Origin of the sequence: Asanoa iriomotensis (assembly GCF_016862515.1) — a bacterium.
Taxonomy (GTDB): Bacteria; Actinomycetota; Actinomycetes; order Mycobacteriales; family Micromonosporaceae; genus Asanoa; species Asanoa iriomotensis.
The window spans coordinates 112,020-168,192 of sequence record NZ_BONC01000005.1 but is presented as its reverse complement, the minus strand read 5'-3'; the positions used below and the strand labels follow the sequence as shown (position 1 = coordinate 168,192).

At 72.0% G+C, this 56,173-nt stretch carries 52 protein-coding genes (2 of these 52 only partly in view); 22 read left to right on the top strand and 30 right to left on the bottom strand.

The features are described 5' to 3' along the window. Window positions 1-150 carry the 3' portion of a DUF4389 domain-containing protein gene (locus Air01nite_RS06175; RefSeq protein WP_203700862.1) on the top strand. The gene continues 501 nt to the left of window position 1, outside the view, so 150 of the gene's 651 nt are visible here — the last part of the coding sequence; its start codon lies beyond the left edge, outside the window; its stop codon occupies window positions 148-150. Between the two features lie 51 nt (window positions 151-201). Here Air01nite_RS06175 and tuf read toward each other — a convergent pair whose 3' ends face one another. Then, on the bottom strand, window positions 202-1,389 hold the full coding sequence (gene tuf / locus Air01nite_RS06170; RefSeq protein ID WP_203700860.1) for an elongation factor Tu: 1,188 nt from the start codon (window positions 1,387-1,389) through the stop codon (window positions 202-204). Window positions 1,390-1,761: 372 nt separating this feature from the next. Between tuf and Air01nite_RS06165 the strand changes: the two genes are divergently transcribed. Further along, entirely contained in the window at window positions 1,762-3,972 is a 2,211-nt protein-coding gene (locus Air01nite_RS06165; RefSeq protein ID WP_203700858.1) for a beta-L-arabinofuranosidase domain-containing protein, read from the top strand. On the opposite strand, the gene Air01nite_RS06160 is transcribed toward Air01nite_RS06165, so the two are convergent. The 9 genes from Air01nite_RS06160 to Air01nite_RS06120 all read right to left on the bottom strand — a co-directional run bounded on the left by Air01nite_RS06160 (window position 3,962) and on the right by Air01nite_RS06120 (window position 14,365). Further along, a complete protein-coding gene (locus Air01nite_RS06160) occupies window positions 3,962-4,816 on the bottom strand; it encodes a carbohydrate ABC transporter permease (RefSeq protein WP_203700857.1) in 855 nt (284 codons plus the stop codon). The genes Air01nite_RS06165 and Air01nite_RS06160 overlap by 11 nt on opposite strands. Then, window positions 4,813-5,784 (bottom strand): carbohydrate ABC transporter permease, encoded by a 972-nt coding sequence (locus Air01nite_RS06155; protein ID WP_203700855.1) that lies wholly within the window; start codon window positions 5,782-5,784, stop codon window positions 4,813-4,815. Before Air01nite_RS06155 ends, Air01nite_RS06160 begins: the two co-directional genes overlap by 4 nt. Beyond that, window positions 5,781-7,043 carry an ABC transporter substrate-binding protein gene (locus Air01nite_RS06150; RefSeq protein ID WP_203700853.1) on the bottom strand — a complete coding sequence of 421 codons (1,263 nt, stop codon included), beginning with the start codon at window positions 7,041-7,043 and terminating at the stop codon, window positions 5,781-5,783. Before Air01nite_RS06150 ends, Air01nite_RS06155 begins: the two co-directional genes overlap by 4 nt. Window positions 7,044-7,084: 41 nt before the next feature. Beyond that, entirely contained in the window at window positions 7,085-8,476 is a 1,392-nt protein-coding gene (locus Air01nite_RS06145) for a glycoside hydrolase family 32 protein (protein WP_203700851.1), read from the bottom strand. Continuing rightward, complete coding sequence (locus Air01nite_RS06140) at window positions 8,473-9,789, bottom strand: ADP-ribosylglycohydrolase family protein (protein WP_203700850.1); 1,317 nt, start codon at window positions 9,787-9,789, stop codon at window positions 8,473-8,475. The genes Air01nite_RS06145 and Air01nite_RS06140 overlap by 4 nt, the downstream gene beginning before the upstream one ends. A gap of 150 nt (window positions 9,790-9,939) precedes the next feature. After that, on the bottom strand, window positions 9,940-10,941 hold the full coding sequence (locus Air01nite_RS06135; protein WP_203700848.1) for a LacI family DNA-binding transcriptional regulator: 1,002 nt from the start codon (window positions 10,939-10,941) through the stop codon (window positions 9,940-9,942). Window positions 10,942-10,963: 22 nt separating this feature from the next. Next, entirely contained in the window at window positions 10,964-12,175 is a 1,212-nt protein-coding gene (locus tag Air01nite_RS06130) for an RNA polymerase sigma factor (RefSeq protein WP_203700846.1), read from the bottom strand. Then, window positions 12,175-12,591 carry a YciI family protein gene (locus Air01nite_RS06125; protein ID WP_203700844.1) on the bottom strand — a complete coding sequence of 139 codons (417 nt, stop codon included), beginning with the start codon at window positions 12,589-12,591 and terminating at the stop codon, window positions 12,175-12,177. Before Air01nite_RS06125 ends, Air01nite_RS06130 begins: the two co-directional genes overlap by 1 nt. Window positions 12,592-12,751: 160 nt before the next feature. Then, window positions 12,752-14,365, bottom strand: a complete 1,614-nt coding sequence (locus Air01nite_RS06120; RefSeq protein WP_203700843.1) for a glycosyl hydrolase family 18 protein — start codon at window positions 14,363-14,365, stop codon at window positions 12,752-12,754. A 124-nt stretch (window positions 14,366-14,489) separates the two neighbouring features. Here Air01nite_RS06120 and Air01nite_RS06115 point away from each other — a divergent pair, with 124 nt between their 5' ends. The 4 genes from Air01nite_RS06115 to Air01nite_RS06100 all read left to right on the top strand — a co-directional run bounded on the left by Air01nite_RS06115 (window position 14,490) and on the right by Air01nite_RS06100 (window position 17,066). Beyond that, window positions 14,490-14,975, top strand: a complete 486-nt coding sequence (locus Air01nite_RS06115) for a glutathione peroxidase (RefSeq protein ID WP_203700841.1) — start codon at window positions 14,490-14,492, stop codon at window positions 14,973-14,975. 161 nt (window positions 14,976-15,136) lie between these two features. After that, the gene (locus tag Air01nite_RS06110) at window positions 15,137-16,009 is read left to right on the top strand and encodes a DUF4397 domain-containing protein (RefSeq protein WP_203700839.1); all 873 of its coding nucleotides are present in this window, start codon (window positions 15,137-15,139) and stop codon (window positions 16,007-16,009) included. Between the two features lie 4 nt (window positions 16,010-16,013). Then, complete coding sequence (locus tag Air01nite_RS06105; RefSeq protein WP_239090524.1) at window positions 16,014-16,739, top strand: class F sortase; 726 nt, start codon at window positions 16,014-16,016, stop codon at window positions 16,737-16,739. A 15-nt stretch (window positions 16,740-16,754) separates the two neighbouring features. After that, a complete protein-coding gene (locus Air01nite_RS06100) occupies window positions 16,755-17,066 on the top strand; it encodes a hypothetical protein (protein WP_203700838.1) in 312 nt (103 codons plus the stop codon). An 84-nt stretch (window positions 17,067-17,150) separates the two neighbouring features. Here Air01nite_RS06100 and Air01nite_RS06095 read toward each other — a convergent pair whose 3' ends face one another. From Air01nite_RS06095 to Air01nite_RS06080, 4 genes are all read right to left on the bottom strand, one after another. Beyond that, the gene (locus Air01nite_RS06095) at window positions 17,151-17,534 is read right to left on the bottom strand and encodes a hypothetical protein (RefSeq protein ID WP_203700836.1); all 384 of its coding nucleotides are present in this window, start codon (window positions 17,532-17,534) and stop codon (window positions 17,151-17,153) included. Window positions 17,535-17,643: 109 nt separating this feature from the next. After that, the gene (gene proC / locus Air01nite_RS06090) at window positions 17,644-18,456 is read right to left on the bottom strand and encodes a pyrroline-5-carboxylate reductase (RefSeq protein ID WP_203700834.1); all 813 of its coding nucleotides are present in this window, start codon (window positions 18,454-18,456) and stop codon (window positions 17,644-17,646) included. A 28-nt stretch (window positions 18,457-18,484) separates the two neighbouring features. Next, window positions 18,485-19,513 (bottom strand): 6-phosphofructokinase, encoded by a 1,029-nt coding sequence (locus Air01nite_RS06085; RefSeq protein ID WP_203700833.1) that lies wholly within the window; start codon window positions 19,511-19,513, stop codon window positions 18,485-18,487. Window positions 19,514-19,686: 173 nt separating this feature from the next. Next, complete coding sequence (locus Air01nite_RS06080; RefSeq protein ID WP_203700831.1) at window positions 19,687-20,196, bottom strand: polyadenylate-specific 3'-exoribonuclease AS; 510 nt, start codon at window positions 20,194-20,196, stop codon at window positions 19,687-19,689. A gap of 50 nt (window positions 20,197-20,246) precedes the next feature. Between Air01nite_RS06080 and Air01nite_RS06075 the strand changes: the two genes are divergently transcribed. Beyond that, entirely contained in the window at window positions 20,247-21,080 is an 834-nt protein-coding gene (locus tag Air01nite_RS06075; protein WP_203700829.1) for a DUF1028 domain-containing protein, read from the top strand. On the opposite strand, the gene Air01nite_RS06070 is transcribed toward Air01nite_RS06075, so the two are convergent. After that, window positions 21,077-21,943, bottom strand: coding sequence for a phosphotransferase enzyme family protein (locus tag Air01nite_RS06070; RefSeq protein ID WP_239090523.1), 867 nt, complete (start codon window positions 21,941-21,943; stop codon window positions 21,077-21,079). The two genes, Air01nite_RS06075 and Air01nite_RS06070, sit on opposite strands and share 4 nt — an antisense overlap. Window positions 21,944-22,256: 313 nt before the next feature. Here Air01nite_RS06070 and Air01nite_RS06065 point away from each other — a divergent pair, with 313 nt between their 5' ends. Then, on the top strand, window positions 22,257-22,949 hold the full coding sequence (locus Air01nite_RS06065; RefSeq protein WP_203700828.1) for a Crp/Fnr family transcriptional regulator: 693 nt from the start codon (window positions 22,257-22,259) through the stop codon (window positions 22,947-22,949). Between the two features lie 53 nt (window positions 22,950-23,002). Here the strand turns inward: Air01nite_RS06065 and Air01nite_RS06060 are convergent, their stop codons facing one another. After that, on the bottom strand, window positions 23,003-23,293 hold the full coding sequence (locus Air01nite_RS06060; protein WP_203700928.1) for a hypothetical protein: 291 nt from the start codon (window positions 23,291-23,293) through the stop codon (window positions 23,003-23,005). A gap of 161 nt (window positions 23,294-23,454) precedes the next feature. On the opposite strand from Air01nite_RS06060, the gene Air01nite_RS06055 reads away from it, so the two are divergent. After that, window positions 23,455-26,988 (top strand): adenylate/guanylate cyclase domain-containing protein, encoded by a 3,534-nt coding sequence (locus Air01nite_RS06055; protein ID WP_203700919.1) that lies wholly within the window; start codon window positions 23,455-23,457, stop codon window positions 26,986-26,988. On the opposite strand, the gene Air01nite_RS06050 is transcribed toward Air01nite_RS06055, so the two are convergent. Further along, window positions 26,985-27,719 (bottom strand): lysophospholipid acyltransferase family protein, encoded by a 735-nt coding sequence (locus Air01nite_RS06050; RefSeq protein ID WP_203700826.1) that lies wholly within the window; start codon window positions 27,717-27,719, stop codon window positions 26,985-26,987. The two genes, Air01nite_RS06055 and Air01nite_RS06050, sit on opposite strands and share 4 nt — an antisense overlap. 165 nt (window positions 27,720-27,884) lie before the next feature. On the opposite strand from Air01nite_RS06050, the gene Air01nite_RS06045 reads away from it, so the two are divergent. From Air01nite_RS06045 to Air01nite_RS06035, 3 genes are all read left to right on the top strand, one after another. Then, entirely contained in the window at window positions 27,885-28,718 is an 834-nt protein-coding gene (locus Air01nite_RS06045) for a DUF308 domain-containing protein (protein ID WP_203700825.1), read from the top strand. 164 nt (window positions 28,719-28,882) lie between these two features. Continuing rightward, window positions 28,883-29,413 carry a GIY-YIG nuclease family protein gene (locus Air01nite_RS06040; RefSeq protein WP_203700824.1) on the top strand — a complete coding sequence of 177 codons (531 nt, stop codon included), beginning with the start codon at window positions 28,883-28,885 and terminating at the stop codon, window positions 29,411-29,413. A 122-nt stretch (window positions 29,414-29,535) separates the two neighbouring features. Beyond that, window positions 29,536-30,951, top strand: coding sequence for an alpha,alpha-trehalose-phosphate synthase (UDP-forming) (locus Air01nite_RS06035; RefSeq protein WP_203700823.1), 1,416 nt, complete (start codon window positions 29,536-29,538; stop codon window positions 30,949-30,951). Here the strand turns inward: Air01nite_RS06035 and Air01nite_RS06030 are convergent. Continuing rightward, window positions 30,948-32,267 (bottom strand): GH1 family beta-glucosidase, encoded by a 1,320-nt coding sequence (locus Air01nite_RS06030; RefSeq protein ID WP_203700822.1) that lies wholly within the window; start codon window positions 32,265-32,267, stop codon window positions 30,948-30,950. The genes Air01nite_RS06035 and Air01nite_RS06030 overlap by 4 nt on opposite strands. Before the next feature lie 170 nt (window positions 32,268-32,437). Here Air01nite_RS06030 and Air01nite_RS06025 point away from each other — a divergent pair, with 170 nt between their 5' ends. Both Air01nite_RS06025 and Air01nite_RS06020 read left to right on the top strand, forming a co-directional pair. Beyond that, window positions 32,438-35,818: a discoidin domain-containing protein gene (locus Air01nite_RS06025; protein WP_239090522.1), complete on the top strand. Its 3,381-nt coding sequence runs from the start codon at window positions 32,438-32,440 to the stop codon at window positions 35,816-35,818. Between the two features lie 66 nt (window positions 35,819-35,884). Then, window positions 35,885-36,925 carry a LacI family DNA-binding transcriptional regulator gene (locus Air01nite_RS06020; protein WP_239090521.1) on the top strand — a complete coding sequence of 347 codons (1,041 nt, stop codon included), beginning with the start codon at window positions 35,885-35,887 and terminating at the stop codon, window positions 36,923-36,925. Here Air01nite_RS06020 and Air01nite_RS06015 read toward each other — a convergent pair. From Air01nite_RS06015 to Air01nite_RS05990, 6 genes are read right to left on the bottom strand one after another with little or no spacing between them, the layout of a single operon-like run. Further along, window positions 36,922-37,731, bottom strand: a complete 810-nt coding sequence (locus Air01nite_RS06015) for an alpha/beta hydrolase (protein ID WP_203700819.1) — start codon at window positions 37,729-37,731, stop codon at window positions 36,922-36,924. The genes Air01nite_RS06020 and Air01nite_RS06015 overlap by 4 nt on opposite strands. Next, complete coding sequence (locus Air01nite_RS06010) at window positions 37,728-39,152, bottom strand: flavin-containing monooxygenase (protein ID WP_203700818.1); 1,425 nt, start codon at window positions 39,150-39,152, stop codon at window positions 37,728-37,730. The genes Air01nite_RS06015 and Air01nite_RS06010 overlap by 4 nt, the downstream gene beginning before the upstream one ends. Before the next feature lie 33 nt (window positions 39,153-39,185). Beyond that, on the bottom strand, window positions 39,186-39,854 hold the full coding sequence (locus tag Air01nite_RS06005; RefSeq protein ID WP_203700817.1) for an endonuclease/exonuclease/phosphatase family protein: 669 nt from the start codon (window positions 39,852-39,854) through the stop codon (window positions 39,186-39,188). Continuing rightward, window positions 39,851-40,798, bottom strand: a complete 948-nt coding sequence (locus Air01nite_RS06000; protein ID WP_203700816.1) for an ROK family glucokinase — start codon at window positions 40,796-40,798, stop codon at window positions 39,851-39,853. The genes Air01nite_RS06005 and Air01nite_RS06000 overlap by 4 nt, the downstream gene beginning before the upstream one ends. Window positions 40,799-40,844: 46 nt before the next feature. After that, the gene (locus Air01nite_RS05995; protein ID WP_203700815.1) at window positions 40,845-41,462 is read right to left on the bottom strand and encodes a hypothetical protein; all 618 of its coding nucleotides are present in this window, start codon (window positions 41,460-41,462) and stop codon (window positions 40,845-40,847) included. A gap of 33 nt (window positions 41,463-41,495) precedes the next feature. Continuing rightward, window positions 41,496-41,951 carry an SRPBCC family protein gene (locus Air01nite_RS05990; RefSeq protein ID WP_203700814.1) on the bottom strand — a complete coding sequence of 152 codons (456 nt, stop codon included), beginning with the start codon at window positions 41,949-41,951 and terminating at the stop codon, window positions 41,496-41,498. 121 nt (window positions 41,952-42,072) lie between these two features. Between Air01nite_RS05990 and Air01nite_RS05985 the strand changes: the two genes are divergently transcribed. From Air01nite_RS05985 to Air01nite_RS05975, 3 genes are all read left to right on the top strand, one after another. Beyond that, entirely contained in the window at window positions 42,073-43,866 is a 1,794-nt protein-coding gene (locus Air01nite_RS05985; RefSeq protein ID WP_203700812.1) for an AMP-dependent synthetase/ligase, read from the top strand. Window positions 43,867-43,931: 65 nt separating this feature from the next. Further along, complete coding sequence (locus tag Air01nite_RS05980; RefSeq protein ID WP_239090530.1) at window positions 43,932-45,566, top strand: sensor histidine kinase; 1,635 nt, start codon at window positions 43,932-43,934, stop codon at window positions 45,564-45,566. 7 nt (window positions 45,567-45,573) lie between these two features. Next, on the top strand, window positions 45,574-46,242 hold the full coding sequence (locus tag Air01nite_RS05975; RefSeq protein ID WP_089251312.1) for a response regulator transcription factor: 669 nt from the start codon (window positions 45,574-45,576) through the stop codon (window positions 46,240-46,242). Here the strand turns inward: Air01nite_RS05975 and Air01nite_RS05970 are convergent. Both Air01nite_RS05970 and Air01nite_RS05965 read right to left on the bottom strand, forming a co-directional pair. Further along, window positions 46,239-46,673 (bottom strand): DUF4395 domain-containing protein, encoded by a 435-nt coding sequence (locus Air01nite_RS05970; RefSeq protein WP_203700809.1) that lies wholly within the window; start codon window positions 46,671-46,673, stop codon window positions 46,239-46,241. The two genes, Air01nite_RS05975 and Air01nite_RS05970, sit on opposite strands and share 4 nt — an antisense overlap. A gap of 114 nt (window positions 46,674-46,787) precedes the next feature. After that, entirely contained in the window at window positions 46,788-47,303 is a 516-nt protein-coding gene (locus tag Air01nite_RS05965) for a thioredoxin family protein (protein WP_239090520.1), read from the bottom strand. 71 nt (window positions 47,304-47,374) lie between these two features. Here Air01nite_RS05965 and Air01nite_RS05960 point away from each other — a divergent pair, with 71 nt between their 5' ends. Together Air01nite_RS05960 and Air01nite_RS05955 are read left to right on the top strand one after the other, a co-directional pair. Further along, window positions 47,375-48,028, top strand: a complete 654-nt coding sequence (locus tag Air01nite_RS05960) for a class I SAM-dependent DNA methyltransferase (protein WP_239090519.1) — start codon at window positions 47,375-47,377, stop codon at window positions 48,026-48,028. A 19-nt stretch (window positions 48,029-48,047) separates the two neighbouring features. Beyond that, the gene (locus tag Air01nite_RS05955) at window positions 48,048-48,986 is read left to right on the top strand and encodes a TAXI family TRAP transporter solute-binding subunit (protein WP_203700806.1); all 939 of its coding nucleotides are present in this window, start codon (window positions 48,048-48,050) and stop codon (window positions 48,984-48,986) included. Here Air01nite_RS05955 and Air01nite_RS05950 read toward each other — a convergent pair. Together Air01nite_RS05950 and Air01nite_RS05945 are read right to left on the bottom strand one after the other, a co-directional pair. Then, window positions 48,983-50,374 carry a sensor histidine kinase gene (locus Air01nite_RS05950; protein ID WP_203700805.1) on the bottom strand — a complete coding sequence of 464 codons (1,392 nt, stop codon included), beginning with the start codon at window positions 50,372-50,374 and terminating at the stop codon, window positions 48,983-48,985. The two genes, Air01nite_RS05955 and Air01nite_RS05950, sit on opposite strands and share 4 nt — an antisense overlap. 6 nt (window positions 50,375-50,380) lie before the next feature. After that, window positions 50,381-51,046 carry a response regulator transcription factor gene (locus Air01nite_RS05945; protein WP_203700804.1) on the bottom strand — a complete coding sequence of 222 codons (666 nt, stop codon included), beginning with the start codon at window positions 51,044-51,046 and terminating at the stop codon, window positions 50,381-50,383. A gap of 144 nt (window positions 51,047-51,190) precedes the next feature. On the opposite strand from Air01nite_RS05945, the gene Air01nite_RS05940 reads away from it, so the two are divergent. Genes Air01nite_RS05940 through Air01nite_RS05930 form a run of 3 tightly spaced genes read left to right on the top strand, consistent with a single transcriptional unit; the run spans window position 51,191 to window position 54,207 of the window. Further along, window positions 51,191-52,213 (top strand): tripartite tricarboxylate transporter substrate-binding protein, encoded by a 1,023-nt coding sequence (locus Air01nite_RS05940; protein WP_203700803.1) that lies wholly within the window; start codon window positions 51,191-51,193, stop codon window positions 52,211-52,213. A 1-nt stretch (window position 52,214) separates the two neighbouring features. After that, complete coding sequence (locus Air01nite_RS05935) at window positions 52,215-52,676, top strand: tripartite tricarboxylate transporter TctB family protein (protein ID WP_203700802.1); 462 nt, start codon at window positions 52,215-52,217, stop codon at window positions 52,674-52,676. 22 nt (window positions 52,677-52,698) lie between these two features. Beyond that, window positions 52,699-54,207, top strand: coding sequence for a tripartite tricarboxylate transporter permease (locus Air01nite_RS05930; protein WP_203700801.1), 1,509 nt, complete (start codon window positions 52,699-52,701; stop codon window positions 54,205-54,207). Here Air01nite_RS05930 and Air01nite_RS05925 read toward each other — a convergent pair. Both Air01nite_RS05925 and Air01nite_RS05920 read right to left on the bottom strand, forming a co-directional pair. Next, entirely contained in the window at window positions 54,204-55,562 is a 1,359-nt protein-coding gene (locus Air01nite_RS05925; RefSeq protein WP_203700799.1) for a peroxidase family protein, read from the bottom strand. The genes Air01nite_RS05930 and Air01nite_RS05925 overlap by 4 nt on opposite strands. A gap of 25 nt (window positions 55,563-55,587) precedes the next feature. Further along, on the bottom strand, window positions 55,588-56,173 hold the 3' portion of the coding sequence (locus tag Air01nite_RS05920; protein ID WP_203700798.1) for an SDR family oxidoreductase. The gene runs 170 nt beyond the window's last position; the window shows 586 of its 756 coding nt (coding positions 171-756); its start codon lies beyond the right edge, outside the window; its stop codon occupies window positions 55,588-55,590.

Sequence of the window (56,173 nt, the reverse complement as noted above, 5' to 3'; positions counted from 1 at the left end):
ATCACGTGGTTCGCGATCCTGTTCACCGGGCGCTACCCGCGGCCGCTGTTCGACTACGTCGAAGGGGTGCTGCGCTGGCAGAACCGGGTCACGGCGTACGCGTTCACGCTGGTCACGGACCGCTATCCGCCGTTCCGCCTGGCGCCGTGAAAGGAACGGACCGTTGTTGACGCATAGCGTCAACAACGGTCCGTTCCTTACTTACAGGATCTCGGTGACCGTGCCCGCGGCGACGGTGCGGCCGCCCTCGCGGACGGCGAAACCGAGCCCGACGTGCATGGCCACCGGGCGGCTCAGCTCGACGGTCAGGTCGACCGTGTCACCGGGCAGCACCATCGTGACCCCCTCCCCCAGCTCGATCGCCCCGGCCACGTCGGTGGTCCGGAAGTAGAACTGGGGCCGGTAGTTGGCGAAGAACGGCGTGTGCCGCCCACCCTCGGCCGCGGTCAGCGCGTGCAGCCGCGCGGCGAACCGGCGGTGCGGCGCGACCGACCCGGGCGCCGCCACGACCTGACCGCGCTGGATCTGGTCGCGCTTGACGCCGCGGAGCAGGATCGCCGCGTTGTCACCGGCCTCGGCCGTCACCAGCGACTTGCCGAACGTCTCGAGCCCGGTCGCCACCGTGGTCAGGGTGTCACCGAGCCCGACGACCTCGACCGGGTCGCCGACCTTCAGCGTGCCCCGCTCGATCGCGCCGGTGACCACCGTGCCCCGCCCGGAGATCGTCAGCACGCTCTCGATGGGCATCAGGAACGGCTCGTCGACGGCCCGCGGCGGCACCGGGACGTACCGGTCGACCGCGTCGAGGAGGTCCACGATGGACTTCGTCCAGCCGGGGTCACCCTCGAGCGCCTTCAACGCGGACACCCGCACCACGGGCACCTCGTCGCCCGGGAAGCCGTACTCGGAGAGCAGCTCCCGGACCTCGAGCTCGACCAGGTCGAGCAGCTCCGCGTCCTCGACGGCGTCGGCCTTGTTGAGCGCCACCACCAGGTACGGCACGCCGACCCGGCGGGCGAGCAGCACGTGCTCCCGGGTCTGCGGCATCGCACCGTCGAGCGCCGACACGACCAGGATCGCGCCGTCGACCTGCGCCGCACCCGTGATCATGTTCTTCACGTAGTCGGCGTGGCCGGGCATGTCGACGTGGGCGTAGTGCCGCGTCGCCGTCTCGTACTCGACGTGAGCGATGTTGATGGTGATGCCCCGGACGATCTCCTCCGGCGCACGGTCGATGCCGTCGAAGGCGACGAACCGGTTGGTTGCCGGGTCGGCCTCGGCGAGCACCTTCGTGATGGCGGCGGTCAGGGTCGTCTTCCCGTGGTCGACGTGCCCCATCGTCCCGATGTTGAGGTGCGGCTTCGTGCGTATGAACTGGCTCTTCGCCATGGTTGGTTCAGTCCTCCAGAACTGGATGCAAGGAGGCGGTTGGAGACGTGCGCGGGCGGGCGCCACCCCGCGTCGGGGCCGCGTTAAGGGCCTTGATGACAGAAGACTCCGCGCCAGAACCGGGCCGGGACCAACCCCTACCCGCGGGTTCTGCTGCTGCGGGAAGGGGTCAGAGATCAGCGCCGTCGGCGGCACAACGCAGGAGGAAACCTGCGGGCCGCGCGGGGCTGCTGAAGAACATGACCATCACGGTACGAAGGAACGCCGGTCCTGTCGAACGTATTCCGCGACCGTTGACACGCGGCGGCGCGGCGGCCTAGCTTCCTCCACAACCGGCATGCAAACCGATTTGGAAACTGGCGAGGGCGCTCGATGAGAAGACTTTCCTGGGTCGTTCCCGCCGGGCGGCCCGACCTGTTCGAGCCGGTCACCTCGACCGGCCTCGCGCCGGAGTCCTACCTGGGCGAGCGGGTCGCGGGAAATCTGCGCCGGCTGCTCGCGGTCGACCTGGCCCCGCTGCTCGCCGGCTTCCGGAGCCGGCCGGGCGAGCACCCGTGGATCGGCGAGCACATCGGTAAATGGCTCGACGCCGCAGCGCTGACCTGGGCTGCGACCGGCGACGACCGGTTGCGGGCCAAGCTCGACGAGGCGGTGACCGTGCTGATCGCGAGCCAGGAGGACGACGGCTACCTCGGCACCTACGCCGCCGGCACCCGGCTGGGCACCCACCCCGACCCCCGATCCGACTGGGACGTCTGGGTGCACAAGTACGCCCTCGTCGGCCTGCTGAGCTACTACGCACACACCGGCGAGCGGCGGGCGCTCGACGCCGCCCGCAAGGCCGGCGACCTGCTCGTCGCGACGTTCCAGACCGGGAGTCAGGACATCATCGCCGCCGGCACCCACACCGGGATGGCGGCGACCAGCGTCCTCGAACCCGTCGTGCTCCTGCATCGGCACACCGGCGATCCCCGCTACCTGGCGTTCGCGGAGCACATCGTCGCGGCGTGGGACCAGCCGAACGGCCCGCGGGTGCTCTCCACGTTGCTGGACAGCGGGCGGGTCAGCGAGGTCGGCAACGGCAAGGCCTACGAGATGCTGTCGAACATCGTCGGCCTCGTCGAGCTGGCCCGGATCTCCGGCGACGACCGGCACTTCACCGCCGCCGTCCGCGCCTGGCACGACGTCGTGGCACACCACCGGTACATCACGGGCACGGCGAGCTTCGGCGAACACTTCCACCGGCCGGACGAGCTGCCCGACTCGACGTCGGTGCACATGGGCGAAACCTGTGTCACCGTCACCTGGTTGCACCTGACCCGGCAACTGTTCGCGCTCACCGGCGAGTGCGTGTTCGCGGACGAGATCGAACGGACCCTCTTCAACCACCTGCGGGCGGCGCAGCTCCCCGACGGCTCGGGCTGGTCCTACTACACCCCGCTCGACGGCTACCGCGACTACGGCCCCGGCATCAGCTGCTGCGTCTCCAGCGGCCCGCGCGGCGTGGCCACCGGCGCCGCCTCGGTGTTCGCGGTCGCGGCGGAGCGCGACGAGCTGGTGGTCTCGCTCTACCAGGACGCGGCGGCCACGGTCGAGCTGGACGGGCGCGCGGTCAGGGTGACGCTGGCGAGCGCCGTGCCGTTCGACGGCGGCGCCGTGCTCACGCTCGACCTCGACCGCCCGGCCACCTTCTCGGTGCGGCTGCGGCGCCCGCCGTGGGCCGACGGCTTCCACGTCGACGGGGCGGCCGAGGCGGACGGCTGGTTCGTGCTGCCGACCCGCGAATGGCAGGGCGGTGAGCGGATCACCGTCCGCTTCGGTCTCGGCGCGCACACCGTCGCGGGCACCGGATGGAACGCGTCGCGGGTCGCGCTGGGTTGGGGGCCGCTGGTGCTCGCGTACCGCGCCGACGGCCCGCAGCCGACGGCCTTCGACGTCTTCGACGGCCACGACTTCGGCCCGGTCACCAGGGACCCGTCGGCGTGGCGGGTCGACAACCGCCTGGCACCGGGCGGGCAGCGGACCGCGGTGCTCGCACCCTTCGCCGACCTCGGCGCCGACGGCGGCCCGACCCGGGTGTGGCTGGCGCATGCCCCCGGCGGCGAAGACCTGTCGGTGTTGCACGGCGCGATCGAGTCGCGCAGCTCCGGCAGCCTCGGGAAGGGGTCGGTGGCCGACTACGACCCGGCCGCGTTCGCCGCGACCGACGTCGGGCCGGCCGGCGAGGAGCAGTGGTTCGCGCTCGACCTCGACCGCCCCGCCACCTTCGACCGGGTCGTCGTCGCGCACGGCCGCTCGCTGGTGCACGGCGGATGGTTCGACACGTCGGCCGGCCCGCCCCGGATCGAGGCCCGCACCGGCCAGGGACAGTGGGCCACCATCGCCACCGTGGACGGCTATCCGGACACCACGGCCGCTGACAACGGCGGCCTGCGCGCCGGCGAGGTCTTCGAGGTCGTGCTCGCCGCGCCGGTCACCGCGACCGGGCTGCGGCTGATCGGGACGGGCTCGCACGGCGAGTACGGCCCACGCGTCTTCGTCACCTGCGCGCGGCTGGCGGCCTACCGGACGGTCAGCCCTTGATGCCGACCGAGGCGATGCCGCCGACGAGCTTGTCCTGTGCCACGAAGTAGAGGACGATCGCCGGAATCATCATGATCAGGTTCGCGGCCATCAGCAGGTTCAGTTTGGGGTTGGCGCGCGAGACCATGTTGGCCATCCCGATCGCGACCGTGTAGTCCTCGTTGCGTAACAGGTAGATCAACGGACCGAGCAGGTCGTTCCACGAGCTGAGGAACGAGAAGACCACGCACACCGCGAGCACCGGCCGGATGAGCGGCAGGATGATGTGCCAGAACACCTGGAAGTGGTTGCAACCGTCCACGGTGGCCGCGAGTTCCAGCTCGCGCGGCAGAGTCCGGATGTACTGGCGGATGAGGAAGATGTAGAACGCGTTGCCGAAGAACGCGGGCACGACCAGGGGCAGGATCGTGCCGTACCAACCGAGCTTGAAGTACATCAGGAACTGCGGGATCAGCAGGACGTGCCACGGGATCAGCAGCGTGACGATGAGGATGCCGAAGAGGAACTCCCGTCCCCGGAACCGCAGCCGCGCGAAGGCATAGCCGACGAGCGAGCAGGAGATGATCGTGCCGACGATGTTGAGCGCGACGATCACCAGCGTGTTCATCGTGTAGCGCAGGAACGGCCGCGACGGGTCGGTCAACGCGCGGCCGAAGTTCTCCCAGTGCCAGTCGCCGGTGGGGAACCACTGCGTCGGCTGCGTGAAGACCGGTGCGAAGTCAGGTTTGAGGGCGACGGTGAGCATCCAGCCGAGCGGCAGCAGGATCGTGAAGCTGAGCGCCAGCAGCAGGACGTAGGCCGCCGACGTGGACACCGTCTTGCGGACCAGTCGCACGGACGTCATGGCTTCTCCTCGGACTCGTCGTGGACCCACCGGTTCGACGTCTTCAGGATCGTGACGATCAGGACGGCCGCGACCAGCACGAAGACCCAGGCCAGCGCGGAGGCGTAGCCGAACCGACCGTTGCGGAAGCCCTCGTTCCACAGGTAGAGCAGGTAGAAGGAGAGCGACCCGCCGCTGCCGCCGCGGCTGCCGCCGAGCACGTAGGCGATGTCGAAGACCTGGAACGCGCCGATGATGCCGTTGAGCAACGTGAACAGCAGCGTCGGTGTGATCATCGGCAGGGTGATGCTGAAGAAGGCCCGCACCGGCCCGGCGCCGTCGATCCGCGCGACCTCGTAGAGCTCCGGCGGCACGTTCTGCAGCCCGGCGAGGTAGATGATCGCGCCGGTGCCGATGCTCCACAGTCCGATGAGGACCACCGCGGGCACCGCCCAGTCCGGGCTCGCCAGCCAGCCGGGCGGGTCGTCGATGCCGAAGAACCGCAGCGTGTTGTTGACCGCGCCCTCCGGGCGCAGCAGTTGCACCCACAGCACGGCGACCGCGACCCCGCTGAGCACGGCTGGCAGGAACATGATCGTGCGGAAGATCCGGATCCCGGGCAGCTTGAGGTTGAGCAGCAGCGCGAGCGCGAGCCCGGCGACCTGGAACAGCGGCACGCCGATCAGCACGTAGGTCAGGGTGACCGTGACCGAGTTGCGGAAGTCGCGGCTCGCGAACATGTCCGCGTAGTTGTCGACGCCGACGAACGTCGGCGGCGAGGCGAGGCTCCAGTCGGTCAGGCTGATGACGACCGAGGCGACGATCGGCCCGACGGTGAAGGTGAGCATGCCGATCAGCCACGGGCTGGCGAACAGCAGGCCGGCGCGAGCCTCCCGCCGCTGCGACGCGGTCCGGCGGCGCCTCGGCTCAGGACGTGCCGCGGGTGGCGGCGAAGCCGGCGGGACGGTCGCCGCCACCCCGGCCGTCATTTGATGTTCTCCCAGGTCTCCCATTCCCGGTCGAGCTTCTTCTGGAGCTCGGGAGCCTCTTTCTGTATCGCGCTCGTGTCCGTCTCACCGGCGAGGATCTGGGCGTAGATGTCGCTCAACGTCGAGGTGACCTCCCAGAACCCGGGGACGAACAGGCCCGGCTTCGTGCTCGTGGAGAGGACCTTGACGACCTCCTGGCGGGACTCGTTCGTGCCGGCCCACGCTTGGAGCATCGTGGCGTCCAGCGGCGGCTGGTCGGTCTTCTCCGCCCGGATCTTGCTGCCCTCGGTGCCGATGTAGGCGACGAGCGCCTTCGCCGTCGCGGGGTTCTTCGAGTCGGTGAACGCGCCGTACTTGTCGGTGCCGACGAAGACGAACGAGTCGTCGCCGGCCTTCTCCACCGGCGGTGGTGCGGCACCCCAGCGGGCGCCGGCCGCCTCGAGGGTCTTGGCACCGATCTCGAAGTCCGTGACGGCCATCGCCGCCTTGCCGCTGCCGAGCAGGTCGTGGCGGGGCGTCAGTTCCTCCTCGGCGGCCGTCGGCGACACCTTGTCGCGCGAGAGCTTCCCGAGGACGTCGTACAGGTGGAGGGTGGAGGGGTCGTTGGCGAAGCCGTCGACCTTTCGGCCGTCCTCGCTGAAGTGGGTCAGCCGGCCGGCCCAGGTGTAGGGCGACCCGACGGACCCGCCGTAGACGTCCTTGCCGAGTGCGGCCTGCAACTGCCGCGCCATCGCGTCGTACTCGTCGATGGTCATCGGTTTGTCCGCCGGCGGGTAGGCGACCTTGGCCTTGTCGAAGAGGTCCTTGTTGTAGAGGAGGACGACCGAGCCGGTCAGCGAGCCGAGGCAGTAGAGGTGTCCGTCCAGCTCGCACTCGCTGAGCGCGACCTGGTTCATGTTGGCGGTGTCGATGCCCTGCGCGTTGATGACGTCGTCGAGCTTCATGACGCTGCCGGCCTTCATCCACCGTGACTCGTAGATGAAGGCGACGTCCGGCGGCTCCTTGGCGAGCAACGCCGTGTCGATCTTGGTGACGAAGCCGTCCTCGGGCACCTCGGTCATCTCCACCTTGGTCCCGGGGTACTTGTCCTCGAAGCCGGCCTTGACCGCTTCGAGGAACTCCGGCACCGGGTCCTCCAGATACCAGAGGGTGACGGTGCCGCCGATCTGGTCGGGGTCGACCGGCGCGCTGCTCTCCTGGCACCCCGTGAGGGCGAGTGCCGTGACCGCTATGAGGGCTCCAACGCCCTTGGCTCGCATGTCTGACTCCTCTCGTGCAAATGCATTTGGGGTACGGGTGGTCAGAGCGCCGCGACGGCGAAGGCGACGCGGCGGAAGGTGGTGGTGACGTCCTCGGCGACCAGTCGGACGCCGTCGGTGGAGTCGATGTCCGGGTGGACCCGGAAGGTCAGCACGGCCGTCGTCGCGAAGACCTCGACGATGGAGTGGTCAACGTGGACGGTGACGGTGGTGTCACCGCCGGCCAGATCGACGCCGTGGCGTTCGACGAGGCCGTCCGGACCGACGGCACCGGCGACCAGGCGGCCGCCGCTCACCCCGACCCAGACCTCGGCGCCGTTCGCGTCACGGCCGAGCACGGCGCCGGCGTGAGTCGTGCCGGACCCGACCTCGAACCGCAACCGATAGGTGGCCGGGACGCCGTCCGCGAGCAGACGCGGCACGCCGGGCGCGACCGTGATCGCGTCGGCGTCGACGATCGGCGAGCCGAAGAGCTCGGCCACCTCGGCGGCCGGGCGCATGAGCAGCCGCCCGTCCACGACCGACAGCTCGCGGGGCAGGCTGAGCGCCCCGGCGAACCCCTCGGCCACCCAGCTCCGGTCGTCCTGCAGCCAGCCGAACAGCAGCGTCCGGCCGTCCGGCACGCCCTCGGTGACCGTGGGCGCGTAGAACACGTCGCCGGCGTCCATCCGCCCGGTCGAGGTCGGTGTGAACCGCTCTCCGTCGAAGTCGCCGACGAACCACAGCGCGTACGGACACAGGACGCCGGCCTTGAGGGGCAGTTGTGCGGAGACGATCAGCACCCACGCGCCGTCCACCTGGACGAGCACCGGGCATTCCCAGACGGGCCCGGTGTCGAGCCCGGGGCCGCCGCCCGCCTTCGAGTAGACGACGCCCCGGTAGGTCCACTCGAACGTGTCGGTCGACTCGTACGCGACGATCGCGCCGCGGCCGCCCGGCTCGTCGGTCCTGAGCCCGGTGCCGAGCACCATGATCCAGCGGTCGGCGTAGCGGACCAGGAACGGGTCGCGCTGGTGACGGGTTCCCTGCTCGGGTGTGGCGGCGGGCACGACCGGGGTCGCCGGCTCCAGGCGCAACCGGTCGAGGCTCCCGTCGGCGACGGCCCGCAACTGCACCTGCCGGTGCGGGTAGCCGGTCCCGGTGACGCCGGTGTAGAACACGACCGGCTGCCCGTCGACGATCCGGGCGTTGCCGGAGAAGCAGCCGCCCGCGTCCGGGCCGCCCGGGGTCGGCCGCATGGCGATGCCCCGGTCCGTCCAGTGCACGAGGTCCGTCGAGACGGCGTGCCCCCAGCGCATCAGCCCCCAGACGGGTGCGTCGGGGTTGTGCTGGTAGTACAGGTGGTACTCGCCGTCCCAGTAGAGCGGGGCGTTCGGATCGTTGAGCCAGTTGGTCGGCGCGGTGACGTGATAGCGCGGGCGGGACGGGATCATCGGTCCACCTTCGTCAGGGCCAGCGTGCGGCGCGCCAGTTCGGAGATCAGCGAGTTGTCGTAGCCGAAGAGGGCCGACCGGGTGCGGTCCTCCAACGGCCCGACGAAGTGCTCCGGCAGGCGGTCCGCGCCCAGCACGACGCCGACGACGGAGCCGGCGGTGGCCCCGTTGGAGTCGGTGTCCCAGCCGCCCTGCACGGTCAGGCCGACCGTGGTCGCGTAGTCGTCCTCGCCCCACAGCAACCCGGCCGCGATCACCGCGGCGTTGTTGACGGTGTGGACCCAGCTGTAGTGCCCCCAACGCTCCTGGATCGTGACCAGCGCGACGTCCCAGGTCACGCCCGAGTCGCGCAGGTCGCGCACGGCGGCCAGCGCCTCGTGCAGCCGCGAGCCCGGCGGGACGAAGTGCAGGGCGTGGTCGTACGCCTCCCGCACGGTGCCGGCGGTGAACGCGCTCGCCACGATCGCCGCGGCCCACAGCTCGCCGTAAACGCCGTTGCCGGTGTGCGACAGCGACGCGTCCTGGTAGGCGAGCCGGATCGCGTCGCGCGGCCGGCCCGGGTTGGTCCAGCCGAACGCGTCGCCGCGGATCAGGGCGCCGATCCACTCCCGGTAAGGGTTGCGGGTCGACGCGGCCAGTTCGACCGGCACGCCGCTCAACAGGCTCCGGTAGGTGGCCCGCTCGGCGGTGTACGTCTGCAGGTAGGGCAGCAGCGTGAGCCACGCGTTCGCGACGTCGTGCGGGGTGAGCGCGGCGCCGTGCTGCTCCAGCAGGTGCAGGCCGAGGATCGCGTAGTCGATGTCGTCGTCGCGGTCGGAGCCCCTCACCCGGCCCCGGGTCGTCGACTCCCAGTTCTCCCGCAGCACGAACTCCGCCGGCATCGGGTCGAGGACCGGGAGGTAGTCGCGCAGCGGGTAGGCGCCGGCCCGCTCCAGGTAGTCGCGCAGGTGGGCCGAGGTCCAATGGGCGCCGTTCTCGACCGGCTTGCCGAGGTTGCAGCCGGCGATCCGGCCGAGCCACCCGCCCCGCACCTTGTCCGCCAGCGTGGCCCCGGTCAACCCGGCGCCGACCGGCCCGCGAGGTGCCGCCGGCAGGCTCGCCAGGATCGCATCGAGGCCCTCCGGCTCCTCGTAGGGCCAGTCCGTGCCGCGCGGCGCGGCGAGCACCCGGACGTAGAGCGCCTCGAGCGCGACGCTGTCGCCCGGATCGAGGGTCGCGAGCTCGGCGGCGAGGTCGTCGACCAGGTGCCCGGTCTCTCGTGCCTGGTCGAGCTCGTCGTGGACAAGGTCGAAGGAGCTCAGTGGGTCGTGCATGGTCCCCTCGTCTAAGAGCGGTCCGGGGCGGATGCAAATGCATTTGCGCAAAAGGATTTGCGCAAACATTTGGAAGCTGGCGCTCGCTGTGAGCGGTGACTCTGCCCGCCGAGATCGAGAGGTGTCAAGAGTCAGCGAGACACGAACTTGTCAGGCGGACTCGCGGACCACCAGTTCGTGCGGAATGACGACGTGGCGGCCGGCGCCGTCGTACTCACCGGTCATCCGGCTCAGCAGCAGCCGCCCGGCCTCGGCACCGAACCGCCGGGCGTCGGTGCGCACCGTCGTCAGCCGCGGGCTGACGAGGGTCGCCGGGAACACGTCGTCGAAGCCGACGATCGCGACGTCCTCGGGGATTCGCAGGCCGCGTTCTCTGGCCACGTCCATCGCCCCGAACGCGATCATGTCGTTGGCGCACTGCACCGAGCGAGGCGGGTCGGGCCGGTCGAGCAGGCGGCGCATGCCCTCCACACCACCGTCGCGGGTGAACTCGGTGAGCACGACGTCGTCCGGGCCGAGCCGCACGCCCAGTTCCCGGCACGCCTCCTCGAAGCCGGCTCGCCGCACCTTGCCGACCCGCGCCTCGGCCTCCGCGTAGATGAACGCGATCGACGGACCGTAGCGTTCGACCAGGAACCGGGTCGCCTCGGCGATCGCGGGCGGATTCTCGAAACAGACACTGTCGATCGTCGAGTCGGGCAGAGGAACGCTGCCGAGGTTCACCACGGCCAGGCCCGCCTCGGTCACCGGCAGCAGTTCGGAGTCGGGCACCCGGAAGCCGTTGAAGATCAGCCCGTCGAGCCGGCGGGACATCGCGACCTCGAGCAGCGCGAGCTCCTCGGCCTCGCGCGCGTCGGTGTTGCAGAACAGGCAGTGATAGCCGGCCGGCCCGACGACGTCCTGAACGCCACGGGCGAAGTCCGGATAGAACGGGTTCGTGATGTCGGGGACCACGACCATGACGGTGTTGGTGCGCCGGGTGCGCAGGCTCTGCGCCACTCCGTTGGGCCGATAGCCGAGCCGGCGGGCGACCTCTTCGACGTGCTGCCGGGTCGTGGCGTTGATGGGCCGGCGACCGCTGAAGACGTGCGAGACCGTGGTCGGGCTGACCCCGGACGCCGCGGCGACGTCTCCGATGGTCACACCCTTCATGCGGCGAGTATGCCAGCGAGCGCTACCCCGCGACGCGGGCGGCGCGGCGGTGCAGGTAGCGCTGCTGGGGTGGGCTGGTGGCCCTGGCCGCCGCGGTCAGGTAGGCGGCGCGGGCCGCCTCGCGGTCGCCTGCCAGCTCCAGCAGGTGGGCGCGGGCCGTGTGCCAGCGGTGGTCCGCGGTCAGGCGGTCGTCCTTGCCCAGCGGGTCCAGCAGGGCCAGGCCCGCCGCCGGGCCGTGCACCATCGCCACCGCGACCGCGTGGTTCAGGGCCACCACCGGGTTGTCGGAATGGGTCAGGAGGACCTCGTACAGCAGCATGATCTGCGGCCAGTCCGTGTCCCACGGGTGCGCGGCCTCGTCGTGCAGGGCCGCGATCGCCGCCTGGATCTGGTACGGGCCCGCGTCGCCGCGGGGTAGCGCCGACGAGATCAGCTCCACGCCCTCGGCGATCTGATTCTGGTGCCAGCGCGACCGGTCCTGCTCGTCCATCGGCACCGGCGTGCCGTCGGGAGCCGTGCGGGCGGCGCGGCGGGCGTCCGTGAGCAGCATCAGCGCCAGCAGGCCCGTCACCTCCGCGTCGTCCGGCAGCAGGCGGTGCACCAGCCGGGCCAGCCGGATCGCTTCCGTCGACAGCTCCACCCGCTGCAGCGTCGGGCCGCTCGTGCCGACGTAGCCCTCGTTGAAGGTCAGGTACAGCACGTGCAGGACCGCCGTCAGCCGGGCCGCGCGCTCCGCGGCGGGCGGCAGGCCGAACGGGACGCCGCTGTCCTTGATGGACTTCTTGGCCCGGGTGATCCGCCGGGTCATGGTGTCCTCCGGGACCAGGAACGCCCGCGCCACCTCGGCCGTGGTCAGGCCGCCGATCGCGCGCAGCGTCAGCGCGATCTGCGACGCCGGCGACAGGGCCGGGTGGCAGCACATGAACAGCAGCACCAGCGAGTCGTCCGTCGCCGGGCCGGGAGCCGGGACCGGCCACGCGGCGACCACCTCCTCGCGGCCGCGGCGGGCCTGGTCGGCGCGCAGCAGGTCGGTGAGGCGGCGGGCGGCCACCCGGATCAGCCAGGCGCGCGGGTTGTCGGGCACGCCCTCGGCCGGCCATTGGCGGGCCGCGGCGAGCAGGGCCTCCTGCACCGCGTCCTCGGCCGTGTCGAAGTGGCCGTAGCGGCGGACGACCGCGCCGAGGACCTGCGGCGCCAGCTCGCGCAGCAGGTCCTCGCCCGGCGGGTCCACCATCAGCCGAACTCGGGCGCCCCGGCGATCGGCCGCACGTCCACGTACCACTCGTTGGCGAGCTGGGCGCCCGACGGGTGCGGGGTGGCGGCCAGCTTCGCGGCGATCTCCGTGGCGCGGTCGAAGCTCGCGCAGTCGACGATCGTGTAGCCGGCGAGGACCTCCTGGGTCTCCGCGTACGGCCCGTCCGTCACCACGGGCGCACCGTCGCGCAGCGTGATCCGGCGCGTGTGCACCGGCGCGGCCAGGCCCTGCCCGTCGACGAACTCGCCGGACTCGACGAGCTCGTTGTTCCACTTGGTCATGAACTCGTGCAGCGCGGCGAGGTCCTCGGGAGTCCAGGCGGCGCCGTCGGGACCGTTGCCGGTGATCATGTCGAAGTCACGCTGCGAGCCGGCCAGCATGATCATGTATTTCATCGTCGTCTCCTCGGAGCCGGTGCCGGCGCCCTGGTGGCGCCTCCACCCGAGACGTCGGCGCCGAGCAACCGCTCCGGACATCTTCCCCCATGAGAAAAGGAGCGGAGGGCCATCGACCGACCCTCCGCTCCCCGTGGGGTTTTGCGTCGACCGAAGGGGGTTACCCCAGGCCGTTCTTCATCGCCGAGATCAGCTCGCCGTTGGAGGTGTCGCCGGACAGCTCCCAGAAGAAGCCGCCGCCGAGACCCTGGCCGTTCGCGTACGACATCTTGCCGCCGATGGTGCTCGGGGTGTCGTAGCTCCACCAGTTGCTACCGCACTTGGCGTACGCCGTCCCGCCGATCGTCCGGTTCGCCGGGCAGGTGTTCTTGAGGACCTTGTAGTCCTCGATGCCCTGTTCGTAGGTGCCCGGCGCGGCACCGGTCGCGCTGCCGCCCGGCGCCTCCTGCGTCACCCCGGACCAGCCGCGGCCGTAGAAGCCGATGCCGAGCAGCAGCTTGCTCGCCGGGATGCCCTTGCTCTTGAGCTTCTGGATCGCCGCGTCGGAGTTGAAGCCCGCGGTCGGGATGCCGGCGTACGAGGTCAGCGGCGAGTGCGGGGCCGTCGGACCCTGCGGCGCGAAGGCGCCGAAGTAGTCGTACGTCATGGGCATGAACCAGTTGACCGAGTTCGCCGCACCGGCGTAGTCGGTCGCGTCGATCTTGCCGCCGTTCGAGCCGTCGGCCGTGATCGCGGCGGTGACCAGCGCGGACGACCCGAACCGGGAGCGCAGCGCGGCCATCACGTTCTTGAACGCGTTGGGCCCGCTGGCGTCACAGGACAGGCCACACGCGTTCGGGTACTCCCAGTCGATGTCGATGCCGTCGAAGACGTCGGCCCAGCGCGGGTCCTCGACCATCTGGTAGCAGGACTCGGCGAACGCGGCCGGGTTCTGCGCCGCCTGGGTGAAGCCGCCCGACCAGGTCCAGCCGCCGATCGAGTAGATCACCTTGAGGTGCGGGTACATCCGCTTGAGCTTGCGCAACTGGTTGAAGTTGCCGCGCAGCGGCTGGTCCCAGGTGTCCGCGACGCCGTCGACGCTGTCCGCCGCCGTGTACGCCTTCTCGTAGTCGGCGTACGAGTCGCCGATCGTGCACCGCCCGCCGGTGGTGTTGCCGAACGCGTAGAGGATGTGCGTCAGCTTCGCCGCCGAGCCGCTCGTGTGGATGTTCTTGACGTGGTAGTTGCGGGCGTAGACGCCCCACTCGGCGAAGTAGCCGATGAGCTTCTTGCCGCCGGTCGGCGGGTTGGTCGGCGGGTTCGTCGGGTTGCTCGTCGGCGGGTTGGTCGGGGTGCTCGTCGGGTTCCCCGTCGGCGGGTTCGTCGGCGTCGTGCCGGTCGAGCAGGACGCGCCGTTGATCGTGCAGTTCAGCGGTGCGCGGTAGGGGCCCGTCCCGTTGTAGCCCCAGCTCACCGAGGCGCCGGGGTTCAGCGGACCCATCCAGCTCTTCTTCACGGCGACGTAGTGGTCGCCGGTGCGGGTCACGTCCGCGTCCCAGAAGCTGCCCATCGTGGTGCCGGACGGCAGGTCGAACTCGATTCGCCAGGTCGACAGTGCCGCCGACGAGCCGTTGGTCACGGTCACCCGCACCTCGTGCCCGGTGCCCCAGTCGGAGGCCGCGGCGAAGGTGGCGGTGACGGTGCCGGCGCCGAATGCCGCGGCGACGGGCACGGCGGCGGCGACCACGACCGCCGCGACGCCGGCCCAGACGGCCCGGCGCACCGAGGTTCTCATAGCGCGTCTCCTTTTAGTTAGGAAACTTTCCAAATAGATGTTGGTGAGACGCTACTCACCACCTCAACACCTCGTCAAGATGTGCATACATCGATTTCTGACTGGATCTAGTAACGTCACCGCCATGACAGTGCTCGACACCGAGATCGGCGCCCTCACCGGCGGGCCGGCCGACCTCAAGCAGTACGCAGGCAAGGCTGTGCTCGTCGTCAACGTGGCATCCAAGTGCGGCCTGACCCCCCAGTACGAAGGCCTGCAGAAGCTCTACGACACCTACGCCGACCGCGGCCTGGTGGTGCTCGGCGTGCCGTGCAACCAGTTCATGGGCCAGGAGCCCGGCAGCGCCGAGGAGATCGCCGAGTTCTGCTCGGTCAACTACGGCGTCACCTTCCCCCTGACCGAGAAGGTCGAGGTCAACGGCGACGGCCGGCACCCGCTCTACACGGCCCTCGTGGACACCGCCGACGCCGACGGCCATACCGGCGACATCCGCTGGAACTTCGAGAAGTTCCTGGTCGCGCCCGACGGCACGGTCGCCGCGCGGTTCGGCCCGCAGGTCACCCCCGAGGAGCCGGATCTGGTCGCGACCGTCGAACGCCACCTCCCGTAGACGAGATCCGCTCGGGGGACGCCGTTCAGGGTCCCCCGTCGGCCAACTGGACATGATCCGCGGGATTGCCAGATTTTTACACCTTCCAGGGCTTGCGGTCCGGTCCGACTGACGGGACTCTGTTTCGCGTGTTGCGATCCTCGTCCGCTGGAGGAAGTTTCATGATCCCTGCGCGTCCCTCCCCCCGCGCGCTGCACCGGTTGGTTGCCGCCGCCGGTGCCGTCCTCATCGGTGCCGGCCTGTCCGCCGCGATCGCCGCCCCCGCGTCCGCGGAGGCCGGCGTCGGCTACGTGCGCCTGGCCCACCTCTCCCCCGACACCCCGCCGGTCGACGTCTACGTCGACGATCTCGGCGGCAAGATGAAGGGCCTCAAGTTCGACGCCGTGCCGTACGGCGTCATGTCCGACTACCTGTCGGTGCCGCCCGGCACCTACGCGGTCTCGATGCGCAAGGTCGGCGCCGACCCGAAGTCCAAGCCGGTGCTCACCGAGAGCGTCACGGTCACCGAGGGCAGCGCGCACACCGTCGCCGGCACCGGCCGGTTCGCCGAGCTCGGCCTGTCGGTGATCGACGACGACATCACCGCGCCGCCGGCCGACCAGGCGAAGATCCGGGTGCTGCAGGCCTCGGTCAAGTCGCCGGTCCTCGACATCAGGACGACCGGTGGCCAGGAGGTCGGCGACGGGCTCAAGTTCGCCACGACCAGCGACTACCGCGGCGTGAAGCCCGGCAACTGGACGCTCGACCTCACGCCCGAGGCCGGCGGGACGCCCGCGAAGGCGACCTGCGACCTCGCCGGCGGCACGACCTACTCGCTGCTCGTGCTCGACGGCAAGGACGGCCTGACCACCGACCTCAAGGTCGACGCCAAGGCCGGTGAGATCACCCCGCAGGGCGGCGTCGACACCGGAGCGGGCGGCACCAGCGGCGCCGGCACGATGGCCCTCGCCGCCGGACTCGGCCTGGTCGCGCTGGCCGGCGTCGTCGGCGTGGGAGCCCTCGGGCTGCGGCGCAGGGCCCGACGCACCTGGTAAGTCGGTGAGCGCGAGCGACGCCCGGCCTTCCCCCGCGGTCAGACGGCACCGCGGGGGCTGGCCCGTGCCGGCCCTCGGCCTGACGCTGACCGCGCTCACCCTCTGCGCCGCCGCCGGCACGACCCTCGGCCTCGCGGCCGGCGACGCGAGCGCGCCGCCGCCAACGGCCCGCTGGCACGTCGGCTGCGGCTCCGACTGCGCGCGACCGGTCGAGGCCGCCGCGGTCGACCCGCTCGCCGCGCTGCCGCCGCCGTCCGAGGTGCGGATACCCCGGGTCGCGATCCGGTCCTCACTGGTCGGTCTCGACCTCGACAGCAAGGGCGAGCTGGAGGCACCGGTCGACTACGCCAAGGCCGGCTGGTACGAGCAGGGCACGCTGCCCGGCGAGCCCGGCCCGGCGGTGATCGCGGGCCACGTCGACTCCTACCGCGGCCCGGCGGTCTTCTACCGCCTCCGCGAGCTGCGCCCCGGCGACACCGTCGAGGTCCGCCGCGGCGACACCTGGCTGCCGTTCCGCGTGGTCGCCACCGGCCACTACCCGAAGGACAAGTTCCCCACGACCCGGGTGTACGGCGCGACGCCCGGCTCCGAGCTGCGGCTGATCACCTGCGGCGGCGAGTTCGACCGGAGCAGGCGGTCCTACCGCGACAACGTGGTGGTCTACGCGGTCGACGCCCGCACGCCCGAGCTGCCGCGGACGTCCAAGGGCCACGGCCCGACGGAGTGGTAGCTCGTTGATCAGGTCGTGCTGCCCGACCTGTCGCAATTCACGGTGCACCGCGAGGTGACCGACGCGGACCTCGACGGCACGGTGCTGCCCGGCCTGCACGCGACCTTCCATCGCCGCACGGCCGGGTCGCGGATCGAGTCCGTCGGCGTCTACCGCTACGCCGGTGTCGAGGTCTTCATGGCCTGGGGGTACGTGGACGAGCCGCACTGCCGGTTCACCGCGTACGCCGGACCGCACGGGTGGGGCGCACCGCGCCGGGGCTGCCCCTCCGTCGACGCGGTGCGCGACCAGTTGGCCACCCTGGGGCCGGTGCCCACTCCCCACTGACACCACGTGTCGGCTACCAGGGACCGCGAATCCCCGGTCGTGGTGCCGGCGTTCCCCGGGTAGGGCACCGGTCCCGGGCCCGGGCTAGTCGGCCGGCGCGGCGGCGGGTTCCGCGACGGTCGGGCCCGCGTGGGCGGTGGCGAGCCGCCGCACGGTTACGAGCGAGAACAAGGTCAGGGTGAGTGCGGTGGCCAGCGCGACGGCGTGCCAGGCGGGGTCGAGGATCTGCGTGAACCCGAGCACGGCCACCGGCAGTTGGACGATCGCGACCAGCGCCACCAGGGCGAGGCGGCGGCCGGCCCAGAGGTAGGCGGTCCACAGCGGAGCGGTCACCACTCCGAGGGTCAGCACGTCCAGCGCGGTGTGCGCGTACGGGTTGAGGACGTTGGCGTGTGCGAAGGCGGAGGCCGGCGCGGCGATCCAGAGGGCCGCCGCGGTGGCGGCGACTACGGTGGCGAGACGTCGCATGGCCCGTACCTCCCTGCAACCGGGGATTCACCATCTGTAATGACAGTAAGGCCCGGTGGCGGAGGTCCGAAAGCCTCAGCAGCGTGAATGAATCACCACGAACGGGTGCTCAGGAGTTCTGTTCAGCCAGTTCACGCGCCCGGTCGCGGGCCGCCTCGAGGGCCGCGAGCAGGGCCGCACGGACGCCGTGGTTCTCCAGTTCGCGGATCGCCGAGATGGTCGTGCCGGCCGGCGACGTGACCGCCTCGCGGAGCTTGACCGGGTGCTCGCCGGAGTCGCGGAGCATCACGGCCGAGCCGATCGCGGTCTGCACGATCAGGTCGTGCGCGACCTGCCGGGGCAGGCCGAGCAGGATGCCGGCGTCGACCATCGCCTCGACCAGCAGGTAGAAGTAGGCCGGTCCGGAGCCCGAGAGTGCGGTCACCGCGTCCTGCTGCGACTCCGGCACGCGGATCGTCGCGCCGAGGGGCTTGAACATCTCCTCGGCCAGGGCCAGGTGAGCGGGCGTCACGTGCGGGCCGGCGGAGATCGCCGTCATCGCCTCGTCGACCAGCGCCGGCGTGTTGGTCATGACCCGCACGATCGGCACGCCGTCCTGCAGGCGCTTGGCGAAGAAGCTCGTCGGCAGGCCGGCGCAGAGGGAGATGACCAGCTTGTCGCCGGGCACCTTCGGGCCGATGTCGGCCAGCAGCGCGGACGCGTCCTGCGGCTTGACCGAGATGGCCAGCACGTCGGCCTCGGCGACCGCGGTGAGGTTGTCGACGACGCGGACGCCGTACCGCTGGCGCAGCTCGTCGGCCCGCTCCTGGCGGCGCGAGGTGGCGAGCAGCCGGCCGACGGGCCAACCGGCGCGCAGGAGGCCGGAGAGCATCAGCTCACCGATCTTGCCCGCGCCGATCACGGCGACCGTCTTGTCCGTCATGGCTGCCCGCCCCCTCGTGCCGCGTCGATCAGGAACCGAAGAAGACCTCAGCCTCGGTGTAGCGCTCCAGCGGCACGGTCTTGAGCTCCTTGGTCGCCTCGACCAGCGGCACCCTGACCACGTCGGTGCCCTGGAGGGCGACCATCTTGCCCCAGTCGCCGTCGTTGGCCGCGTCGATCGCGTGCAGGCCCAGCCGGGTGGCGAGCACCCGGTCGAACGCGGTCGGCGTGCCACCGCGCTGGATGTGACCGAGGACGACCGTGCGGGCCTCCTTGCCGGTCTTGGCCTCGAGCTGCTCGGCCAGCCACTGGCCGATGCCGCCCAGCCGGACGTGGCCGAACGCGTCGAGCTCCTGGTTGTGCAGGACCATCTGGCCGTCCAGCGGCTGCGCGCCCTCCGCGACGACGACGATCGGCGCGTACTGGTGCTGGAAGCGCTTCTCGACGTAGCCCGCGACCTGCTCGACGTCGAAGTTGCGCTCCGGCAGCAGGATCACGTTGGCGCCGCCGGCGAGGCCCGCGTGCAGGGCGATCCAGCCGGCGTGCCGGCCCATGACCTCGACGACCAGCGTGCGGTGGTGACTCTCCGCCGTGGTGTGCAGGCGGTCGATCGCCTCCATCGCGATGTTGACCGCGGTGTCGAAGCCGAACGTGTAGTCGGTCGAGCCCAGGTCGTTGTCGATCGTCTTCGGCACGCCGACCACGTGCACGCCCAGGTCGTACAGCTTGGTGGCGACGCCGAGCGTGTCCTCGCCGCCGATCGCGATCAGCGCGTCGACGCCCATGGCGTGCAGGTTGTTCTTGATCTGCTCGACGCCGTTCTCGATCTTGAACGGGTTGGTGCGGGAGGAGCCGAGGATCGTGCCGCCGCGCGGCAGGATGCCGCGGACCTCGGGGATGCCCAGCGGCATGGTGAGGCCTTCCAGCGGACCGCGCCAGCCGTCCCGGAAGCCCACGAAGTCGTGACCGTACGTCGAGACGCCCTTGCGGACGACCGCGCGGATCACCGCGTTCAGACCGGGACAGTCTCCGCCGCCGGTAAGCACGCCGATTCGCATGATCTGCTCATCCTCCTGATCGCGATCCTCGCCCCATAGGGGGCACAAATGGCCAGAAAGCCCCAGGATCGTTGATCGGCGTCGTTGCCGGCCCGGGGCGGGCCGCCAACTGCGCACTGTAGTCGCCGGGCAATTCGCCTACCAGCGCGACCCACCCACCGTGACATGAACTGTCAGGGTCGGGCGGGTGCCCGCATGGCGTGCCAGCGGGCCAGGTTGTGCCGGGCGTCGGCCAGCGCGTCGTGCTGGTCGGCCGGGGCCGGCGGCAGCGGCGGTTTGCCCAGGTCGTCCCAGAGCTGCCGGAGCTCCTTGGTGAACCGGGGTATCACCCGCGGCAACGCCGGCATCGCGCCCCAGAGCTGGGCCAGCGCCACGTGGTCGTACGCGGCGTACCAGGCCCACAGCTCCAGCGAGCCGCCGGTGCCCGACCCGCGCAGCGGCTCGACCAGGAACTCGTAGAGGTCGTCGCGGATCCGCTCGCGCGAGCGCCAGGCCGGGTCGGCGGGCGACGGCAGCTTGTCGAGCACGTTGCGGCGCACCCAGGGCACGGCCCGTGAACCGTCGAACTCGGTCGACACGGCGTAGAACTCGCGGCCGTTCTCGTCGACCACGCCGATCGAGACGAGGTCGACCGTCAGGCCGTCCTCGATGAACTCACAGTCGTAGAAATAGCGGTAGGTCATCGACCACCATCCTGGCCCATCCGCCAGGAGATTCGTTACCGTGCCCGGTCATGACGTTCTCGATCGTGGCGCGGTCCGCTGACGGGCACTCCCACGGCATCGCTGTCGCCAGCAAGTTCCTCGCGGTCGGCGCCGCCGTGCCGGCCGCCGAGGCGCAGGTCGGCGCCGTCGCGACGCAGTCGTACGCCAACCTGGCCTACCGGCCGCAGGGGCTGGCGCTGCTGCGCACCGGTGTGGACGCCGCGGGCGTGGTCGCCGGGCTGACCGCGGCCGACGACGGGCGGACACAGCGGCAGGTCGGCGTCGTCGGCGCGACCGGCGACGGGGCCACCTACACCGGCGCCGACTGCCACGACTGGGCGGGCGGCGTGGCCGGCGACGGGGTCGCGATCCAGGGCAACATCCTGGTCGGTCCCCAGGTGGTGGACGCGATGCACGAGGCGTGGCTGGCCGGCGACCCGGCCGACCCGCTGGCCCGGCGGCTGCTGGCCGCGCTGCGGGCCGGCGACGAGGCGGGCGGCGACAAGCGCGGGCGGCAGAGCGCGGCGCTGCTCGTGGTCGCGCGGGGCGAGGGTTACGGCGGGACCAGCGACGTCGTGGCCGACCTGCGGGTGGACGACCACGCCGAGCCGCTGCCCGAGCTGACCCGGCTGCTCGACATCCACGAACTGCTGTTCGGCAAGCCGGACCCGGCCACCCTGCTGCCGCTCGACGGCACGCTGGCGGCCGAGGTGCGCGGCCGGCTGGTCGCCGCCGGGCACGAGGGCGCGTCGCTGGACGAGGCCCTGGCGAGCTGGGCCGGCGTCGAGAACCTCGAGGAACGGATCGTGCCCGGGAAGATCGACCCGCTGGTGCTGGCCCACCTGCGCGGCGCCGAAGGTTAAGCGAGAGCCTCCGCGGCGGCGGTCAGCGTCGTCCAGGCCTCGTCGTCGGTGGGCGACGCGGTGAGCCGGCGGGCGGCGGCGTCCGCCCGGGCCGCCCAGTGGAACCGCAGCAGCACCGGCAGCGCGGCGTCGATCTCGTCGCGGTGCACGGTCCCGGTGGCGGCGTAGCCCTCGACGAGCTCGTCGGTGCCGGCGTCGCCGGCGAGGTTGACGGCCGCCGCGAGGTCGGCGACCAACGGGCCGGTGGCCGCACAGCCCCAGCAGACCACCCCGGTGCGGCCGGTCGCCGGGTCGAGGTGGAACGCGGCGGCCCGCGGCCGGCCGTGCAGGACGCCGTAGGTGAGCCGGTCGGTCACGGTCAGGCGGGTCAGCGCGGCGTACGCGGACCCGACCGCCCCCCGCAGCCACGGCTCGACGTCGAGGTGTGCCGCGTCCGGGCGCACCCGGTGCCACGGCCCCAGACCCGGGTGGGCGAACCCGTCCATGCCGGCGTGCAGCCGGCCCAGCGCGTCGCCCCACCACTGCTGGTCGATCGGGTCGCCGGCGGCCAGCGGGCGGCCGGGTGGGCAGCGCACCAGCGCGTACGCGAAGCCGTCGTGCTCGGCGACCAGCGCGCCGGACAGTCCCCGGACCGGCTCGCCCACCGGCACGCCCCGCTCGGCGAGGTGACCGGCCGCGGCCACGCCGGCCTCCAGCCGTTGGCGCCTGCGCACGGGCACCCGGATGACCAGGTGACCCGCGCCGGCGATGCTGGACGCCCAGGTGGTGACCTCGGTGCTGCCGAGCCGCACCGGGTCGAGTTGGCGCGGCACGTGCTGCCATCCGCCGCGCAGGGCCGCGAGCGCGACCGCGTCGTCTGCCACGGCGGGGATTATGCGCCGCCGATGGGTGTGCGGGCCGGGAAATGGGCGAACGGCCGGAAGAGACACCCCCCAGTGATCTCTTCCGACCGGTCCGCCCCGCGTCCCCCCAGCGGGCCCGCCAGTCCCCCGTCCGGCCCCCACCAGCAGCGGGTCTGGCACTGAGCCTGCCCGAACGGACAACACGGGACTGTCACGGAAGCGATTTCAGGGGTGTACAGCACGCGACAGGAACGACATGATCTGATGTGTTGACGCTGCCGACTGAATAGGTCGGTCAGTGGGATGTGTCCAAGAGCCGGGGAGGGGTCGGGCCGTGGAGGGTCGCCTGCCAGATCCTGGCGACGCTCTGACCGGGGTCGAGCTGTTCGCCGGGCTCGAGCCCGAGGTTCGGCAGCGGGTCATCGCCGCCGCCGTGCCCCGCACGTACCGCAAAGGTCAGTTGCTGTTCGTCGAGAACGACCCCGGCGAATCGCTGATCGTGCTGCGCCGGGGTGCTGTCGCGGTGTTCGTCACCGCGCCGACCGGCGAGCGCGCCGTGCTCTCGGTCGTCCGTCCTCCCGGGACACTCGGCGAAGTGTCCCTCCTGGACGCGTCGACCCGGTCGACGTCCGCCGAGGCGATCGAGGACTGCACCGCGCTGGCGCTGTCCCGCTCGGCGTTCATGGAGCTGGTGCACTCCAACCCGCGGATACTCGACGCCGTGATGCGCTCGCTGGGCGCGCTGATCCGCCGCCTCACCGAGCAGAACGCCGACCACGTCTTCCTCGACCTGCCGGGCCGGGTGGCCAAGACGCTGGTCCGGCTGGCCGGTGAGAGCCAGGCGCCGATGATCACCATCGAGCTCAACCAGAGCCAGCTCGCCGAGATGGCGGGCGGCTCGCGGCAGAGCGTCAACCAGGCGATCGGCTCGTTCGCCAACCGCGGCTGGCTGCGCACCGAGGGCCGCCGGATCGTGGTCACCGACGTCGCGGCGCTGCGCCGCCGCGCCGGCATGCCCGACCGCTGACCCGGATACGACGAAGCCCCCGGCGCGTGGCGCCAGGGGCTCGGTCAGGTCGCTCAGTCGGCCGGCGGCGCCGTCGGGCCCATCCAGCCGTCCGCCTTGGTGTCCTTCGGCGGCGCGGTCGGACCCATCCACCCCTGCGCCTTGGTGTCCGTCGTCGGCTCGGGCGCCGCGGGCTCCTCGCGGGTCGGACCCATCCAGCCCTGCGCCTTCACCTCGTCACCGGCCACGACGCCGTCAGCCTGGAGCTGAGCCAGGGTCGCGGCGTCGACGTCGACGCTCGCCCCCGCGGCGTGCTCGACCCCGGTCCCGTCGGTCCAGTCCTTCTCCAGCTGCACGTGAACCATCGATGTCCTCCTGTCGCGATTGGATCTCCGCCGCGCCGACTCTACCGACGGCCGATCGGAATGGACTGTCCGCAAGCCAACAGGACAGTTCCTGACAGCCGCTGGACGCGCGTAGGCTGCGAAGCCCTTGACCGGGACAGAAAGTCGCTAGGAGTGTCGCCATCCCCGCCGCCTGCGCACGCTGTGGCCGGACCCCCGCCGAGAAGGACCGATTCTGCGGCGGCTGCGGTGCCGAGCTGGCTCCACCGTGTCGACAGTGCGGCCGGCCCATCCCCGCGGATGCCGCTTTCTGCACCAACTGCGGCACACCGCGCGAGGGCGGCAACCGCGCCGAGGTGAGCAACGGCGACCCGCAGGAAGACCGGCGCCGCGTCAGCGTGCTGTTCGTGGACCTGATCGACTTCACTCCGTACGCCGAGCGGTCCGACCCTGAGCAGGTCCGGGCGATGCAGACGGGGTTCTTCTCCGCCGCGCGCCGGGTCGTCGGGCAGTACGGCGGCGTGGTCGAGAAATACATCGGCGACGCGGTGATGGCGCTGTTCGGCGCGCCTGTCGCCACCGAGACCGACCCGCTGCGCTGCGTCCGCGCCGGGCTGGAGCTGCAGCGGGTGCTGTCCCGCTTCGCACCCGACGGTGCCGACGCGACCGGCCTGCGGTTCCGCGTGGGCGTGGTGACCGGCGAGGCGCTGGTCGACGTCGCCGCGGCGCGCAACGGCGGGCAGGCGATCGTCGCCGGCGACGTGGTCAACACCGCATCCCGGCTGCAGTCGGCCGCGCCGCCCGGCGGCGTGCTGGTCTGCGGCAACACCTACGCCCTGACCAAGGACACCGTCCGCTACCAGGCCCAGCCGGCGGTCACGCTGCGCGGCCGGTCCACACCGACCGAGGTCTGGCTCGCGGTCGCGCCACGCCGCCGTCCCCACGTCGACAAGGAGCCCGACGCCACCCCGCTGGTCGACCGCGAGCACGAGCTGGGCCTGCTGGTCAACGCGCTGCACCGGTCGCTGCGCGAGCGGCTGCCGCAGGTGGTCACGGTCTTCGGCCGGGCCGGCATCGGCAAGAGCCGGCTGGTCCGCGAGCTGCTCAAGCACGCCGAGCAGCTGATCGACGAGCCGGTCGCCTGGCGCACGGGCCGCTGTCCGCCGTTCGGCGAGAACGTCGCCTTCGCCGCGGTCGCCGACATCGTCAAGGCCGAAGCGGGCATCCTCGACACCGACCCCGCCGGCACCGCCGCACAGCGGTTGACCAAGGCCGTGTCCGAGCTGGTCGGCGCGAGCGAGGCCGACCGCCTGATCGACGCGTTGCGACCGCTGGTCGGCCTGCCCGGGAGCCGGCTCGCGGCCGAGGACGCCGAGTCCGCCTGGCGCCGGTTCCTGGTGGCCCTCGCCGCGCGCCGGCCGACCGTGCTGGTCTTCGAAGACCTGCACTGGGCCGACGAGAGCATGCTGCGGTTCGTCGAGCTGCTCGGCGCGTCCGCCCGGGACGTACCCCTGCTGCTGCTCTGCACCGCCCGGCCGGAGCTGATCGACCGCGACCCCGGCTGGGCCGCGTCGTTGCCCGGCTCGCTGGCCATCACGTTGCCGCCGTTGCGGGCCACCGGCATCGCGGCCCTCTACGCGCACATGTTCGGCCAGGCGGCGTTCTCGGCCGACATGCTCAGCCCGCTGGTCGAGCTGGCCGACGGCAACCCGCTCTACGCGCACGAGTACGTGCGGATGCTGATCGAGCAGGGCGCACTGCGCCAGTCCGGCCGGGGCTGGTCGCTGGAGAAGCGCCTCGACCTGCCGATGCCCGACAGCGTGCACGCCGTCATCGCCAACCGGCTCGACCTGCTCGACCCCAAGGACCGCACGGTGCTGTTCGCCGCGTCCGTGGTCGGCATGGTGTTCTGGCCCGGCGCGGTGGCCGCGGCGCTGGGCCGCAACGTCGAGTCGGTCGAGCGCTCGCTGCGCCGGCTGGAGCAACGCGACTTCGTGCACGAGCAGCCGGCCTCCACGATGGCCGGTCAGGCCGAGTTCCGGTTCGGGCACGTGCTGGTCCGCGACGTCTGCTACCAGCGGCTGCCGCGCACCGAGCGGGTGGCCCGGCACGAACGCACCGCCGAGTGGCTCGACGCGCTGTCCCGCGGCCGCGACACCGACCTGGCCGAGGTGCTGGCCCACCACCGGTGGGCGGCCCACGAGATCGCCCGCACGCTCGGCGTCGACCCGGCGCCGTTCGGCGCTCCGGCCCGCGAGGCCTTGCACCGGGCCGCGCGGCGCGCGTACGCCCTGCACGCCCTCGACGCGGCCACCAACCACGTCGAGCGGGCGATCGCGCTGGCCGACCAGTCCGACCCGGGCGGCCGGCTCCAGCTCGAACTGCTGCGCACGGAGATCTCGTTCTACCGCGACCGCGCCGAGTTCCTCACCGGCGGCGGCCCGGACCAACTGGTCGCGCTCGCCGACCGGCTCTACGCGCACGGCGACGCCGCCTCCGCCGCACGCGCCTGGACCCTGCTCGGCCAGGCCGCCTGGCTGCGCACCGACCGCCGGGCCGCGCTGTCCTGCCTCGACCGCGCGGTCGAGCTGTTCGACGCGGTGGCCGACTCCACCGAGAAGGCCGACGCCTACGCCGAGCTGGGCCGGCTGCACATGCTCAACTACGAGCGCGACCCGGCGATCGCCGCGGCCACCGCGGCCACCGAGATCGCCGAACGGTTGGGCAACGTCGAGACGCAGACCAACGCCCGGATCACCGTCGCGATGGCCCGCTACCAGGCCGGCGACCGGGGCGCGCTGGCCGAGCTGTACGAGGTGACCGAGTTCTGCCGCTCGCACGGGCTGCTCGCCCTGCCCCGGGCCATCCAGAACCTCGGGTACGCCTTGAGCGAGGAGGGCGACTGGGTCCGCTCCCGGGAGCTGGTCTCCGAGACGGCCTCCGCCGTCCCCGCCGGACACACGCTCAACACGGCGTTCTCCGGCGACGCGATGCGGGCGTACTTCGGTGGCGAGTTCGAGCGCCTGCTGGTCGCCGCGGACGCGTTCGTCGACACGCCCGACGGGCGCTGGGACATCCAGGTCCGCGGCCTGCGGGCCTGCCTGCGGGTGCTGCGCGACCAGCCGGTGCCCGCCGCGGGCGAGACCGACGACGTGGCCGACGCCCTCGAGTTCGCCCGCGACAGCGGCTTCTACCGGCCTCGGTGGACCACGCTCGGGCTGGCCGCGCAGGTCCGGGCCCTGCAGGGCCGCACCGAGGAGGCGGGCACGCTGATCGACGAGCTCGCCGAGTCGTGGTCGGCCGTGCCGGCCCTGGCCAGCGGCGAATGGATCTCGGCGGCGGCCTTCGCGGCGGCGCTGACCGACCGCGACGCCGCGATGCGGGTGCGCGGCATGCTCGACCGGGTCAGCCACCGCACCCCCTGGGCCGAGGCGGCGCTGCGGACCGTCAGCGCGGCTCTGGCCGCGGCCGGGGGCGACGAGGGCCGGGCCGGCCAGCTCTACGCGGCGGCGGCCGGCATCTACGGCCAGATTCCCGCGGTCACCGACCGGATGATGGCCCTGGCACTGGCCGCGCGGAGCTTCACCCTCGCCGGCGAGCGGGCAGCGGCCGAGGTGGCGCTGACCGAGGTCCGCGCGTTCGCCAACCGCAACCAGGCACCGGGCCTGCTCCGGCTCACGGGCGAGCCGTCCACCGAGGCGACGCTGGCCAGCTAGGCGGCGACGGCCGTGGGCGGGTCGGCGGCCTTCGCCGGGCCGGGCACCCGCGCCGCGGCGGCCGCGTTCTTGGCCTTCTGCGCGTAGATGTCGACGTACTCGCGGCCGGACAGCTCCATCAGCTCGTACATGATCTCGTCGGTCACCGCCCGCTCGACGAACCGGTCACCGGACATCCCCGCGTACCGGGCGAAGTCCATCGGCTCGCCGAACCGGATGCGTACCCGCTTGATCTTGGGAATGACCTTGCCCGGCGGCTGGATCTCGTCGGCGTTGAGCATCACCACGGGCACGACGGGTGCACCGCTGAGCAGCGCGAGCCGGGCCACGCCGGTCTTGCCCCGGTAGAGGCGGCCGTCCGGCGAGCGGGTGCCCTCGGGATAGATGCCGGCCAGGTTGCCGGCGCGCAGCACCCGCAACTGGGTGTCGAGCGCGGCCTGGGCGGCCCGGCCACCGGCCCGGTCGACGGGGATCGTGCCGGTGCCGACGAAGAACATCTTCACCAGCCACCCCTTGAGGCCCTTGCCGGTGAAGTATTCGGCTTTCGCGACGAACGTCACTTTCCGCCGAACCATCAGCGGCATGAAGATCGAGTCGGAGAAGGACAGGTGGTTGCTCGCGATGATCGCCGCCCCGGTCTCCGGGACGTTGTCGCGCCCCTCGACGACCGGGCGGAAGACCAGACGCAGCCACGGGCCGAGGATCACGTACTTCAGCAGCCAGTACAGCAACCGATGCCCCTTCTCCCCCGCAGTGCCTGCGAGCAGACGCTACGACATTGAGCCTACGAAGCGCGTACGCCATGCCACAACGGACTACTGGAAGGGGCTGCGGACGTGTCACGATTGGCGGCACGGCTCGCGGGCGATCCCCGCGGGCAGGCAGGAGGAAATGCGGTGTCCGCGGGTGGTGCACGCCGTGGCCGGCGGGACAACGGTCTCGACGCGGCCGACTTCGCCGTGGCCGGCGACGTCGACCCGCGGGTCGGCGAACACCTGCTCGAGGTGCTCGGCGCGGGCGGCATAGCCGCCTACCTGCAGCCGTCCTCGGACCTCAACCCCGTGACCCGCACCACCACGATGCCGGCGCGCCCGGTCGACCGCCTCTACGTCGACAGCACGCACCTCGAGACGGCCCGGGGCTATCTGGCCAAGCTCGCCTCCGAGGAAGAGCCGGCCCCACGCACGAACGGGCACGATCCGGACGTCGAGGCCGCCTGGGCGAAAATCGTCGCAGGCTACGACAAGGAGCCCGACACGACGCCGTGGCCGGCCGCGGAAAACCTGCCGGACGCCACGGCCGACACGCTGACGGCCCCGGCGGACCCGACCCGCCATGTCGAGCCGCCCGCTCCGTCACCGGCCCGCCGCCCGTCGGCCACCGACATCTCCGGCGTCACCCTCGGCCCACGCACCGACGACGGCCCGAGCCTGCTCGAGGGTCTGGACACGTTCGGCAACGACCTGCCCGGCGAGCCGACCGACGACGAGGGCTACACCCCGCCGCCACCGCCGCCGCTGCCCCGCATCTCGAAATACGCGGTGGCCGGCCTGCTCGGCATCGTCCTGGGTTTCGTCCTCTTCCTGTTCCCCGACATGATCCCGATCGACCGCACGATCGTCACGGTCGCCGGCTTCCTCGCCATCCTGGCAGGCTTCGTCACCCTGATCTCCCGCCTCCGCCACGGCAACGACGACGACTACGACCCGGACGACGGCGCCAAGGTCTGAGGAGCTTTCCCTGCTCGGGCCCGCCGGGGGCGCGACCGTCGCTCCCGCCAGACACCGCTCCGCTTCGCTGCGCTGCCACCTCCGCGGTGACCAGACCGAAAGACCCACCGAGGAGCGTTGTGGACTCGTTGCTCCAGCCGGCAGAACTACACACCGCGGCCTCGGTGCTCGCGCGGCCCGGTCCCGTGCCGGCGGCGGCCGGCGTCTACGCCTGGTATTTCCCGGTCGTCCCGTCGCTGGTGCCGGTCGAGGGCTGTCATCGCTTCGGTGGAGCGACTCTGTTGTACGTGGGGATCTCCCCGAAGGCGCCGGCAATGAACGGACGTCCGCCCAGCAGGCAGACGATCCGGCAACGCATTCGCTATCACTTCCGCGGCAACGCGTACGGTTCGACGCTGCGGCTCACGCTCGGGTCGCTGCTGGCGGATGAGTTGGGCATCCGGTTGACGCGGGTGGGCAGCGGGACACGGCTCACCTTCGACGCCGGCGAGGCCCGGCTCACCGAATGGATGGCGGCCAACGCGCGGGTGGTATGGACCGTCGTCGACCGGTCCTGGGACGTCGAGCACGAGCTGATCAGGTCGCTGGAGCTGCCGCTCAATCTGGCCCAGGACAAGCGCCACCCGTTCCACCGGACGCTTTCTCGGCTGGTTGCGGAACAGCGGAATCAGGCCCGGGTTCGTGGAAATCCTTAAATCTGGCTAAAGTGGACAGTCGGTGCACCTGTGGCACGGCTTGTTGTAATCGTCGCGTAACGTGGCGTCAGTAGGAATTGGTGACTGTCTTTCGCCACCGCTCGAGCGGAGCCTGCTGCCCCATGCGTAGAAGCGCCTTCGTGGTTGTCGCCCACCGCCTGCCCGTTGATGACAGCGTCGCGCCCGACGGCGCCTGTGAGTGGCGGCGCTCGCCCGGTGGGCTGGTCAGCGCCCTGCATCCCATCCTGCGCCAGAGCCCGGCCACCTGGGTCGGGTGGGCCGGGCAGACCGGCCCCGCACGGCACGTGCCCGACCTCGACGGCGTGCACATGCACTCGGTGCCGCTGAGCACCGAGGACATCGCCGAGCACTACGAGGGGTTCGCCAACGCCACGCTGTGGCCGCTCTATCACGACGCGGTCGAGCAACCCGTCTACCACCGGCGCTGGTGGGAGGCCTACCAGCGGATCAACCAGCGCTACGCGGAAGCAGCGGCGGACCTCGCCGAGCCCGGGGCCACCGTCTGGGTGCAGGACTACCACCTGCAGCTCGTCCCCGGGATCCTGCGCGAGCTGCGGCCCGACCTGACCATCGGGTTCTTCATGCACGTGCCGTTCCCGCCGCCCGAGCTGTTCATGCAGCTCCCCCGCCGCGCCGAGCTGCTGCGCGGCATGCTCGGTGCCGACCTGATCGGGTTCCAGCGCGCCCAGGCCGCGCACAACTTCGCCCAGCTCGCCGTCAAGGTGCTCGGCCTGCAGGCCAGCGACCGGCGGATCGCGATCGGTGACCGGATCGTCCGGGTCGGCGCCTTCCCGGTCTCGATCGACACCGCGGACATGGCGTCGCTGGCGGCCAGCCGCGGCGTCGTCGACCGCGCCCGGCAGCTGCGCGCCGACCTCGGCGAGCCGAAGCACGTGATCCTGTCCGTCGACCGCATGGACTACACCAAGGGCATCGAGCAGCGGCTCAAGGCCTACAGCGAGCTGCTCGACAGCGGCCAGGTCAAGGTCCGCGACACCGTGATGGTGCAGGTCGCGGTGCCCAGCCGGGAGCGGGTCGAGCAGTACAAGGCGCTGCGCGAACGGGTCGAGCGCGAGGTCGGCCGGATCAACGGCGAGTACGGCCGGGTCGGCGAGCCCGCGATCCACTACCTCAACCAGCCGTTCGACCGGGCGGAGCTGGCCGCCCTCTACCGCGTCGCCGACATCATGGCCGTCACGCCGCTGCGCGACGGGATGAACCTCGTGGCCAAGGAGTACGTCGCGTCCCGCGTCGACGACACCGGCGCCCTGGTGCTCAGCGAGTTCGCCGGCGCCGCCGCCGAGTTCACCCAGGCCTACCTGTGCAACCCGCACGACCTCGACGGCCTCAAGGCGGTGCTCATGCACGCGACCAGGGCCGCGCCGGACGACGTCGAGGAGCGGATGCGGGCGATGCGCGCCCACCTGCGGGCGCACGACATCCGCGCCTGGGCCCGCGCCTACCTGACCGCCCTCGACCGCACCGGCGTCCTCGCCACCCGGCTCACCCAGGCCTAGAGACCCCCGCGGCGGATGACGTCGCGGTACCAGAAGGCGCTGTCCTTCGGCGTACGCGTGAACGTCCGGTAGTCCACGTGCACCAGCCCGAAACGCTTGCCGTAACCCAGGGCCCACTCGAAGTTGTCGAGCAGCGACCAGGCGAAGTAGCCGCGCAGGTCGACGCCCGCCGCCATCGCCTCGTGCGCGGCGGCCAGGTGGGAGCGCAGGTAGTCGACCCGTTGCGCGTCCCGCACCCGACCGTCGACCACCGTGTCCACGAACGCGGCGCCGTTCTCCGTCACGTACAGCGGGATCGGTCCGTAGTCGGCGGTCACCCGTAGCAGCATGTCGCGCAGCCCGGTCGGGTCGATCGGCCAGCCCATGTCGGTGACCGGACCGGGCAGGTCGTGGTGCACGACCCGGCCACCGGTCGGGTACGGGCTGCCGTCCTCGACCGGCGACGCGGCCGCGCCGACGAGATCGGGCTGGTAGTAGTTGACCCCGAGCGCGTCCAACGGCGCGCTGATCACGCCCAGGTCGCCGGGGCGCACGAACGCCCAGTCGGTCACCGCGGCCGTGTCGGCCACGACGTCGGCGGGATAGGCGCCGCGCAGCACCGGGTCGAAGAAGATCCGGTTGAGCAGCCCGTCGATCCGCCGGGCCGCGTCCACGTCGCCCGGTTCCGCGCTGACCGCCCGCACCGTGCCCCCGTTGAGCGCGATGCTGACCTGCGAACCGGGCGACGCGGCCCGCAGCACCGGCACGGCGAGCCCGTGCGCCAGCAGCAGGTGGTGGACGGCCGCGAACAGGTCGGCGCGGCGACCGGGCGCGTGCACGCCCGTGCCGTAGCCGAGGAACGCCGAGCACCACGGCTCGTTGAGCGTGTTCCACATCGCGACCCGGTCGCCGAGCCGGGCACCGACCGCCTCGGCGAACTCGGCGAACCGGTAGGCGGTGTCCCGGTTGGTCCAGCCGCCCGCGTCCTCGACCCACTGCGGCAGGTCGAAGTGGTAGAGCGTGGCCACCGGGCGGATGCCGTGTGCCAGCAGCGCGTCCACGAGCCGGTCGTAGAAGTCGAGATTGGCAGCGCGTGGCCAGGCGACCGAAAAGCGGTAGGCGGTCAGCCCGAGCGAGGCCATCAGCGCCACGTCGCTCGCGTACCGGTGGAAGTGGTCGGCCGCCCGCGCGCCGGTGTCGCCGTTGACGACGTTGCCCGGCGTCGCGGCGAAGGTGTCCCAGATGGACGGCACCCGCCCGTCCGCGGTCACCGCGCCCTCGATCTGGTAGGCCGCGGTCGCCGCTCCCCACCAGAACGTCGATGGAAACCCACTCAACCCGTATCACTCCTTGGAGAGCGCTCTCCGAAACGCCCTCCAGCGTCCGGTACGACCGATCTCCTGTCAAGGCCGCACGCCTTGACATCGATGAATGTCGAGCGCAACACTGCGAGGCACTGGAGAGCGCTCTCCAAAGGGCACCGTCCCCTCTCCGGAAAGGCAACCCCGTGAAACTTCGCCTGCTCACGGCCGTCGCGCTCGGCCTCACCTCGTTGGCGGTCGCCACGCCGGCCCGCGCCGCCGACCCCGTCATCTCCCAGGGCAAACCCGCGGTCGCGTCCTCGACACAGGGCGCCGACCTGCCCGCCTCGGCCGCCGTCGACGGCAACGCCGGCACCCGCTGGGGCTCGGCCTGGTCGGATCCGCAGTGGATCCAGGTCGACCTCGGCGCGACGGCCACCATCACCCAGGTCACCCTCAACTGGGAGGGCGCGTCGGCGCGGTCCTTCCAGCTACAGACCTCGCCGAACGGCACGACCTGGACCGACGTCTACACGACCACGACGGGCCCGGGCGGCGTACAGACGCTCACGGTCACCGGCTCGGGCCGCTACGTCCGGATGTACGGCACCGCCCGCAACAGCGGCTACGGCTACTCCCTGTGGGAGTTCCAGGTGCACGGCACCTTCGGCGGCACCAACCCGAACCCGGGCACCTGCGGCACCGCCAACGCCGCGCAGGGCCGGCCCGCCACCGCCTCGTCCACCGAGGGCGCCGGCGTCGAGGCCGCCATGGCCGTCGACGGCAACGCCGGCACCCGCTGGTCGAGCGCGTTCGCCGATCCACAGTGGATCCGCGTCGACCTGGGCTCGACACAGAGCGTCTGCCGGGTCGGGCTGCAATGGGAGGGCGCCTACGCCCGGGCGTTCCAGGTGCAGACCTCGACCGACGGCAACACCTGGACCGACGTGTACGCCACGACGACCGGCACCGGCGGCACACAGAGCCTCGACGTGACCGGCACCGGCCGCTACGTCCGGATGTACGGCACGGCCCGCGCCTCGGGCTGGGGCTACTCGCTCTGGGAGCTCCAGGTGTTCACCGCCGGCGGCAGCACCAACCCGCCGGACCCCGACCCCGGCACCTGGCAGACCGTCTGGAGCGACGACTTCACCGGCGCCGCCGGCACCGCGCCGTCCACGGCCTACTGGCTGCTGCGCACCGGCACCCAGTACCCGGGCGGCGCCGCCAACTGGGGCACCGGCTCGGTCGAGACGGCCAGCGCCGCGAACGTCACCCTCGACGGCGCGGGCCGGCTGTCGATCCGCGCGACCAGGGACGGCGCCGGCAACTGGACCTCCGGCCGCATCGAGACCCAGCGGGCCGACTTCACGCCCCAGCCCGGCCAGCTCACCCGGTTCAGCGCGGTGCTCAAGCAGCCCGACGTCGCCAACGGGCTCGGCTACTGGCCGGCGTTCCGGGCCACCGGCGCCGCCTTTCGCGGCACCTTCACCAACTGGCCCGGCATCGGCGAGACCGACATCATGAGCGGCGTCAACGGCCGCAACCAGCTCTCGCAGACGCTGCACTGCGGCACCGCACCCGACGGTCCGTGCGGCGAGTACAACGGCCGGACCAGTGGCCTCGCCTCCTGCTCGGGCTGCCAGACCGGCTACCACGAGTACAGCCAGGTGATCGACCGCACCAAGACCGACGAGGAGATCCGGTTCTACCTCGACGGCCGGCAGACCTGGATCGTCCGGGAGAGCCAGGTCGGCGTCGCCGCCTGGCAGGCCGCCGTGCACCACGGCTTCTACCTGCGGTTGGACCTCGCCATCGGCGGCCTCTACCCGAGCGGGATCGCCGGCTTCACCGTCCCGACGCCGGAGACCACCTCGGGCGGCGTGCTCAGCGTCGACTCGGTGTCGGTCGCCCGGTCCACGGGCACGACGCCACCCGCGATGACGGACCCGGCGGTGCCGGCCGGCCCGAGCGTCGTGCGGGTCACCGGGACGCAGGGCAACTGGCAGCTCCAGGTCAACGGCGCGCCGTGGGAGGTGCGCGGGCTCACCTACGGGCCGCCGCAGGGCGCCGCCGACGGGTACCTGCGCGACCTGAAGAACATGGGCGTCAACACGATCCGCACCTGGGGTGTCGACGACGCGCAGACCCCGGTGCTGCTCGACACCGCCGCCCGGCACGGGATCAAGGTGATCGTCGGGCACTGGCTCAACCAGGGCGCCGACTATGTCAACGACACCGCGTACAAGAACACCGTCAAGGCCGAGATCGTGGCCCGGGTCAACGCGCTCAAAGGTCGGCAGGGCGTGCTGATGTGGGACGTCGGCAACGAGGTCATCCTCACCATGCAGGACCACGGCCTGGCGGCCGACGTGGTCGAGGCGCGGCGGGTGGCGTACGCCCGGTTCGTCAACGAGGTCGCCGAGGCGATCCACGCGGCGGACCCGAACCACCCGGTCACCTCGACCGACGCCTACACGCACGCCTGGACCTACTACAAGCCGTACTCGCCGGCGCTGGATCTGTTGGCGGTCAACTCGTACGGCGCGATCGGCGGGGTCAGGAGCGACTGGATCGCGGGCGGCTACACCAAGCCGTACGTCGTCACCGAGGCCGGGCCCGACGGCGAGTGGGAGGTGCCGGACGACGTCAACGGCGTGCCCGACGAGCCGACCGACCTGGAGAAGCGGGCCGGTTACGCGGCGAGCTGGGCGGCGATCAAGGCGCATCCGGGTGTCGCGCTCGGCGCCACGGAGTTCCACTACGGCCTCGAGAACGACTTCGGCGGCGTCTGGCTCAACGTGAGCACGGGCGGTTGGCGGCGGCTGGGTTTCCACGCGCTGCGGCAGGCGTACACCGGTCAGCCCTCGGCCAACACCCCGCCCGAGATCACGTCGATGACCGTGGGCTCGCAGACCTCGGTGCCGGCGGGCGGGACGTTCCCGGTCTCCGTCACCGCGACCGACCCGCAGGGCGACCTGATCCGCTACAACCTGATGTTCAGCAACAAGTACGTCACCGGAGGCACCGGCTTCTCGAACGTCACGTTCACGGAGACGGGCAACGGCAGCTTCTCGGTGCGGGCGCCCGAACAGCTCGGCGTCTGGAAGGTCTACGTGTACGCGTTCGACGGCCAGGGCAACGTGGGCATCGAGCAGCGGTCGTTCAAGGTCGTGCCGCCGACCGCCCCGGGCACCAACCTCGCCCGGGGCCGGCCGGTGACCGCGTCGTCGTACCAGCCGACCGGCACCAACGGCCCGCAGCTTCCCGCGTACGCCGTCGACGGCGACTACGCCACCCGCTGGGCCAGCGAGTGGGTGCCGACGGCCTGGGTGCAGGTGGACCTCGGCTCGGTGCAGTCGTTCAACCACGTGCAGCTCGCGTGGGAGGCGGCGTACGCGACCGGCTACCAGGTGCAGACGTCCAACGACGGCAACACCTGGACGACGGTCTATGCGACGACGACCGGCAACGGCGGGTTCGACAGCCTGCCGATCACCGGCACCGGTCGGTACGTGCGGATGAACGGCCAGGTCAGAGCCACCGGCTGGGGCTACTCGCTGTGGGAGTTCGGCGTCTATCGCTGATCCCCTGCTAGCCTTCGGGGGCGGAGAGCGCTCTCCGCCCCCGACCATGGAGAGGCCACCGCGCGAGTGACCACTGACAACGCACGCCTGCCCACCCTGGAGGACGTGGCCCGGCTGGCGGGGGTCTCCCGGGCCACGGTCTCCCGGGTGATCAACGGCATCCGCAACGTCAACCCCGAGCTGCACGAGGTGGTCTGGAACGCGGTGAACGCGACCGGCTACGTGGCCAACCGCGCGGCCCGGTCGCTGGTCACCCGGCGCACCGGCACGATCGCGCTGGTCGTCTCCGACTCCGAGAGCCACGACGACGACCCGTTCATGAGCCGGTTCTTCAGCGACCCGTTCTTCGGCCGGGTGGTGGGCGGCCTGCTCAGCGCGCTGCGCCCGGCCGGTGTCCAGCTCGCGCTGCAGCTCGTCGGCGCCGACCAGGCCCGCGCGCGGCTGGTCGGCGACCTGCGCCAGGGCCAGGCCGACGGCTCGGTGGTGCTCTCCCTGCACCCCGGCGACACGCTGCCGCACCTGCTCGCCGACGCCGGGCTGCCCGGCGTGGTGATCGGCCGCCCGGCCCGGCCGGTGCCGCTCAGCCACGTCGACGTCGCCAACGACCGCGGCGCCGCGCTGGCCGCCGACCACCTGGTGGCCCGCGGCCGGCGCCGGATCGGCATGATCACGGGCCCGGTGGACGTGCCGGCCAGCGTCGACCGGGTCGACGGCTTCCGGGCGGCGATGGCCCGCCACGGCCGGTCCTACGTGCCGGCGGCCACGGGCAACTTCACCCACGAGAGCGGCGAGCGCGCGATGCGCGAGCTGCTGGCCGACCAGCCGGACCTCGACGGCGTGTTCGTCGCCAACGACCTGATGGCACAGGGCGCGTTGAGCGCGCTGCACGAGGCCGGCCGCCGCGTGCCGGCCGACGTCGCGGTCGTCGGCTTCGACGACAGCAGCGCGGCTCTGGCCGCCCGCCCGCAGCTGACCACGGTGCGCCAGCCGCTGGAGGACATGGCCGCCGAGGCGGCCCGCCTGCTGCTGGCTCGCGTCGACGACCCGACCCTCGACACCACCTCGGTGGTGTTCGAGCCGATGCTGGTGCTCCGCGCGAGCAGCTAGTTGCCGTCCTTCTCCAGCCAGTCGAGGATCGCGTCGATGGGTTCCTGCCAGCGCGCGTCGAGCATCAGGTCGTGGCCCATGCCCGGGAACAGCAGCGGGGCGCCGCCGTAGCGGCGGGCCACCTTGTCCAGCGCGGTCCTCGGCACCACCCGGTCGTCGGGGGTGCCGACCACCAGCACCGGCGGGTCGCCGACCGGGTGCTCCGGCGGACGGGCCCGCAGCAGCTCCCACTGTGCCTTCGCCGAGGCGTGGCCGACCCGCTTGGCGTAGCCGCGGGCCTGCGCGTCCGGCAGCTCGCGGCCGAACAGCTGCCGACGGCCCAGCCGCAGCCGGCCACCGAACGCCGCCGGCAGCGTGCCGAACAGGTTGCGGCGCAGGGCCAGGCCGAGCGTGCCCCAGCCGCCGAACACCGGTGCGGCCAGCACGCCGGCCTTGGCCGGGTAGCGGGCCAGCGCGTGCGCGACCACCAGGGCGCCGGCGCCGTGGCCGACCAGCACCGCCTGCCGCGGCAACCGCGCCGCTTCCTGCACGACGTCGTGCGCGTACGCCCGCAGAGTCGCCTTCGGCGCGGGGGCGCTGGCGCCGTGGCCACGCGGGCTGACCGCGTGCGCCGCGAAACCGCGCGCGGCGGCGTGCTCCAGCCAGTGCTCCGCGTACGCCCAGGCGCCGTGACCGAAGCCCGGCACGAACAGCACCGGCGGCTTGCCCTCGTCGGCGATCTCGGGCGTCGCGGTGAGCAGCTCGCGGCGGGCCGGCGGCACCGGGTCGGCCCAGTCGCGGGTACGCATGATCCGCACGGAGGTCATCGCGCGCTCCTCGCCGTCGTCGCGGTGGCCGGGGACAGCTCGTCCAGCGCGCGCTGCAGCTCGCGCAGATAGTCGACATGGTTGACCTCGAACCAGTGCCGGGTCGAGTCCTTGACCCGGGCCCGGTTCCAGCGCTTGCCCACGTCGGCCGAGGCGCGCGACCAGAACGCCGCGGCCCGCTGCAGGTCGCGGTCGCGCAGCCGCAGCCAGCGCGCGATCAGCACGGTCTGCCAGTGCACCAGCGGGAACAGGCCCGAGTCGGGCTGCAGCAGGCCGGCCACGGCGAGCGTCGGGTGCTCGCGCGGGAACGCGTGCAGGTAGAGGGTGGGCCGGCCGTGCTCGTCGGCGCCGAGGATCTCCGGGGCCAGGAACTCGAAGCGCGGCAGGTAGCCGGTGGCGAAGACGACCACGTCGGCCTCGACGTGCCGGCCGTCGGTCAGCTCGACCGAGCTTCGGTGGAACCGGCGTACGTCCGGCACCGGGGTGATCGTGCCGTGGCCGAGGTGGTAGATCAGCTGGCTGTTGGCGATCGGGTGGGTCTCGAAGACCTTGTGGTCCGGCTTCGGCAGGCCGAACCGGCTCTGATCGCCCACGGTCAGCCGCAGCGTGCGGGCCGCCAGCCACTGCCGCATGCCCAGCGGCAGCCTGGCCGCCTGCATCCGGTCGTTGACCTGGTCGGTGGGCCGGCCGAGCAGGTACTTCGGCAGGTACCAGTAGCCGCGCCGGGTGGAGTGCCAGGTCTGCGTGGCCGCGGTGGCCGCCTCGACGGCGATGTCGCAGCCGGTGTTGCCGCCGCCGACCACCAGCACCCGGCGGCCGCGCAGCTCCTTGGGGTCCTTGTAGGACGAGGCGTGCATGGTCTGGCCGCGGAACTCGTCGAGCCCCTCGAACGTGGGCACCTTGGGCTGCCAGTTGTGCCCGTTGGCGATGACGACCGCGAGGTAGCGGTGGGTCCGCTCGGACCCGTAGCCGCCGCTGCTGCGGGTGGTGACGTCCCAGCTCGTGTCGTCGGCCGGCTCGATCTTGACCACCTCGGTGCCGAACCAGACGTGCGGCAGCAGGTCGAAGTGCGCGGCGTAGCGCTCGAGGTACGACAGCAGCTGGCTGTGGTGCGGGTAGTCCGGCCAGGTGTCCGGCATCGGGAAGTCGGGGAACTGGGTGAACGGCTTCGACGAGATCAGGTGGGTGGAGGCGTAGACCGGGCTGCGGTCGTGCCGCCAGTTCCACGCGCCGCCGACGCTGGTCTCCCGCTCGTAGCAGTCGACGCCGAAGCCGTGCTCGCGCAGGTTCTTGACGGCCGCGAGGCCGCTGGCGCCGGCACCGACCACGCAGACGGTGTCGCGCCGGTCGTAGACCGGTCGGCCGTCACGCCAGAGGGTGGTCGAGGGGTCGAAGCGTTCGTTGCCGGTGGGGGTGGACACCGGACGATCCTTCCGACTGACGGCCGGTTCTGTCTAGTCGGGTATCACCAGATCTACGGCGATCGGAAGATGGTCGCTCGCGCGGAGCGTCGCCTCCGAGGAGACCACCTGGAACCGGGACACCTCGATGCGCTTGTCGACGAAGACGCCGTCGATGGCTCGGCGCGGGCCGGAGGCCGGGTGCGTGGGCGCGGTCCCGGCGATCCGCAGGCCGTCGGCGACCGCAGCCCAGGTCGGGTCGGCGGGCTCGGCGTTGAGGTCGCCGGCGGCGATGACGGGCAGCTCGTACCCGCGCATCTCGGCCCGCCAGGCCGCCGCCTGGGTCGGCCGCACCGCGGCGTCGGTGGACAGGTGCGAACCGGTCACCACGAACTGCGCCCCGGGCACCGCACACGTCGCGAACACCGCGCCGCGCATGTGGTGCCCCGGCACCAGCGGGAACCGGACGTCGCGGGTCTCCAGCACCCGGACCCGCAGCGTGGTCAGCACCAGGTTGCCCAGCGACCAGAGGCCGCCGCCGCCGACCACCATCCGCAGGCGGTCGGCCAGCGCCGCGTTCTTCTGCCGCCAGCGGAACCGGCGCGCGCCTTCCTGCACGACCAGCACGTCGGGCGCGAGGTCCGCGACGACGGCGGCGAGCGCGTGTGGGTCGTCCTTGAAGCTGTGGATGTTGTACGAGACCACCCGGATCCGAGCTGTCATCGGCGTCTTGCCAGGTCGGCGGCGCCCACCAGGCCCGCGCCGTTGCCGAGCTTGGCGACCCGCAGGTCGGCGACGGGCCAGCGACCCCGCTGAGCGAGCGACTCCTGGTAGGACGCGCGGGCCGGGCCCATCAGCAGCTCGCCCGCCTCGACCACACCGCCACCGACGACCAGCACCTGCGGGTCGAGCACCTGGACCATGTCGGCCAGGCCCATGCCCAGCCAGGTGCCGATCTGCGCGAACGCCTCGCAGGAAACGCCGTCGCCGTCGCGGGCGGCCGCGGTGACCATCGGGCCGTTGATCCGGTCGGGGTCACCGCCCGCCAGCCCGAGCAGCCGCTCGGCGCGGTGCGGCTCCTGGCGTGCGCCCGCCCGGGCGAACCGGACCAGCGCGTTGCCGCTCGCGTACTGCTCGATGCAGCCGAGCCGACCGCAGCCGCACTTGTGCCCGCCGGGCACCAGGCCCAGGTGGCCCAGCTCGGCCGCGATGCCGTTGGTGCCGCGGACCAGCTCGCCGCCGAGCACGATGGCGCCGCCGACGCCGGTGCCGATCGTGTACATCACCATCGAGTCGTCGGCGTCGTGCGCGGCCCCGAAGCGGAACTCGGCCCAGGCCGCGGCGTTGCCGTCGTTCTCGACGATGACCGGCAGGCCGACCTTGTCGCTGACGTAGTCGCGCAGCGGCTCGTCGCGCCAGGCGATGTTGGGCGCGAACAGGACGGTCGACCGGGAGGCGTCGATCCACCCGGCCGCGCCGATGCCGACGGCGTCGACCTGATAACCGGCGGCCAGCTCGGCGGTGACCTCGACGATCGTGTCCCGGGTACGCGCGACGTCGTCCGCGGGCGTGTCGCGCCGGATGGTCGTCACGACCGTGCCGTCCGCGTCGACCACCCCAGCGGCGACCTTGGTGCCCCCGACGTCGACTCCGATGGTCAGCGTCACCGCTGCCGCTCCCCTCTGCTGTGCCCGACACTGTGCCGATTGAGGATCATGACCCCAAGTTGTCGTCGTCGGACCGTGGCGCCGGAGGCACCACGCGCTTGACGGCCTTGCGGGCCATCGGCTTTTTCTGCTTCCCAGGGGGCGCGACCTCGTCGTCGGCCGCCCGCTCCGCGGCGGTGGCCGCCGCCCAGACGTCACCGGCCGCGGGGGCCGGCTCAACATCATCGCGGGTACGGGTGGCCGCGCGCCAGATCTCGTCGTCGGAGAACCGGGGCGCCGGCGCGGGCGGCGGCTGCGGCTCCCGGACCGCGGTGGAGCTGTTGACCGCGCGCAGCAGGCTGGCCACGCCGGCCGCGAAGTCCCCGGCGCCGGTCGCGAGCCGCTCGGCGAACTCGGGGCTGGGGTCACGCAACGCGACGATCACCCGGCAGATCGGGCACACGCAGCACTCATCGGTGCCGGTCGCGATTTGTGGTCCCGTTCCCCCGGACGGGTGATGCGGTTGGCCGAACGCGCTGCCGAGCACGTCGGTGAGCGAGCCGAGCGCGCCGAAGCCGGCGGCCAGGCCGGGGCCGTCGCCGGCGCGGCGAGCCATGGCGAGCACGGACGCGACGAGGCGCTCGGCCTCGCCGCGGGCGGACGATGGGTCGGGTTGCGGTGCCATCTCGTTCCTCGGGTAGATGCGGGGGCGGGCCGGTCAGGCCCGCGGGTAGAGCGACTCCACCCGCCCCTTGAGCTGCTTCAACGCGGCATCCATGATCATCTTCTCGGCTTTCTTGCGAAACATGCCGAGCATGCCCACCGCCAGGTCGACCTCGAGCGTGTAGGTGACCACGCAACCGCCGTCGCCGGCCGGTTCGATGTCGTACGAGCCGTCCTGCGTCTTCTGCATCTTCGACGGCGCGACAAGATGCCATTCGATGCGCGAGATGTCCTCGGCGTACTCGTATTGGAGGGTGTATTCGTCCACCAGCACGCCGGCATCGATCACGAACCGGACCTGGCTCGCATAACCGTCCTCGTATTCCTCGACCACTTCGGCCGACTTCATCGCCGTGGTCCACTCCGGGTAGCGCACGAAGTCGCAAATCACCGCCGCGACCTGGGCCGGTGTGGCGTCGATCGCGATCGCCTGGGTGGAGGAGTCCGCCATGTGGGGCAGGCTACCTCTTTGCGCCCTGTCGGCTGGCTGACGGCTCGCTGGTCCCCCGCATCGGACTCGATGTCGATACGGGTAGGTTGCATTTAGCTGATCGCGTTCTGTAGGAGGCCCGGTGCGCGAATTCTCCGTACCCCCGGTCGTGACGGTCGGGGACGCGGCCAACCTGACCGACCCGGTATGGGACAACGCCGCGGCGGCGCCCGACGCGGTGCAGTTCCGCCGCCGGCGCGACGGCGCGTGGGCCGACGTCACCTGCGGGCAGTTCCGGGACGAGGTCGTCGCGCTCGCGCGCGGCCTGGTCGCGGCCGGCATCCAGCCCGGCGCGCGGGTGGGGCTGATGAGCCGCACGCGCTACGAGTGGACGCTGATCGACTACGCGATCTGGTCGGTGGGCGGGGTCACCGTGCCGATCTACGAGACCTCCAGCGCCGAGCAGGTCGGCTGGATCCTCGAGGACTCCGGCGCGGTCGCCGTGTTCGTCGAGACCGAGGCGCACGCGCTGCTGCTCGCCGGCGTCCGCCCCGACCTGCCCACGCTGACCGAGGTGTGGCGGATCGACTCCGACGACCTCGACCTGCTCCGCGAGCGGGGCGCGACCGTCGACGCCGCCGTGATCGAGGAGCAGCGGCGCACCTCCACCGCCGACGACGTTGCCACGATCATCTACACCAGCGGCACGACCGGCCGGCCCAAGGGCTGTGTGCTGACCCACCGCAACCTCCTGTCCGACATCACCAACGCGGTGCCGGTGCTGCCCGACCTGTTCCACCAGGGCGGTTCGACGCTGCTGTTCCTTCCCCTGGCGCACTCGTTCGCCCGGCTGATCCAGATCGGCATGGTGCAGGCCCGCGCGACCATGGGCCACCTGCCCGACACGAAGACACTGGTCGACGACCTCAAGGACTTCCAGCCGACGTTCCTGCTGTCGGTGCCTCGGGTGTTCGAGAAGGTGCACACCGCGGCCAAGCAGCGGGCCGTGGCCGAGGGCAAGGGCGGCATCTTCGCCAAGGCCGAGCAGACCGCGATCGCCTATTCCACGGCGATGGACGGCGACGGCCCCGGGCTCGGGCTGCGGATGCAGCACGCCCTCTACGACAAGCTGGTCTACGGCCGGCTGCGGGCCGCGCTCGGCGGCAAGTGCACGCGGGCGATCTCCGGCGGCGCGCCGCTGGGTGCCCGGCTCGCACACTTCTTCCGGGGCATCGGCGTCACGGTCTACGAGGGGTACGGCCTCACCGAGACCTCCCCGGCCATCGCCGTCAACCTGGAGACCGCCACCCGGATCGGCACCGTCGGCCGGCCCCTGCCCGGTGTCACGGTGCGGGTCGCCGACGACGGCGAGATCCTGGTCAAGGGCGCGCTGGTGTTCAAGGAATACTGGCGCAACCCCGAGGCGACGGCCGAGGTGCTCGACGACGACGGCTGGTTCGCCACCGGCGACCTGGGCGAGCTCGACGACGACGGCTACCTGTCGATCACCGGGCGCAAGAAGGAGATCATCGTCACCGCGGCCGGCAAGAACGTCGCGCCCGCCGTGCTCGAGGACCGGATCCGCGCCCACCACCTGGTCAGCCAGGCGCTGGTGATCGGCGACCGGGAGCGGTTCATCGCCGCGCTGGTCACCGTCGACCCCGACGCGCTGCCCCGGTGGCTGGAGTCGGCGGGGCTGCCGGCCGACACCCCGGTCGAGAAGCTGCGCACCGACGAGAGGATGCTCGCCGAGATCCAGACCGCGATCGACGACGCCAACAAGGCCGTCTCGCACGCCGAGTCGATCAAGGAGTTCCGCATCCTGCCGGCCGACTTCACCGAGGCGACCGGCGAGCTGACCCCGTCGATGAAGGTCAAGCGGAGCGTCGTGATCAAGGCACACCAGGCCGTGATTGACGAGATCTATCGCCGATGACCCCCGAGGCGCCACCACCCACCCCGATCCGCGCTCACCCCCTCGCCGTGGCCGCGCGCATCGTGATGCTCGCGCTCGTGGCGGTGCTGGTGCTGCTCACCACGCAGCAGCTCGACCAGCTCTGGTGGGTGGCGCTGCTGATCGTCGCCGGGCTGCCGGCCGTGATCGCGCCCCGCCACGCGGTGCTCGCCCCGCTGGGCCGGTTCGCCGAGGTGATCATCGTCGGCATCGGCGCCAGCCAGGTCGCCGAGCACACCGCCGGCAACGCGATCGGCCAGGGCACGGGCGCCGCCGCGCTGCTGCCCTACCTGTCGGTGCCGCTGACGGTGACCGCACTGCGCCGCCGGTCGCGGGAGAGCGCCGCACTGCTCGGGGTGGCCACGCTCGCCCTGGTCGTCGGCGGCGCGGTCAGCACGACCGGCGGCGACCCACTGATCTCCAAGCCCGGCTACCTGGCCGCCTGCGCGCAGTGGCTGATCCTGGCCTCGCTCGGCACGCTGGCCGCCTCCACGCTGCAACGGATCATGCAGCAGCGGGGCGAGGCGGGGCGGCCACAGCCGTACGCCGAGGCGACCCGCCTGCTGACCCAGCTCCGCAGCGTCGCCCGGCAGCTCCCGGGCGCCACCCTCGACCCCGGCGGCATCTCCGAGCACCTGCTGGAGGAGCTGCGCGGTGTCGCGCGGGCCGACCGCGCGGCCGTGCTCTCGGCCAGCGGCGGTGGGCGGCTGGTGGTGCTCGCACAGGCGGGCGCCGACCGGGTCGACTGGGAGACCAGCCTCGACGCCGACTCCGCGATCGCCGAGGCCTGGGCCAGCCAGAACCACTACACGACCAACCGGTCACAGGCCCGCTCGCACCGCAGGGGTGACGTTTCGGCGCTGGTGGTGCCGCTGGTGGCGGGTGTACGTACCGTCGGATTGGTGATCATCGAGGCCGACGCCGCGGGCGCCTATCCGCCGGCCGTGGTGCACGAGGTGACCGCGCTCACCGGTCCCGCCGCTCTGCGGCTCGAAGCGGCGCTGCTCTTCGACGAGGTCCGGTCGCTGGCCACCAACGAGGAGCGGCAGCGGCTGGCCCGCGAGATCCACGACGGGGTCGCGCAGGAGCTGGTGATGGTCGGCTACGGGATCGACAACGCGCTGGCGACCCTGCCCGACGACGCCAAGGAGACGGCCGAGGAGCTGCGCACGCTGCGCGGCGAGGTGACCAGAGTGATCACCGAGCTGCGGCTTTCCCTGTTCGAGCTGCGCTCGGAGGTCGACCGGCACGGGGGGCTGGCGGCGGCGATCTCGGAGTACGCGCGGACCGTCGGCGCCTCCGGAGGGCTGCGGGTGCACGTGACGCTCGACGACACGACCGCCCGGCTGCCTGCGGCCACGGAGGCCGAGCTGCTCCGGATCGCGCAGGAGGCGATCACGAACGCCCGAAAGCACGCCGGAGCCACTAACCTGTGGGTCTCGTGTTCCATCGATCCCCCGTACGCACAGATCGAAGTGTCGGATGACGGTCAGGGCATAGCTGACCAGCGCCCCGACGGGCGCTACGGTCTTGCGATCATGGCGGAGAGAGCGGAACGTATCCGAGGCCGGTTGGAGATCAGTCCGCGAAGCCCGTCCGGCACGACCGTGGCGGTGGTAGTCGGCACACCACCGCGGCGCGGTAGCGTGCGCGATAGCGTCACCGCATCAGAAGGGGAGTAACCCGAGCATGACGACCAGCCCATCGCCGGCCACTCGCACCAAGGTCCTCCTGGTCGACGATCACGACCTCATCCGCAAGGGCCTGCGGCACGCCTTCGAGCGCGACCGTCAGTTCGAGGTCGTGGGCGAGGCCGCCACCGCCGCCGAGGGCGTGCGCCAGGCGGGTGCGCTCCAGCCCGATGTCGTGATCATGGACCTGCGGCTGCCCGACGGCAGCGGCCTCGAGGCCACCCGTGCCCTGCGCAAGTCGAGCGCGACGATGGGCATCGTCGTGCTGACCATGTACGCGGGCGACGACCAGCTCTTCGGTGCGCTCGAGGCGGGCGCCAGCGCGTTCGTCCCGAAGACCGCGCCGGCCGACGAGGTCGTGGCCGCCGCCCGGCACGCCGCGTCGTCGCCGTCCGCGTTCACCGCGGCCGACCTCGCCGAGGCGATGAAGCGCCGGCTGGCCCCGTCGGGCCCGCAGCTCTCCCCCCGCGAGGGCCAGGTGCTGCGCCTGCTCGCCGACGGCATGTCGGTGGCCGGCATCGCCAAGCAGCTGTTCGTCAGCGAGTCGACGGCCAAGACCCACATCTCGAAGCTCTACGAGAAGCTGGGCGCCGCCAACCGCGCACAGGCCCTGATGACGGCCCTGCGACTCGGCCTGCTCGAAGCTCCCGACGCGCCGAAGTTCTAGTCGACGGGGACGCGGGCGGCCATCGGCCGGCCCGTCACCCGGCGTGCCGCGAGATAGAGCTCGCAGCCGAGGCAGAGCCCGAAGGCGCTGTTGAGGAACGCGGCGGCCAGGCCGAAGGCGGCCGCGACGATGCCGACGGCCGTGCCGCCGGCGGCGTACGCGACCGTTGCCGTCAGCGCGAACACGCCTCCGAGCGTCTGCGCGAACCGGACCGGCTCGGCGGGCTCGCGCTCGGTCGGCGGCCGCAGCCGGGGCGCGACCAGCGCGCGGTAGACCAGCGAGTAGGGACCCTTGCGCGGGTCGACGGCGGTGATGGCGAAGATCACGGCCTGGGCCAGCGCGAGCCAACAGGCGCCGGTCACCAGGATCAGCACGAACACGATCGCGGTCAGGCCGGCGGCGAACCGCGGGCCACGGGGGTCGAGCAGCATCGTTTCCACCTCAGGGTCGTCGGGGCCGGCTGTCTGTCGCGCAGCGTCAGCGACAGAGGCTGGCGGCGAGACGACCGTGGTCGACGATGCGGCGGCGGGTGAGCTTGTCGTTCATCACGCGGCCCGGTCCAGCAGCGGTGCGACGGCGGCGAGCACCTGGGCCTTGGCCGGCACGCCGCTGGCCCGCTGGACGATCCGGTCGCCGGCGACGATCAGCGTGGTCGGCGTGCGCCAGATGTCGAGCGCGCGGACCGCGTCGAGGTGGCTCTCCGCGTCGACCTCGAGGTGGGTGACGCCCTCGACCAGGCTGGAGACGTCGGCGAGCACCCGCCGGGTGACCCGGCACGGTGCGCAGAAGGCCGAGGAGAACTGGACGAGCGTGACCGGGGTGGCGGGGTCCACGCCGAGGGCGCGCAGGGTCTGGCTGGCGGCGGCGTGGTCGTCGTCGGCCGCGAGGGTGGCCGGTCGGTCGTCGCTGGGCAGGCCCTCACGCGCCAGCGCCAGGTCGGCCGGGCCGTCGGCGACGGGCCGCAGCCGGCCGTCGCGCCGGTTGTGCCACAGCCCGAAGACGGTCGCCATCGCCAGCACGGCGGCGGCCACCACGAGTCCGGTGACGGCTGATGAACCCACGGATCCTAAGGTGCCACGGATCACCGGTGCGGCGCCATGACGTCGCCCACGTCCGCGTAGGGTCGATGATCGTGATTGAGCCGGACTTCGTGACCACCACGCGCGATTCCTACGACAAGATCGCCACCGGGTACGCCGACACGTTCGCGGACGACATCCAACGCCTGCCGTTGCACACGGCCCTGCTCAGCTGGTTCGCCGACCTGGTCGGTGACGGTCCGGTGCTCGACGTCGGCTGCGGACCCGGCCGGACGACCGGTTTCCTCCACTCGCGCGGTGTCGACATCTCGGGCGTCGACCTCTCCTCCGGGTTCCTGGCGATCGCCCGCGCGGAGAACCCCGGCATCCGGTTCACCCAGGGTTCGATGCTCGCCCTCGACCAGCCGGACGGCAGCCTCGCCGGCCTGGTCGCCAACTACTCGCTGATCCACATCCCGGACGAGGTCCTGCCGGAGGTGCTCGCCGGCTTCCACCGCGTCCTGCGCCCGCGCGGCTGGCTGTGGGTCGCGTTCCAGGTCGGCGACGTGCCCCGGCACCACACCGAGGGCTTCGGCCACCCGGTCGACCTGGTCTTCCGCCGCCGCCAGCCGGACGCGGTGGCCACGTTCCTGACCGAGGCCGGCTTCGACGTGCGGACCCGGGTGGTCCGCGAGCCCGAAGCCAACGAGCCGACCCCGAACGCGATCCTGGTGGCCCGCAAACGCCCGGAGTCTGATCTCGACTGAGGTCGATATCATTTCCGGCATGTTGCGCCGCCGGATGCTGCTGCTGGCCGTTGGTGGGCTGCTCGCCGGGTGTTCCGGGCGCCGCGAGGTCGGCGACGTGGAGCTGCGGCTGGCCACCGGGCCGGCGGGCGCCGTCTACCGGCGGATCGGCGGCGCCCTCGCGCAGCACATCACCGAGCAGGTGCCGGGCGCGCGGGTGACCACCGTGCCGAGCGGCGCGTCGACCGACAACATCCGGATGCTGCGCGCCGGTGAGGTCCATCTTGGACTCTCGAGCCTGGATGCGACCATCACCGGCGACGGCAGCGCGCCCGCGGGCATCTCGGCCGTCTGCCGGCTCTACGACAGCCATCTGCACCTCGTGGTGCTGGCCGGCTCGCCGGTCGACGAGCTGCGGGACCTCGACGGCAAGCGGGTCTCGCTCGGCGCGCACGACTCCGGCACCGAGTTCACCTCACGCCGGGTGCTCTCGCTCGGCCCGGTCCGGGTCGACGCCCGCAACCTCAGCCAGGCCGAGTCCGCCGCCGCGCTGGGCTCGGGCGCGATCGACGCGATGTTCTCGCTGACCGGCGTGCCGACGCCGGCCATCACGGAGCTCGCGCAGCGCCAGCCGATCCGGCTGATCCCGTTGGACGGGCAGGCGGACGCGCTGGTCACCGCCTTCCCTGGGCCGTACGCGCCGGCCCGCATCCCGACGACCGCGTACGCCGGCGTCCCCGCGATCCCCACGGTCGCCGTGCCGAACGTGCTGCTCGCCCGCAACGACCTGGCCGAGGACCTGATCTACGCGATCACCGACACGATCTTCACGCACACCGGCGCGATCACCTCCGGCGAGCGCGACGACAGCGAGGCGCTGCCCGAGGCGTGGCAGATCAACGTGCGCACCGGCATCTCCACGGCGTCGATCCCGCTGCACCCGGGCGCGGCCGCCTGGTTCCGCGACCATAAGCGCTAATCGGATACAGCCGGCAAGGTGACCACGGCGGCGAAGCCGTGGCCCGTCCCGTCCCGGCGCGGCAGGCCGTCCGCCAGCCGCAGCTCGCCGCCGGCCGCGCCGATCAGGTCGGCGCAGATCGCCAGACCCAGGCCGGTGCCGGGCACGTTCTGGTGCCGCGAGGACCGCCAGAACCGGCCCAACGCCTTGGCCCGCTCGGCCGCGGAGATGCCTTCGCCGTCGTCGCGGACCGAGATCGTGACCACGTCGCCCGCCCGCGCCGAGACCTCCACCAGCCGTGCGCCCGACAGCCGCAGCGCGTTGCTGATCAGCTCGTCCAGGATGCTGCCCAGGCCGCCCGGCGGTTCCAGCAGGCGCAGCCCCGGCGGCACGTCGACCGCCAGCGTCTGGCCGGCCGTCGCGGTCAGCGCCCGCCAGCGGTCGACCCGGGTGGCCAGCACGGCGTCGAGGTCCACCGGTGAGGCCGTGCGCATGCTCTCCATCCGCGCGCTGGCCTGCAACGAGTTCAGCGTCCGCTGCATCGCCTTCAGCTCGTCGACCGCGACGTCGAACTCCGGGGCGCCGCGCGGGGACAAGTGCGGGCGCAGGCTCTCGACGGCCAGGCGCAGGCTGGTCAGCGGGTTGCGCAGCTGGTGGGACGCGTCGGAGACGAACGCCCGCTGGCGCTGCACGGCGTTCTCCACCGCGTCCATCATGGTGTTGAACGAGCCCGCGAGCCGGCGCAGCTCGACCGGGCCGGCCTCCGCGTCGGCACGGGTGGTCAGGTCGCCCTGGGAGATCCGCGCGGTCGCGGCGTCCAGCTCCCGCACCGGCCGCAGCACCCAGGCCGACACCGGCCAGGCGACGGCCGACAGGGCGAGCAGCGGCAGCAGGCCGACCCCGGCCAGTCGGGCCCAGCGCAGCAGGATGCGCTCCCGCGTCTTCGACAGGTCGGAGATCGCCACGACCGCGCCGACGACCTCGCTGTCCCGGCCGACCGGCTCCGCGACGACGAGCGCCGAGTCGGCCCACGGCGCCCACTCGGCCGACGGCTCCGAGCGGGCGCCGGCCAGTGCCGCGGTCACGATCCGGGGCAGGGCGGGCTGCGACTCGGCCGCCTCCTGGTACGCCGTGACCGGGCCCAGCAGCACCGCGCCCGCCGGGTCGATGAGCGCCACCGGGATGCCGTACAACTCGTGATAGCGGGTCAGTTCCTGGCGGAGGGCCTCGGTGCGCCCGGTCGAGAGCGCGGTCTCGGCCAGCGAGGCGAACCGGCCGACGTCGTTGAGCCGGTCGACGTAGGTCTCCTGCATCTCCCGCTCGGCGACCGTGATGCTGAGCGGCACACCGAGTGCCGCGACGAGCAGCACGGCGAGCGGCACCAGCACCATGAGCAGGCGGCGGTGCACGGCTGGTCAGCCGACCAACCGGTAGCCGACACCGTGGACGGTCCGGATCTCGACCCCCGGCCGGCTCAGCTTGTGGCGCAGCGCCGCGATGTGGGTGTCGAGGGTGCGGCTCGACGTCTCCCAGGTGGCGCCCCAGATCTGGTCGAGGATGACGTCGCGTTCGACCACGTTCGGCGCCCGCCGGGCGAGCAGCAGGAGCAGCTCGAACTCCTTGCGGGTCAACGTCACCGGCGTGCCGTCGACGACCACCTCGCGGGTGCCGACGAGGATCCGCAGCGGGCCCAGGACGAGCGGCTCGGCGGGGTCGCCCTGTGCCCGGGCGGCCCGGGTGCGGCGCAGCACGGCCTCGATCCTGGCCAGCAGCTCGGGGACGCCGAACGGCTTGACGATGTAGTCGTCGGCGCCGGCGCGCAGGCCGCGTACCCGCTCGTGCTCCTCGGAACGCGCGGTCACCGCGATGACGGCGGTCTGGGGCCGGTCGCGCAGCTTGCGGATCACCTCGAGCCCGTCGCCGTCGGGCAGGCCCAGGTCGACGAGGACCACATCGGACGGTGCGGCGCGGACGGCCTCGGCCGCCGTGGCGAGGCGGAGCACCTCGAAGCCGGCCTGGGACAGGACGGTCACGAGACCGCGCGCCACCCGGTCGTCGTCCTCGATGACGGTGATCCGCATACCGAATTGTATGGCCGGCCCATCGACCGTCGAGCCCGCGAGTTCTTGGGATTTCTTTGACACCATCGGCGTCCCGCTCGACCCAGACTGGTTGCCGATCCATCGACAGATTCATGTGCATACGCTGATAAGGAGGCCGCGTTCATGAGGACCACCAGCAGGCGCCGGGCCGCGACGCTCGCCGCGATCGGCGTGCTGTCGCTCATAGCCGCCTGTTCCGACGGCGGTGGCGGTGGTGCCAGCGGCGGCGACGCCGGCAGCGCCTACCCCGACCAGAACATCACGTTCATCGTGCCGTTCAGCGCGGGCGGCCCGACGGACACCGTCACCCGCATGCTCGCCGACCCGATGGCGAAGCAGCTCAAGGGCAAGATCGTGGTGCAGAACGTGGAAGGCGCCGGCGGCACCGTGGGCGCGGGCGAGGTCGCGCGCGCCGAGCCGGACGGCTACACCGTGCTGATGCACCACATCGGCATGTCCACCGCGCCGGCGCTGTACGCCGACCTCGGCTACAAGCCCCTCGAGGACTTCGAGATGGTCGGGCTCGTCACCGAGGTGCCGATGACGATCGTCGCGCGCAAGGACTTCCCGCCGGCGACGATGCAGGAGCTGGTCAGCTACGTGAAGGACAACGCCGGCAAGGTCACGCTGGCCAACGCCGGCATCGGCGCCGCGTCCCACCTGTGCGGTCTGCTGTTCCAGAACGCCGTCGGCGTCAAGCTGCAGGAGGTTCCCTACGAGGGCACCGGCCCGGCGCTCACCGACCTCGTCGGTGGCCAGGTCGACTTCATGTGCGACCAGACGACCAACACCAGCGGTCAGATCACCGCCGGCAAGGTCAAGGCGTACGCGGTGACGACGCCGGAGCGGGTGAAGAGCCTGCCCGACCTGCCCACCACGGCCGAGTCCGGGCTGTCCAACCTGCAGGTCGGCGTGTGGCACGGGCTCTACGTGCCCAAGGGCACGCCGCCGGAGGTCGTCCAGAAGCTGACCGAGGCGCTCAAGGTGGCGCTGGCCGACCAGGCGGTCATCGACCAGATGGCCAAGCTCGGCGCCGCACCGGTCGCGGCCGACCAGGCGACGCCCGAGGCGCACCGGGCCAAGCTCGAGGAGCAGCTCGCCACGTGGGCCAAGGTGATCGCCGACGCCGGGGTCAAGGCCGGCTGACGTGGAGCGCCGCCGGTCCTTCCCCGACGTCCTCGCCGGGGGAATCTTCGTACTGATCGGTGGCGCGTTCGCGGTGGGGTCGCTCAGCTACTCGCTGGGCACCCCGCTGCGGATGGGCCCCGGCTACTTCCCGCTGGTGGTGGGCGCCATCATGGCCGCGCTCGGCCTCGCGATCGTGGTCAAGGGACTGATCGCGGGCGAGGTCGTCGAGTTCGGCGCGATCCCCTGGCGCGCGGTCGCCGCCCTGACGGTCGCGCTGGTGTTCTTCGGGTTCACCGTGCGGCGCCTCGGCTTCGTGCCGACCAGCCTGGTGACCGCCTTCCTGGTCACGCTGGCCAGCCAGCGCGTCAAGCTGCTCACGGCCCTGGCCGTGGCCGCCGGGCTGACGGTGGCCAGCACGCTCATCTTCGTCGTCGGACTCCAGCTGCGGATCCCGTTGTTCGGTCCGTGGCTCGGCCTCTGACGCGCGTCACCCGGATTGAGGCATGGAACTTCTCGACAACCTCGCGCTGGGCTTCTCGACCGCGTTCCTGGTCCAGAACGTCCTCTACTGCTTCGTGGGCGTGCTGCTCGGCACGGCGGTCGGCGTGCTGCCCGGCATCGGCCCCACGGCGACCGTGGCGATGCTGCTGCCGATCACCTTCAGCTTCGAGCCGGTGACCGCGCTGATCATGCTGGCCGGCATCTACTACGGCGCACAGTACGGCGGCTCGACGACCGCCATCCTGATCAACCTGCCCGGTGAGTCGTCGGCGGCGGTGACCGCGCTCGACGGCCACGCGATGGCCCGCCAGGGCCGGGCAGGTCCGGCGCTGGCCGCGGCCGCGATCGGCTCGTTCATCGCGGGCACGGTCGCCACGGTCGTGCTGGCCGTCGCCGCGCCGCCGCTCGCCGACATCGCGCTGAAGTTCGGCCCGGCCGAGTACTTCTCGCTCGTGCTGCTCGGCCTGATCGTCTCGATCGCGCTGGCCCGCGGCTCGGCGCTCAAGGCGCTCGCGATGATCGCCCTCGGCATCATGTTTGGCACGGTCGGCCAGGACATCTACACCGGCACGCCGCGATTCGTCTTCGATCAGCGCGAGCTCTACGGCGGCATCGACTTCGTGTCGGTCGCCGTGGGCATGTTCGGCGTGGCGGAGATCCTGCGCAACCTGGAGAACGAGCACACGCGTACGGCCACCGTCGGCAAGGTGAAGAACCTGTGGCCGACGGCCGAGGACCGGCGCCGGATCGTCGGCCCGATCCTGCGGGGCACGGGCCTCGGCGCCGCGCTCGGCGTGCTGCCCGGCGGTGGGCACGTGCTCGCGTCGTTCACGTCGTACGCCGTCGAAAAACGCATCTCCAAGCGCAAGCAGGAGTTCGGCCGCGGCGCGATCGAGGGCGTTGCCGGCCCGGAGTCGGCGAACAACGCGGCCGCGCAGACGTCGTTCATTCCGCTGCTCACCCTGGGCCTGCCCGCGCACCCGGTGATGGCGCTGATGATCGGCGCGTTCATCGTGCACGGCATCACGCCCGGGCCGAACGTCATCACCGACGAGCCGGCCCTGTTCTGGGGCCTGATCGCCTCGATGTGGATCGGCAACGTGCTGCTCGTGCTGCTGAACCTGCCGCTGATCGGGATGTGGGTGCGGATGCTGCGCATCCCGTACGCGGTGCTGTTCCCGATGATCATCCTGTTCGCGGCGATCGGCACGTACTCGCTGAGCTTCAACGCCTTCGACGTGTACGCGATCGCGTTCTTCGGCCTGCTCGGCTACATCCTGATCAAGTGCGGCTGCGAGCCGGCGCCGCTGCTCCTCGGCTTCGTGCTCGGCCCCCTGCTGGAGGAGAACCTGCGCCGCGCCCTGATCATCTCGCGCGGCGACGCCACGGTCTTCCTCACCCGCCCGATCTCCGCCTCCCTGCTCGTGGTCGCCGTGGTCGCTCTCGTGATCGCCGTGCTCCCGGCCATCAGCAAGCGCCGCGAGGAGGTGTTCACCGAGGACGACGCCTAGGCCCCCAGCATCAGCAGGTCGGAGAGTTGGTAGCTCGGGCCCGCGGCCGGCAGGTGCGGTTGCCACCGGGGGTCCCGGCTCAGGTAGCTCGCCCGGTCCGCGCGCAGCAGTCCGATCAGGACCTCCGCCACGATCCGGCCGCCGACCGGGCCGAGCCGGTCGCCGCCGCCGCGGTGCTCGGCCTCCTTGAGGATGTAGAACCACAGCGGGGTGCCGGTCGGCCAGTCGTGGGCCAACTCCTCGTCGCTCAACGGCGGCTCGCCCAGCAGCGCGGCGATCTCCTCGCCGCTGGGCAGGCCCGTGGTCTCGCCGCGGAGCAGGTCGCGCACCGCGAGCGAGCGGTAGGCCGCCGTGTCGACCGCGCCCGTGACCTGCTCCGGCAGGCCGATCAGGCTCGCCGCCAGCCGGCCGTCGAGGCGCTTCGCCCGCTGCGCCGGCGGGTGGCCGGGCACGTCGAAGATCTGCGTCAGGTCCAGCCGCCGGTCGGCGGGCAGCGGGCCGAAGCCGACCAGGTCCGGGAACAGCGGGACCGCCGGGCCGCCCTCGACCAGCCGGTACGTGTGCCGGATCTGCCCGTGGCCGTAGCGGTAGGCGGCGTCGGCGAACTCCAACGGGATGAAGGCCTGCCCGTGCCGGGGCTTGAACCACCGCCCGCCCTCGGCGAGCACCTGCGCGACCAGCGGCGCACCGACCAGCCGCGGCAGGAAGTCGTGCACCACGATCCACTGGTAGTGGGCGGTGAGCGTGTTCCGCGCCGTGTCGAAGACCTCGCCCTCCCGGACGCCCTTGTCGCGCAGCAGGTCGACGATCGCGTTGTGCGCCCGCAGCAGCGCCACGTGCAGGCTCAGCGCGAACAGGTGCACGTCGTTGCGCGGGTCGCCGATCAGCGCGACGCCCTGGTGGTTGCGCGGCACGTCGCCGCCGTCCGGGCCGAGCAGGAACCTGGCCGGGTCGTTGACGTCGAACAGGAACGCTGACCCGATCGGGCCGTCCGAGTAGAGGATCTCCAGGTTGAGCATCGGGGCGCGGGCGTTGCGCAGCGCCTCGGTGGCCACCCCGCCGCTGATCGGCGACCGGTCGGCGGTGATGTCGTGTGCCACGAGCTGGCCGAAGAACGGCCAACCGGCGGCCTCCGTGGCGTCGTCGCCGTCGGCGTTCAGCTCGTCCAGGGTCGCCGCCGCGTCGCAGATGCCGCCGTCACTGCCCGCCCGCATCAGCACCTGCGGGTCGGAGGCCAGCGGGTCGAGGTCCCGGAACATCCGACCGTAGCGGGCCGCACCGGTGGGCCGGTCGACGGCGCGGTTCGGGCCGAGGCAGTGGTCGCGGGCGGCGGCATGGCTGCCGTGCTGGTGCATGATGCTCTCTTTCGTGTCCGGTCGGTCAGTGCCGGGAGCCGTCGCGGCCCGGCCACTCGAAGAACTCGATCTCGCCGAGGCTCGCGCCGTCGCCCGGCAGCAGGGTCCGCTCGCCGAGCTCCGCGCCGAAATACCTGGCGTCGGGGTCGGTGACCACCGTCCGCTGGTCGCCGCGCAGCGGGAGCGCGTCGCGGAAGAACTCGTCCATCCGGTACTGGTCAGGCCCGGCGACCTCGACGGTCGCGTTCAGCGGCGCGGCCGTCGCGACCTTGACGACGGCGTCGGCGACGTCCTCGCTCGCCATCGGCTGGAACAGCACCGGCGCGAACCGGACGTCGTCACCGTCGGCACCGGCGTTGGCCATGCTGGTGACGAACTCGAAGAACTGCGTCGCGTGCAGCACCGAGTACGGCGTCTTCGCGTCCTTGATCAGCTTCTCCTGCGCCTGCTTGGCCCGGAAGTAGCCGCTGTCCTGCAGGCGTTCGGTGCCGACCACCGACAGCGCGAGGTGGTGGCCGACGCCCGCGGCCTCCTCCGCCGCGAGCACGTTGGCGGTGGAGGTCTGGAAGAACTCCATGACGTCGGCGTCCGCGAACGACGGCGAGTTGGAC

What these genes read in the sequence shown, in the direction of transcription:
- tuf (WP_203700860.1), bottom strand. Translation starts at nt 1,389, where the DNA reads ATGGCGAAGAGCCAGTTCATACGCACGAAGCCGCACCTCAACATCGGG.
- Air01nite_RS06165 (WP_203700858.1), top strand. Translation starts at nt 1,762, where the DNA reads ATGAGAAGACTTTCCTGGGTCGTTCCCGCCGGGCGGCCCGACCTGTTC.
- Air01nite_RS06160 (WP_203700857.1), bottom strand. Translation starts at nt 4,816, where the DNA reads ATGACGTCCGTGCGACTGGTCCGCAAGACGGTGTCCACGTCGGCGGCC.
- Air01nite_RS06155 (WP_203700855.1), bottom strand. Translation starts at nt 5,784, where the DNA reads ATGACGGCCGGGGTGGCGGCGACCGTCCCGCCGGCTTCGCCGCCACCC.
- Air01nite_RS06150 (WP_203700853.1), bottom strand. Translation starts at nt 7,043, where the DNA reads ATGCGAGCCAAGGGCGTTGGAGCCCTCATAGCGGTCACGGCACTCGCC.
- Air01nite_RS06145 (WP_203700851.1), bottom strand. Translation starts at nt 8,476, where the DNA reads ATGATCCCGTCCCGCCCGCGCTATCACGTCACCGCGCCGACCAACTGG.
- Air01nite_RS06140 (WP_203700850.1), bottom strand. Translation starts at nt 9,789, where the DNA reads ATGCACGACCCACTGAGCTCCTTCGACCTTGTCCACGACGAGCTCGAC.
- Air01nite_RS06135 (WP_203700848.1), bottom strand. Translation starts at nt 10,941, where the DNA reads ATGAAGGGTGTGACCATCGGAGACGTCGCCGCGGCGTCCGGGGTCAGC.
- Air01nite_RS06130 (WP_203700846.1), bottom strand. Translation starts at nt 12,175, where the DNA reads ATGGTGGACCCGCCGGGCGAGGACCTGCTGCGCGAGCTGGCGCCGCAG.
- Air01nite_RS06125 (WP_203700844.1), bottom strand. Translation starts at nt 12,591, where the DNA reads ATGAAATACATGATCATGCTGGCCGGCTCGCAGCGTGACTTCGACATG.
- Air01nite_RS06120 (WP_203700843.1), bottom strand. Translation starts at nt 14,365, where the DNA reads ATGAGAACCTCGGTGCGCCGGGCCGTCTGGGCCGGCGTCGCGGCGGTC.
- Air01nite_RS06115 (WP_203700841.1), top strand. Translation starts at nt 14,490, where the DNA reads ATGACAGTGCTCGACACCGAGATCGGCGCCCTCACCGGCGGGCCGGCC.
- Air01nite_RS06110 (WP_203700839.1), top strand. Translation starts at nt 15,137, where the DNA reads ATGATCCCTGCGCGTCCCTCCCCCCGCGCGCTGCACCGGTTGGTTGCC.
- Air01nite_RS06095 (WP_203700836.1), bottom strand. Translation starts at nt 17,534, where the DNA reads ATGCGACGTCTCGCCACCGTAGTCGCCGCCACCGCGGCGGCCCTCTGG.
- proC (WP_203700834.1), bottom strand. Translation starts at nt 18,456, where the DNA reads ATGACGGACAAGACGGTCGCCGTGATCGGCGCGGGCAAGATCGGTGAG.
- Air01nite_RS06085 (WP_203700833.1), bottom strand. Translation starts at nt 19,513, where the DNA reads ATGCGAATCGGCGTGCTTACCGGCGGCGGAGACTGTCCCGGTCTGAAC.
- Air01nite_RS06080 (WP_203700831.1), bottom strand. Translation starts at nt 20,196, where the DNA reads ATGACCTACCGCTATTTCTACGACTGTGAGTTCATCGAGGACGGCCTG.
- Air01nite_RS06075 (WP_203700829.1), top strand. Translation starts at nt 20,247, where the DNA reads ATGACGTTCTCGATCGTGGCGCGGTCCGCTGACGGGCACTCCCACGGC.
- Air01nite_RS06060 (WP_203700928.1), bottom strand. Translation starts at nt 23,293, where the DNA reads ATGGTTCACGTGCAGCTGGAGAAGGACTGGACCGACGGGACCGGGGTC.
- Air01nite_RS06035 (WP_203700823.1), top strand. Translation starts at nt 29,536, where the DNA reads ATGCGTAGAAGCGCCTTCGTGGTTGTCGCCCACCGCCTGCCCGTTGAT.
- Air01nite_RS06015 (WP_203700819.1), bottom strand. Translation starts at nt 37,731, where the DNA reads ATGACCTCCGTGCGGATCATGCGTACCCGCGACTGGGCCGACCCGGTG.
- Air01nite_RS06005 (WP_203700817.1), bottom strand. Translation starts at nt 39,854, where the DNA reads ATGACAGCTCGGATCCGGGTGGTCTCGTACAACATCCACAGCTTCAAG.
- Air01nite_RS05995 (WP_203700815.1), bottom strand. Translation starts at nt 41,462, where the DNA reads ATGGCACCGCAACCCGACCCATCGTCCGCCCGCGGCGAGGCCGAGCGC.
- Air01nite_RS05990 (WP_203700814.1), bottom strand. Translation starts at nt 41,951, where the DNA reads ATGGCGGACTCCTCCACCCAGGCGATCGCGATCGACGCCACACCGGCC.
- Air01nite_RS05980 (WP_239090530.1), top strand. Translation starts at nt 43,932, where the DNA reads ATGCTCGCGCTCGTGGCGGTGCTGGTGCTGCTCACCACGCAGCAGCTC.
- Air01nite_RS05975 (WP_089251312.1), top strand. Translation starts at nt 45,574, where the DNA reads ATGACGACCAGCCCATCGCCGGCCACTCGCACCAAGGTCCTCCTGGTC.
- Air01nite_RS05970 (WP_203700809.1), bottom strand. Translation starts at nt 46,673, where the DNA reads ATGCTGCTCGACCCCCGTGGCCCGCGGTTCGCCGCCGGCCTGACCGCG.
- Air01nite_RS05955 (WP_203700806.1), top strand. Translation starts at nt 48,048, where the DNA reads ATGTTGCGCCGCCGGATGCTGCTGCTGGCCGTTGGTGGGCTGCTCGCC.
- Air01nite_RS05945 (WP_203700804.1), bottom strand. Translation starts at nt 51,046, where the DNA reads ATGCGGATCACCGTCATCGAGGACGACGACCGGGTGGCGCGCGGTCTC.
- Air01nite_RS05940 (WP_203700803.1), top strand. Translation starts at nt 51,191, where the DNA reads ATGAGGACCACCAGCAGGCGCCGGGCCGCGACGCTCGCCGCGATCGGC.
- Air01nite_RS05930 (WP_203700801.1), top strand. Translation starts at nt 52,699, where the DNA reads ATGGAACTTCTCGACAACCTCGCGCTGGGCTTCTCGACCGCGTTCCTG.
- Air01nite_RS05925 (WP_203700799.1), bottom strand. Translation starts at nt 55,562, where the DNA reads ATGCACCAGCACGGCAGCCATGCCGCCGCCCGCGACCACTGCCTCGGC.